Origin of the sequence: Chryseobacterium sp. CBTAP 102, from assembly GCF_003201365.1 — a bacterium.
Taxonomy (GTDB): domain Bacteria; phylum Bacteroidota; class Bacteroidia; order Flavobacteriales; family Weeksellaceae; genus Chryseobacterium; species Chryseobacterium candidae.
Genome location: NZ_QICX01000002.1, coordinates 229,753 through 287,423 on the forward strand (window position 1 = coordinate 229,753; position 57,671 = coordinate 287,423).

At 36.7% G+C, this 57,671-nt stretch carries 52 protein-coding genes (2 of these 52 only partly in view); 33 read left to right on the forward strand and 19 right to left on the reverse strand.

Annotation, left to right across the window (positions count from 1 at the left end; genetic code table 11):
- The 16 genes from C8D70_RS04385 to C8D70_RS04460 form a co-directional block, all read left to right on the forward strand.
- A protein-coding gene (locus tag C8D70_RS04385) for a hypothetical protein (RefSeq protein WP_076595988.1) crosses the window boundary here: on the forward strand, window positions 1-81 show its 3' end. 282 nt of this gene lie to the left of the window's left edge; 81 of the gene's 363 nt are visible here — the last part of the coding sequence; its start codon lies off the left edge, out of view; it ends in the stop codon at window positions 79-81.
- Window positions 82-173: 92 nt separating this feature from the next.
- Window positions 174-1,409 carry an MFS transporter gene (locus C8D70_RS04390; RefSeq protein ID WP_110366494.1) on the forward strand — a complete coding sequence of 412 codons (1,236 nt, stop codon included), beginning with the start codon at window positions 174-176 and terminating at the stop codon, window positions 1,407-1,409.
- Between the two features lie 303 nt (window positions 1,410-1,712).
- Window positions 1,713-2,318 carry a tetratricopeptide repeat protein gene (locus C8D70_RS04395; protein ID WP_146212851.1) on the forward strand — a complete coding sequence of 202 codons (606 nt, stop codon included), beginning with the start codon at window positions 1,713-1,715 and terminating at the stop codon, window positions 2,316-2,318.
- A gap of 168 nt (window positions 2,319-2,486) precedes the next feature.
- Window positions 2,487-4,559 (forward strand): T9SS type B sorting domain-containing protein, encoded by a 2,073-nt coding sequence (locus tag C8D70_RS04400; protein ID WP_110366496.1) that lies wholly within the window; start codon window positions 2,487-2,489, stop codon window positions 4,557-4,559.
- A gap of 102 nt (window positions 4,560-4,661) precedes the next feature.
- On the forward strand, window positions 4,662-6,809 hold the full coding sequence (locus C8D70_RS04405; protein ID WP_110366497.1) for a T9SS type B sorting domain-containing protein: 2,148 nt from the start codon (window positions 4,662-4,664) through the stop codon (window positions 6,807-6,809).
- Window positions 6,810-6,964: 155 nt separating this feature from the next.
- Window positions 6,965-8,551 carry a replicative DNA helicase gene (dnaB, locus tag C8D70_RS04410; RefSeq protein WP_110366498.1) on the forward strand — a complete coding sequence of 529 codons (1,587 nt, stop codon included), beginning with the start codon at window positions 6,965-6,967 and terminating at the stop codon, window positions 8,549-8,551.
- Window positions 8,552-8,609: 58 nt separating this feature from the next.
- Window positions 8,610-9,086: a ribonuclease HI gene (gene rnhA / locus C8D70_RS04415; RefSeq protein WP_076595994.1), complete on the forward strand. Its 477-nt coding sequence runs from the start codon at window positions 8,610-8,612 to the stop codon at window positions 9,084-9,086.
- A 165-nt stretch (window positions 9,087-9,251) separates the two neighbouring features.
- On the forward strand, window positions 9,252-11,510 hold the full coding sequence (locus C8D70_RS04420) for a lectin-like domain-containing protein (RefSeq protein WP_110366499.1): 2,259 nt from the start codon (window positions 9,252-9,254) through the stop codon (window positions 11,508-11,510).
- 160 nt (window positions 11,511-11,670) lie between these two features.
- Window positions 11,671-13,929, forward strand: coding sequence for a T9SS type B sorting domain-containing protein (locus tag C8D70_RS04425; protein WP_110366500.1), 2,259 nt, complete (start codon window positions 11,671-11,673; stop codon window positions 13,927-13,929).
- A 121-nt stretch (window positions 13,930-14,050) separates the two neighbouring features.
- Window positions 14,051-14,677, forward strand: coding sequence for an NAD(P)H-dependent oxidoreductase (locus C8D70_RS04430; RefSeq protein WP_110366501.1), 627 nt, complete (start codon window positions 14,051-14,053; stop codon window positions 14,675-14,677).
- A 31-nt stretch (window positions 14,678-14,708) separates the two neighbouring features.
- Window positions 14,709-16,280, forward strand: a complete 1,572-nt coding sequence (gene nadB / locus C8D70_RS04435) for an L-aspartate oxidase (protein ID WP_076595998.1) — start codon at window positions 14,709-14,711, stop codon at window positions 16,278-16,280.
- Between the two features lie 13 nt (window positions 16,281-16,293).
- The gene (gene nadC, locus C8D70_RS04440) at window positions 16,294-17,154 is read left to right on the forward strand and encodes a carboxylating nicotinate-nucleotide diphosphorylase (RefSeq protein ID WP_110366502.1); all 861 of its coding nucleotides are present in this window, start codon (window positions 16,294-16,296) and stop codon (window positions 17,152-17,154) included.
- 208 nt (window positions 17,155-17,362) lie between these two features.
- Window positions 17,363-19,954 carry a TonB-dependent receptor gene (locus C8D70_RS04445; protein WP_110366503.1) on the forward strand — a complete coding sequence of 864 codons (2,592 nt, stop codon included), beginning with the start codon at window positions 17,363-17,365 and terminating at the stop codon, window positions 19,952-19,954.
- A gap of 87 nt (window positions 19,955-20,041) precedes the next feature.
- The gene (locus tag C8D70_RS04450; RefSeq protein ID WP_034691532.1) at window positions 20,042-20,473 is read left to right on the forward strand and encodes a hypothetical protein; all 432 of its coding nucleotides are present in this window, start codon (window positions 20,042-20,044) and stop codon (window positions 20,471-20,473) included.
- Window positions 20,474-20,538: 65 nt separating this feature from the next.
- On the forward strand, window positions 20,539-21,531 hold the full coding sequence (locus C8D70_RS04455; protein ID WP_047427247.1) for an aspartate-semialdehyde dehydrogenase: 993 nt from the start codon (window positions 20,539-20,541) through the stop codon (window positions 21,529-21,531).
- A gap of 57 nt (window positions 21,532-21,588) precedes the next feature.
- Entirely contained in the window at window positions 21,589-22,584 is a 996-nt protein-coding gene (locus C8D70_RS04460; protein WP_110366504.1) for a cation diffusion facilitator family transporter, read from the forward strand.
- Between the two features lie 19 nt (window positions 22,585-22,603).
- On the opposite strand, the gene C8D70_RS04465 is transcribed toward C8D70_RS04460, so the two are convergent.
- Both C8D70_RS04465 and xrtF read right to left on the reverse strand, forming a co-directional pair.
- Window positions 22,604-23,041, reverse strand: a complete 438-nt coding sequence (locus C8D70_RS04465; RefSeq protein ID WP_076596002.1) for an exosortase F system-associated membrane protein — start codon at window positions 23,039-23,041, stop codon at window positions 22,604-22,606.
- Window positions 23,028-23,558 carry an exosortase family protein XrtF gene (gene xrtF, locus C8D70_RS04470; protein WP_076596003.1) on the reverse strand — a complete coding sequence of 177 codons (531 nt, stop codon included), beginning with the start codon at window positions 23,556-23,558 and terminating at the stop codon, window positions 23,028-23,030. Before xrtF ends, C8D70_RS04465 begins: the two co-directional genes overlap by 14 nt.
- A 227-nt stretch (window positions 23,559-23,785) precedes the next feature.
- On the opposite strand from xrtF, the gene C8D70_RS04475 reads away from it, so the two are divergent.
- The 6 genes from C8D70_RS04475 to C8D70_RS04500 all read left to right on the forward strand — a co-directional run bounded on the left by C8D70_RS04475 (window position 23,786) and on the right by C8D70_RS04500 (window position 28,224).
- Window positions 23,786-24,805, forward strand: a complete 1,020-nt coding sequence (locus tag C8D70_RS04475) for an aminoglycoside phosphotransferase family protein (protein ID WP_076596004.1) — start codon at window positions 23,786-23,788, stop codon at window positions 24,803-24,805.
- A gap of 86 nt (window positions 24,806-24,891) precedes the next feature.
- Window positions 24,892-25,299 (forward strand): RNase adapter RapZ, encoded by a 408-nt coding sequence (locus tag C8D70_RS04480; protein WP_110366505.1) that lies wholly within the window; start codon window positions 24,892-24,894, stop codon window positions 25,297-25,299.
- 93 nt (window positions 25,300-25,392) lie between these two features.
- A complete protein-coding gene (locus C8D70_RS04485) occupies window positions 25,393-26,106 on the forward strand; it encodes an NDP-sugar synthase (RefSeq protein ID WP_110366506.1) in 714 nt (237 codons plus the stop codon).
- An 8-nt stretch (window positions 26,107-26,114) separates the two neighbouring features.
- Window positions 26,115-26,867: a TIGR00730 family Rossman fold protein gene (locus tag C8D70_RS04490; protein WP_076596007.1), complete on the forward strand. Its 753-nt coding sequence runs from the start codon at window positions 26,115-26,117 to the stop codon at window positions 26,865-26,867.
- A 58-nt stretch (window positions 26,868-26,925) separates the two neighbouring features.
- Window positions 26,926-27,396 carry a DUF6702 family protein gene (locus C8D70_RS04495; protein ID WP_170872069.1) on the forward strand — a complete coding sequence of 157 codons (471 nt, stop codon included), beginning with the start codon at window positions 26,926-26,928 and terminating at the stop codon, window positions 27,394-27,396.
- Between the two features lie 276 nt (window positions 27,397-27,672).
- On the forward strand, window positions 27,673-28,224 hold the full coding sequence (locus tag C8D70_RS04500; RefSeq protein WP_076596009.1) for an inclusion body family protein: 552 nt from the start codon (window positions 27,673-27,675) through the stop codon (window positions 28,222-28,224).
- 94 nt (window positions 28,225-28,318) lie between these two features.
- Here the strand turns inward: C8D70_RS04500 and C8D70_RS04505 are convergent, their stop codons facing one another.
- Window positions 28,319-29,743 (reverse strand): DUF5689 domain-containing protein, encoded by a 1,425-nt coding sequence (locus C8D70_RS04505; protein WP_110366507.1) that lies wholly within the window; start codon window positions 29,741-29,743, stop codon window positions 28,319-28,321.
- A gap of 26 nt (window positions 29,744-29,769) precedes the next feature.
- Entirely contained in the window at window positions 29,770-32,646 is a 2,877-nt protein-coding gene (locus C8D70_RS04510; RefSeq protein ID WP_110366606.1) for a carboxypeptidase-like regulatory domain-containing protein, read from the reverse strand.
- A gap of 248 nt (window positions 32,647-32,894) precedes the next feature.
- Between C8D70_RS04510 and C8D70_RS04515 the strand changes: the two genes are divergently transcribed.
- Window positions 32,895-34,085: an endonuclease gene (locus C8D70_RS04515; RefSeq protein ID WP_076596011.1), complete on the forward strand. Its 1,191-nt coding sequence runs from the start codon at window positions 32,895-32,897 to the stop codon at window positions 34,083-34,085.
- 50 nt (window positions 34,086-34,135) lie between these two features.
- Window positions 34,136-34,555, forward strand: coding sequence for a DUF6146 family protein (locus C8D70_RS04520; RefSeq protein WP_110366508.1), 420 nt, complete (start codon window positions 34,136-34,138; stop codon window positions 34,553-34,555).
- Window positions 34,556-34,625: 70 nt separating this feature from the next.
- Here the strand turns inward: C8D70_RS04520 and C8D70_RS04525 are convergent, their stop codons facing one another.
- Entirely contained in the window at window positions 34,626-35,222 is a 597-nt protein-coding gene (locus C8D70_RS04525; RefSeq protein WP_076596015.1) for a superoxide dismutase, read from the reverse strand.
- Between the two features lie 194 nt (window positions 35,223-35,416).
- A complete protein-coding gene (gene rho / locus C8D70_RS04530) occupies window positions 35,417-37,243 on the reverse strand; it encodes a transcription termination factor Rho (protein ID WP_110366509.1) in 1,827 nt (608 codons plus the stop codon).
- A 144-nt stretch (window positions 37,244-37,387) separates the two neighbouring features.
- Between rho and C8D70_RS04535 the strand changes: the two genes are divergently transcribed.
- From C8D70_RS04535 to C8D70_RS04550, 4 genes are all read left to right on the forward strand, one after another.
- Window positions 37,388-37,777 (forward strand): DUF4293 family protein, encoded by a 390-nt coding sequence (locus C8D70_RS04535; protein ID WP_110366510.1) that lies wholly within the window; start codon window positions 37,388-37,390, stop codon window positions 37,775-37,777.
- Window positions 37,778-37,923: 146 nt separating this feature from the next.
- On the forward strand, window positions 37,924-38,844 hold the full coding sequence (locus C8D70_RS04540; protein ID WP_110366511.1) for a M28 family peptidase: 921 nt from the start codon (window positions 37,924-37,926) through the stop codon (window positions 38,842-38,844).
- 231 nt (window positions 38,845-39,075) lie between these two features.
- Window positions 39,076-40,914 carry an ABC transporter ATP-binding protein gene (locus tag C8D70_RS04545; RefSeq protein ID WP_110366512.1) on the forward strand — a complete coding sequence of 613 codons (1,839 nt, stop codon included), beginning with the start codon at window positions 39,076-39,078 and terminating at the stop codon, window positions 40,912-40,914.
- Between the two features lie 18 nt (window positions 40,915-40,932).
- A complete protein-coding gene (locus tag C8D70_RS04550; protein WP_076596020.1) occupies window positions 40,933-41,280 on the forward strand; it encodes a DUF1801 domain-containing protein in 348 nt (115 codons plus the stop codon).
- 50 nt (window positions 41,281-41,330) lie between these two features.
- Here the strand turns inward: C8D70_RS04550 and C8D70_RS04555 are convergent, their stop codons facing one another.
- The 9 genes from C8D70_RS04555 to rsfS all read right to left on the reverse strand — a co-directional run bounded on the left by C8D70_RS04555 (window position 41,331) and on the right by rsfS (window position 50,426).
- Window positions 41,331-43,115, reverse strand: a complete 1,785-nt coding sequence (locus C8D70_RS04555; RefSeq protein WP_076596021.1) for a hypothetical protein — start codon at window positions 43,113-43,115, stop codon at window positions 41,331-41,333.
- A gap of 365 nt (window positions 43,116-43,480) precedes the next feature.
- On the reverse strand, window positions 43,481-43,801 hold the full coding sequence (locus C8D70_RS04560) for a transposase (RefSeq protein ID WP_076596022.1): 321 nt from the start codon (window positions 43,799-43,801) through the stop codon (window positions 43,481-43,483).
- A 1-nt stretch (window position 43,802) separates the two neighbouring features.
- On the reverse strand, window positions 43,803-44,216 hold the full coding sequence (locus tag C8D70_RS04565; RefSeq protein WP_076596023.1) for a transposase: 414 nt from the start codon (window positions 44,214-44,216) through the stop codon (window positions 43,803-43,805).
- Between the two features lie 97 nt (window positions 44,217-44,313).
- The gene (locus C8D70_RS04570; protein WP_110366514.1) at window positions 44,314-45,306 is read right to left on the reverse strand and encodes a helix-turn-helix transcriptional regulator; all 993 of its coding nucleotides are present in this window, start codon (window positions 45,304-45,306) and stop codon (window positions 44,314-44,316) included.
- 434 nt (window positions 45,307-45,740) lie between these two features.
- Window positions 45,741-46,397 (reverse strand): phosphatidylserine decarboxylase family protein, encoded by a 657-nt coding sequence (locus tag C8D70_RS04575; RefSeq protein ID WP_076596024.1) that lies wholly within the window; start codon window positions 46,395-46,397, stop codon window positions 45,741-45,743.
- 4 nt (window positions 46,398-46,401) lie between these two features.
- Window positions 46,402-47,274 (reverse strand): phosphatidate cytidylyltransferase, encoded by an 873-nt coding sequence (locus C8D70_RS04580; RefSeq protein WP_110366515.1) that lies wholly within the window; start codon window positions 47,272-47,274, stop codon window positions 46,402-46,404.
- A 24-nt stretch (window positions 47,275-47,298) separates the two neighbouring features.
- Window positions 47,299-47,880: an LUD domain-containing protein gene (locus C8D70_RS04585; RefSeq protein ID WP_110366516.1), complete on the reverse strand. Its 582-nt coding sequence runs from the start codon at window positions 47,878-47,880 to the stop codon at window positions 47,299-47,301.
- A 137-nt stretch (window positions 47,881-48,017) separates the two neighbouring features.
- Window positions 48,018-50,039 carry an ATP-dependent zinc metalloprotease FtsH gene (ftsH, locus tag C8D70_RS04590; RefSeq protein WP_110366517.1) on the reverse strand — a complete coding sequence of 674 codons (2,022 nt, stop codon included), beginning with the start codon at window positions 50,037-50,039 and terminating at the stop codon, window positions 48,018-48,020.
- A 21-nt stretch (window positions 50,040-50,060) separates the two neighbouring features.
- Window positions 50,061-50,426, reverse strand: coding sequence for a ribosome silencing factor (gene rsfS / locus C8D70_RS04595; protein WP_047376360.1), 366 nt, complete (start codon window positions 50,424-50,426; stop codon window positions 50,061-50,063).
- Between the two features lie 87 nt (window positions 50,427-50,513).
- Here rsfS and C8D70_RS04600 point away from each other — a divergent pair, with 87 nt between their 5' ends.
- Window positions 50,514-51,227 (forward strand): biotin--[acetyl-CoA-carboxylase] ligase, encoded by a 714-nt coding sequence (locus tag C8D70_RS04600; RefSeq protein ID WP_110366518.1) that lies wholly within the window; start codon window positions 50,514-50,516, stop codon window positions 51,225-51,227.
- Here C8D70_RS04600 and C8D70_RS04605 read toward each other — a convergent pair.
- The 4 genes from C8D70_RS04605 to C8D70_RS04620 form a co-directional block, all read right to left on the reverse strand.
- On the reverse strand, window positions 51,221-52,333 hold the full coding sequence (locus C8D70_RS04605) for an LptF/LptG family permease (protein ID WP_076596029.1): 1,113 nt from the start codon (window positions 52,331-52,333) through the stop codon (window positions 51,221-51,223). The two genes, C8D70_RS04600 and C8D70_RS04605, sit on opposite strands and share 7 nt — an antisense overlap.
- Before the next feature lie 6 nt (window positions 52,334-52,339).
- Window positions 52,340-53,470 (reverse strand): tRNA guanosine(34) transglycosylase Tgt, encoded by a 1,131-nt coding sequence (gene tgt, locus C8D70_RS04610; protein WP_110366519.1) that lies wholly within the window; start codon window positions 53,468-53,470, stop codon window positions 52,340-52,342.
- 67 nt (window positions 53,471-53,537) lie between these two features.
- Entirely contained in the window at window positions 53,538-53,906 is a 369-nt protein-coding gene (locus C8D70_RS04615) for a DUF4296 domain-containing protein (RefSeq protein ID WP_228407978.1), read from the reverse strand.
- A 5-nt stretch (window positions 53,907-53,911) separates the two neighbouring features.
- Window positions 53,912-54,628 (reverse strand): polyprenol monophosphomannose synthase, encoded by a 717-nt coding sequence (locus tag C8D70_RS04620; RefSeq protein WP_076596031.1) that lies wholly within the window; start codon window positions 54,626-54,628, stop codon window positions 53,912-53,914.
- A gap of 242 nt (window positions 54,629-54,870) precedes the next feature.
- On the opposite strand from C8D70_RS04620, the gene C8D70_RS04625 reads away from it, so the two are divergent.
- The 4 genes from C8D70_RS04625 to C8D70_RS04640 all read left to right on the forward strand — a co-directional run.
- Complete coding sequence (locus C8D70_RS04625; RefSeq protein WP_110366521.1) at window positions 54,871-55,539, forward strand: DUF4271 domain-containing protein; 669 nt, start codon at window positions 54,871-54,873, stop codon at window positions 55,537-55,539.
- Window positions 55,540-55,551: 12 nt separating this feature from the next.
- Window positions 55,552-56,292: a uroporphyrinogen-III synthase gene (locus C8D70_RS04630; protein ID WP_076596032.1), complete on the forward strand. Its 741-nt coding sequence runs from the start codon at window positions 55,552-55,554 to the stop codon at window positions 56,290-56,292.
- A gap of 365 nt (window positions 56,293-56,657) precedes the next feature.
- Window positions 56,658-57,389, forward strand: coding sequence for a T9SS type A sorting domain-containing protein (locus tag C8D70_RS04635; protein ID WP_110366522.1), 732 nt, complete (start codon window positions 56,658-56,660; stop codon window positions 57,387-57,389).
- Between the two features lie 143 nt (window positions 57,390-57,532).
- On the forward strand, window positions 57,533-57,671 hold the 5' end (the start) of the coding sequence (locus C8D70_RS04640) for a S9 family peptidase (protein WP_110366523.1). Its footprint extends 1,907 nt past the window's final position; the window shows 139 of its 2,046 coding nt (coding positions 1-139); it begins with the start codon at window positions 57,533-57,535; its stop codon lies off the right edge, out of view.

The window sequence follows — 57,671 nt, forward strand, 5'->3', positions numbered from 1 at the left end:
GCAAGAATTGCGGCAGGTGCTACCATTATCGGAGCAGCAGGTGTTGCTGCCATCGTATTAAGTTCTTCCAGAGCTGACTAAAATAGATTTTATCTTTTGAGACTTATTTAATATATCTTTCAAAAATTGTCATATGAATAGCCCTAAATAAATTTTTAGGGCTATTTTTGTTCATGATTTCCTTTACCCCGTTAAAAACATTACAAAATGTTGAGTTCAGAAATCTTCTTAGCGGGAGATTTTTTATTGTTTTAGCCTTCCGAATGCTCGCTACTTTATTAGGATGGTGGGTGTATCAATTAACAAAAGATCCTTTTTCAATAGGCCTTATCGGACTTTCAGAGGTGATTCCTGCTGTAAGCTGTGCGCTGTATGCCGGACATGTTATTGATATGAATGAAAAAAAGAGACTGCTTCTTATTTGTAATTATGCCTATATTTTTCTGATCGGACTTCTGCTGATTCCTGCATTCCTGGATGTGGAAATGCACTTTACAGGTCATCAGATTACCTATTATATTTATGGGGTTATCTTTTTCACCGGGATAGCAAGAGCCTTTATCGGTCCCATTGTTCCTTCCATGATACCTAAAATCGTAAAGAAAGAGAATCTTCCCAATGCCGTAACCCTTAACCAGGCCACTTTCCTGATTTCTTCTGTTTGCGGACATGCTATTGGGGGTGTTCTTATTGGGTTTATCGGTGTAAAATGGACACTGGTTGCTATTTTAGCACTCATATTGGTTGCTTCATTATTTTTCTGGCAGCTTCACAAACAGTATTCAGAATACAAAAAGGAAACAGTAAATGTAGCAGAAAGCATGCGCGAAGGAATTTCTTATATTTTTAAAACCAAGGAGATTCTGGGTGCTTTATGTCTTGATATGTTTGCCGTACTTTTTGGCGGAGCAGTAGCTATGATCCCCGTATTTGCAACAGACATTCTGAATTCAGGAGCTGAAGGTTTCGGCTTACTGAATGCAGCTTCGGATATTGGTTCCATGTGTATTATTACTATTTTATCTATTGTTCCTCTCCGAAAAAATCAGGGAAAAATACTTCTTGCTGTTGTTACAGGATTCGGGCTATGTATCATTGGATTCGGTTTATCAAAATTATATTGGCTGTCTTTTATGTTCCTGGTGATGAGCGGAATGCTGGATGGAATTTCTGTGGTTATCCGAGGTACCATTGTACAGTTAAAAACACCGGATCACATCAGAGGTCGTGTTCTGAGTGTGAATTCAATTTTCATCATGTCCAGCAATGAAATGGGACAGTTTGAAAGTGGACTTATGGCCAAATTACTTGGTGTTGTGCGCTCTGTGGTATTTGGCGGCTGTATGACTGTTTTAATTGCCCTGCTGGTGGGAAGTACCAATCCTAAATTGAGAAAGATGCAATATTAATTTATTGTTTATCAGATCATTTAAAATCTGACGTCAAAAAAACAAGAATCCGAAATACTTAAAATCAGAATAGAACGTTTTCTATTCTGATTTTTATTTTATACCTGTTTTTTAAAAATTTATAAAAGAATTCAATCTCAAATATTTATCAAAACCACCAATATCTTTACGATCTCCATATAATCTAACCCAAACAATAAAATACAATATTTAAAACCAACACATTACTTTCGTTAAATATATCTCAAAATCTTTAATTTAACGTTAATAATTTTTTATATTTGCTTCATAAAATATCCCCCTATGACTAAACTTTTACTAATTTTGAGCTTTCTCATGACAGGTTCTCTGATAAATGCTCAATTTTTTTCAGATCAAACCCTACAACAAACTGCTTTGCAGCTCGATAATGCAAAGACAGACAGTGACTACGATACTGTTTTCAAAACATTTTCTGAAGCTAAAACTTCAGAAAAATGGCAGGCTAATTACTACGCTGCAGCAACATTGTATCTTAAGACCAATTTCCTTTTAAAGAACAGCCCGAACAGTCCTCTTGGAGAGCCTAATGAATCTGCAAGAAAACTGGCCATGCAGGCCCTTGCTTCTGAAAAGAATAATGGGGAGGTAAATATTCTCCTTGCTCTTATTCATTTTCAGAAAATAAGAATAAAAACAGCTGCAGACCCTCAAAAGGAATTAAAAACAGCTACAGGCTTTATGGCCAAAGCGGAAACTACTTTAAAGAACAATCCCAGACTTTCTTTTTTAAAGGCTGAAATAGCTGAAAAACAAGGAAACAAGACGGAGGCTATAAAGTTCTATAAAAAAGCAGCCAAAGAATTTGAAACATCAGACCCCTCATCCGCTTCACCTAATTGGGGAAGACAGCTGATCGGAACAAATTAACAGTAAGAATATGCATGATCTCCTGATCAAATCGGGACGATCAGTTTTTTTGATATGAAAGACTTAAAAATTCATCGAATGTTTAGAGAAACATTACTTTATATCAGATAAAAAACAGCATTTTTTGTAACTAAACACTTTTACTATTTGTTTTTAAAATTAATTCTCATGAAAAAAACATTACTTGTTTTCTTAATCATATTTTCACATATTTTATTTGCTCAATCAGATTGCGGCACTGCAATGGCGGTGTGCGGCAACACTGATATATCCTATACTCCCAACGGCCATGGAGACATTGCGGAAGACCTCGGCGGATGTTTAACTTCTGACGAAAAGTTCTCCGTATGGTATTCTTTTACCGTTGCTACAGGTGGAACTCTTACCTTTGAAATCATCCCTAACGACCAGGGAGATGATTATGACTTTGGAGTATACGGACCAAACAAATCTTGCGGAAACCTGGGAGCTCCAATACGTTGTTCATATTCCGGACAAAGTGGAAACACTGGTCTTAATATGACCGCTACAGATCTTAGTGAGGACGCTACAGGGGACAAATGGGTAAAATATCTTGACGTATTGCCTGGCCAGACTTACTATATTATTGTAAACAACCACAGAGAGACAGCTAACGGATTCAAATTATCATGGGGTGGTACAGCTACTTTATCATCTCCGTTCACTGATCCGAATATTCAGCCTTATCCATTCGTTCCACCGGGAATTCCAGGAGCTAATCCTACTGACCCAAGAGAAGTAGTGGTATGTTCAAATCCGGCGACTTTTGATTTCGCATCGTTATCAGCAGGAATTCTTAATGGTAACCCTAATTTCAGCATCAGCTACCACACCAGTCAAAATGATGCCTTAACCGGTAACAACCCTCTTGTTGGCCCTCAAACTGTTACTCCTGTTGGCGTTTATTTCTATAGCATCAATTATACTGATCCTACTAACCCGAACAGCCCTGTTAATAAATGCAGACAGACCGGTAAATTTAAATTTAAAGATGGCACCATCAAGGCTACCAATGTAACGCTAACAAGCTGTAATAATAACAATGCAGGTACCGCAACTTATGATCTAACAACTGCCGCTGTTTTTGCTGATCCAACCGCGACTAAAAAATATTATCATACTTTATACGATCTGAATAACTCAATTAATGAGATTACCAACATCTATCAGTTTGTTTCTGCAGAAGGTAAAATATATGCAAAAGTAACCTCTGTTTTCGGATGTAGTGATATTGCAGAAATTACCCTTAAGTTCTATCCGCAAATCATTGCAAAAGATGCAGAATTAAGATCATGCTTTATTGAAGCAAATCCTTCCACAGCTTTATTCAACCTTGACAATGCTGCTGTAATCACTCCACAGGCAGGTATTACTAAAAAATACTTCCCTTCACTGACCGATGCAATTGATGGAACCAATGAAATTTTAAACGCTAATTATATTGCACCAAGCGGTTTGGTATACGTAAGAGTATCTGACACCAGAGGATGTTATGTAGTAGTGAAAATTGGTTTAACAGTAATTGCCCCGGTAACATCTAATGTATTGAAAGACAAAATTATCTGTATAGAAGACACTACAACTTTAGATGCGGGACCCGGATTCAAAAGCTATGAATGGAGCACAGGAGCTACAACACAGTCTATCAAAGATGTAGGTGTAGGTGTTTACTGGGTAAAATTAAAAACAGGAGAATGTGTTGCCACTCAAAAGGTAACAGTTTATCCTTCTGAACAGCCGGTAGTAACAAACATCGATATTAACAACACTACATTAACAATCAATGTTATTGGAGGAACTCCTGATTATCAGTATTCTATGGATAAAATTTTATGGCAGCCGTCTAATGTATTCTCCAATGTAGCAAGAGGAACTTACAAAGTGTATGTAAAAGATGCTTATGACTGCGAACCTATTGAAGTGAACGTAGTAGTTCCTAACCTTATCAATATGATTACTCCCAACGGAGATGGCGTGAATGATGTAGTAGATTATTCTGCTATGGCAGATAAACAGAACCTTATTTTAAGTATCTTTGACAGATACGGAACAAAAATCCACCAGGGAGATAAATCCAACGGTTACAAATGGGATGGTAGAATTGCCGGCAAGAATATTCCTACAGGTACTTACTGGTATTCTGTAACATGGAACGAAAATGACAAGAAGAACACTCCTTTCAAGTTTTCAGGATGGATTGTTGTAAAAAACAGAGAATAAAACACCTTATAATATAAAAAGCCGCTTTGGCGGCTTTTTCTTTTACAAAGAATGATAAAAATTTATTGATTTCAAGTTTGTTTAACAAAAAAAGTTTTAACAATGAAAAAAATATTACTTCTTTTTATTTTATTGATAACACAAATGGTCTTTTCACAGTCAGACTGTGTCACAGCAATTCCCATCTGTGGTAATTCTGACATTTCATACACCCCTTCAGGCCCGGGGAATATTATAGAGATTCTTAACCAAAACGGAGGATGCCTCAGCACCAATGAAAGATATACAGTTTGGTATACTTTCACTGTATCCACACCAGGAACGCTGGCATTTAAAATAAAACCAAACGATCAGGGTGATGACTATGATTTTGCAGTTTACGGACCAACGGCAAACGGCTGTGCTTCCTTACAGAATGCGGATCACGTTTTCATACAGCCTATAAGATGTAACTATAGTGGTACTGCAGGAGATACAGGCCTGGATCTTACTCTTGCTCCGCCCGCAGTATTTCCTACCAATCCTCCCGGTGTTACATCCAGTATGAACAATGGAAAATGGAGTCCTTACATGGATGTATTAATGGGACAGACCTATTATCTGGTTATTGACAATTTCAGTAGATCCGTTAATGGTTTTTCTTTAGAATGGTCAGGAACTGCAAGCTTAAGTTCTGCATTTAACGATCCCGTTCTTTCCCCCAACCCGTTTATCGCGCCGGGTATTCCGGGAGCTACACCTAATGACCCTAATCAGGTAATGGTTTGTGCGCTGCCTACCCAGTTTGATTTTACAACATTATCTGCAGCTATTATTAATGGTAACAGCCAGAACTTCAAGGTTACTTATCACAAAACCACCAACGATGCTCTTACAGGACAGAACCCTCTTACAGTAACTACTGTAGACGGAACCACAACATATTATTACAGAATTGTATACCAGGATCCCAGCAATCCGAACAACCCTATCAATGGATGCTTTATAACAGGTAAATTCAAGTTTATCAATGTGGGGATCTCCGCCAATTCGGCAACTCTATACTCCTGTAACAACAACGGAGCTGGTACTGCAAAGTATAATTTAACAACAGCCAATGTATTTGGAGGAACCGGAGCAACGATTAAATATTATGCAACGGCGGCGGATATGAATGCGGATATTAATGAAATTACAGATCCCGCCAACTATGTTTCTGCCGAATCTACAATCTATGTAAAAGTAATTTCTTCTTTCGGATGTATTGCAACTACTACCATCAGACTATTATTCTATCCAACTGTTGTGCTAAAAGATGCTGTACTCCAAAACTGCTATATCGACAACGATGTTATGCGTTCAACATTCGATCTTTCCAAAGCAGATATCGGTGTAGCTGTTCCCACACCTACCGGAACTATTATTAAGTATTACACAACGGTAGCGGATGCTAAAGCACAGACCAATCCTATAACAGCAGCATTCAATTATCTTTCGGAAAGCAAAACAGTATATGCAAGAGTAGATAATGACAAACAGTGTTATTCCATTGCCAAAATAGAGCTTATAGTATTACCTCCTGTAAAATCAGCAGTATTAAAAGACAAAACAATTTGTGCTGAAGCCAAAACAACTTTGGATGCAGGACCTGGATTTGTAAGCTATGAATGGAGCACTGGCGAAACAACACAATCTATCAGCAACGTAGGAGTTGGGGTTTATTGGGTAAAACTTCAAACCGGAAAATGTTTCACACTTCAGGAAGTACATGTACACGCAAGCCTTCAGCCAGTAGTTTCAGGGATAGAAATTTCAAATAATAACATCACCGTTACGGCTACAGGCGGAGTTCCTCCTTACCAATACTCTATAGACGGTATCAACTGGCAGGATTCCAATGTATTCACAGGACTTCCCAGAGGAGAAAATACAGTCTATGTAAAAGATACTTACAACTGTACGCCTATCCAGGTAACCGTGACAGTTCCTAATCTTATCAACGCCATTACTCCGAACGGAGATAACGTAAATGATGTTATTGACTATTCTGCATTAGCCTACAAGAAAAACCTTATCTTCATTGTATATGACAGGTATGGAAACAAACTTCATGAAGCGAAGAAATTCAATAACTTCTCTTGGGACGGAACCGCTTTTGGTAAGAAAATTCCAACCGGAACTTACTGGTACACGATCTCCTGGAACGAAAACAATAAAAACAGTACCGAAACCAAATATTCAGGATGGGTATTGGTAAAGAATAAAGAATAAGTTTTTACTTCATCTTGTTGAAAAATCACCTCAGACTGAGGTGATTTTTTTTATCAACAATAGCAACCTCCTGTTTACAGTATTTTACGAAAGACTGCTAATAATTTGTTGAATACTATTTTTTTATTTTTTTTTAAATAAACTATCTTTGCACCATGGCGCAGAAAGAAACATTATCATCCCTGACACACGGAAACTTTGCAAAAGAATTGTCTATTGCGGATGGAAAAATGCCTCCCAATGCAGTGGATTTTGAAAGACTGGTTATCGGAACTTTTTTGATTGACAAAAAAGGTCTTGACCACTCCATTGACCTTCTTACCCCGGAGGTATTTTATGATCCCAGACATCAGGTCATCTTTTCTACTATCCTGAAATTGTATGAAGGCAACCACCCGGTAGACTTAATGACGATTATTCAGGAGTTAAAAAAAGAAGAAAAGCTGAGCCAGGCAGGTGGCGATCATTACATTATTGATCTTACCATGGGAGTAAGTTCATCTGCCCATATCGAATATCACGTACGTGTTATTCTTGAAAAATACATTTTAAGAAGCCTTATTAATGTTTCTGCTAATGTTATTGATTCTTCCTACAAAGAATCAACAGATGTTTTCGAACTTCTGGATAAGGCAGAACAGTCTTTCTTCGAGATTACCAACGGAACAATCAAAAAAGGATTCGATACCGCCAACTCATTGGTAAAACAAGCCATTGATACAATTAAATCTTTAAAAGACAAACAGGGACTTTCCGGAGTTCCTTCAGGATTCAGAGATGTAGATAAGGAAACGGGTGGATGGCAGAATTCTGACCTCATTATTATTGCAGCCCGTCCGGCGATGGGTAAAACTGCCTTCCTTCTTTCCATGGCAAGAAATATTGCAGTAGGCCACAAAATCCCTATGGCTTTATTCTCTCTCGAGATGGCATCAGTACAACTGATCACCAGAATGATTGCTTCTGAAACAAGAATTTCCTCAGAGAAACTAAGAAAAGGAACTCTGGATGATGAAGAATGGCAGAGACTATTTTCCAATGTATCTGAACTGGAAAATGCTCCTTTATATATTGACGAAACCCCTTCCCTTTCCATATTCGACTTCCGTGCCAAATGCCGAAGACTGGTAATGCAGCACGGCGTAAGACTTATCATGGTTGACTACCTTCAGCTGATGACAGCCGGCGGCGGTGGAAAAGGCGTTGGAAACCGTGAACAGGAAATTTCCATGATTTCACGTTCGTTAAAAGCGATTGCAAAAGAACTTAACGTACCGGTAATTGCTCTTTCCCAGCTTTCAAGAAGTGTGGAAGCCCGTCCCGGAAAAAGACCTCAGCTTTCAGATCTGAGAGAATCCGGAGCAATTGAGCAGGATGCGGATATTGTATCTTTCATTTTCAGACCGGAGTATTATAAAATTACCGTTTGGGATAATGATGAGGAAGGCCAGGAAACTTCTACAGAAAACCAGGCCGAACTGATTATTGCAAAACACAGAAATGGTGCTACGGCAGATGTCCGATTATCATTCTTAAAACATTTTGCAAAATTCGGTGATATTGAAGCTGCATTTGATGGTGGCGCCGGAGGTGGATATCCTTCCAACTTCGGAGAACCAAGTGGCTTTGACAAGATCAAAACAACAATTCAGCCAGGAGCAGCATTTGACCTTCCGGACAGCTCAAAACTTTCCGGTTCATCAATGAATGACTTTGATGATGACGATGACTTTCCTTTTTAGGTAAAGAATCAATTCAGTTTAATTGTACGGTCAATACATCAATTTTTAAAAAGCAGATTTGAGAATCGAAATTTATACGGACGGAGCTTGCAGCGGAAACCCCGGAAAAGGCGGATATGGAATTCTTATGCGCGTTCCTGAAAAAAATTATCAGAAAACATTTTCCAAAGGTTTTAGAAAAACAACCAACAACAGAATGGAACTTCTGGCTGTTATCACCGCATTGGAAAAACTGAAATCTACAGAAAATGACATCCATGTGTATACAGACAGTAAATACGTATCCGATGCCATTAACCAAAACTGGATTGCGGGATGGATCAAAAGAGGATGGAAAAATGTAAAGAACCCTGATCTCTGGAAAAAATTCATTGAACTCTACAATAAACACAACCCAACAATGCATTGGGTAAAAGGTCATGCCGGGCACTTTGAAAACGAGCTTTGTGACAAATTAGCCGTTGCGGCAGCCAGTTCTCCGGATCTTGAAATTGATACGTATTTTGAGGGTTTGGATAACAATTCCTTATTTTAATTTAATTAATGCAAATACGTATTAGCTACTATAATATTCACCATTATATCACAATAAGCAGCATTTTTTTAAAATATTATTAAAATTTAAGCGAAATTAACATTAAATACATATTATTTAATTGGGATTTAATATCTTTACATATTAATCTAAGTCCCATTATAAATGAATAAAAATCTATTATTGTATTTATCTGTTTTTTTACTCTGTATAGCCGGGAAGTCCTTTTCCCAGACTTATCAGCTTATCGGAAATCCAGTGAACACTACTGGATGGACAATGGTTTCACCTACTCAGGTAAATACAGATTTTATTCAGCTGACCCCGGACACCAACAACCAATCCGGTTCCATAAGGCTGAATGATCCTATCAATCTAAAATATTGCGACAAATGGAGAGTAGAATTTGATTTCAGAATGGATTCCAACCAAACCTCCAACGGAGATGGAATTGCCTTCTGGTATCTTGCCAATCCACCTGTTGCCAGCGTATTAGGTTCCGGCCTTGGTGTTTCTCAGAATGCAGTAGGGCTTGTAGTAGGGCTTGATACTTACAATAATACCACAACAGCTACCATGAGTAAAGTTCATGTTGCTTACGGGCAGGTTCAAAACACCACTGACACCAACAACGTTGAATTCTTCAATATACCCGGAAGCTCTTTCCATTCACCGGATCTGAATACTACCCAACCTTTTCAGGGAGCAACTTTTAAACATGTGGAAGTAACAGCACAGGTAGACCCTGCAGCTCCCACCAGCTGGATTATAAAAATAACAATAGACGGTAATGTAATTTGTAATCAGTCTTTTGCACCTTCAGGCACAGCTGCCGCAATGACTGTAGGCTATTTTGGCTTTTCAGCGTCTACAGGGGGAGCAAGATCAAGACATTCCATTAAAAATGTAAAAATTTATACGGATAAAGTTCCTATTTTGCAGAATTCAGCAACACAGTCATTCTGCCCTAATCCTGCTACAGGATACGGATCTGTAAACCTTACTACTTTCAATTCGCAATTTGTAAACAACCCTTCCAATTATACCTTTACTTATTATCCATTCGGAAGCTCTACACCTATTGCTAATCCCGCCAATTATCAGTTTAACGCTAACTCAACAGTAACAGTTGTTATTAAAGATAATGCAGGATTGCTCTGCGACAACCCGGATGGTAAAATTTTACTGGATCTTGCTCCTTTCAAAGCAGAAGATAAAACGATTACTGTATGCAATAATAATAAAGCCGGAACAGCAGCCTTCAATCTGAATACAGCAGCTGTCACAAATGTTCCTGGGGTTAGTAAAAAATATTATAAAACGTTAGCAGACCTCAATGCAGATACGAATGAGATTCAGAATCCTAACAATTACATATCCGCCCCCGGAGTTGTTTATGTAAAAGTAACCACTCCTCAGGGATGTACAGGTTCAGCAAAAATTACATTGACATTCTATCCCGACACTCCTGTGAAAGAAGCCACTCTAAGATCATGTTTTATTGAAAATAATATCACAAGTGCTATTTTTAATTTGACAACCGCAGATGTTACTACTTTAGGAACCGGCACAGCCAAAAAATACTACACATCCATCGCTAATGCATTAGACGGCATCAATGAAATCATGAATCCACTTCAGTATTTATCCACAAGTACTGTAGTGTATGCAAAAGTAACAGATGCTAACGGATGCTTCAATATTGCTAAAATCAATCTTATGGTATTACCACCTGTAACATCTTCTGTTTTAAAAGACAAAACCATTTGTATTGGAGAAAAAACAGATTTGGATGCAGGACCTGGATTTGACGGTTATGAATGGAGTACGGGAGCAACTACCTCATCTATTAAAGATGTAGGGGTTGGCACTTATTGGGTAAAACTGAAAACCGGCAACTGCATCACTACACAGACTGTCAATGTAAAAGCCTCTGCAAATCCTGTGATCTCCAGCATTGATATTGACAACAACACTATTACTGTAAATGCAGCAGGAGGAACGCCTCCATATCAATACTCTGTGGACGGAGTTAATTGGCAGCAGGGCAATATATTCACAGGGTTAGCAAGAGGAGAAGTAAGAGTATATATAAAAGATTTCTATAACTGTACCCCTGTTGAAGTTCAGATCACCGTTCCTAATCTGATTAATGCCATCACTCCAAACGGGGATAATGTAAATGATGTCATTGATTATTCAGCGCTGGCTTACAAGAAAAATCTGATATTCATCGTCTACGACAGATATGGCAATAAATTGTATGAAGCCGGAAAGATGAGAAACTTCACATGGGACGGAACTGCTTCCGGTAAAAAAATTCTTACAGGAACGTACTGGTACACCATTTCATGGAACGAAAACAACAAAGACAACACTGAAACAAAATACTCAGGCTGGGTATTGGTTAAAAACAGAGAATAAATTTTAGTATCAGAAACTACCTCTTTCGGGGTAGTTTCGGTATTAAAAACAGCATCTGCCCAATCAGAGATTGAGACCAGATATTTCTTTCTCACTATAATTTAAACATCAAAAAAAACGATTTTATATCAAAAAACAATAACATCATAATCCATCCACTATGAAAAAAGATATACTCATTTTTTTACTGACTATCTTATTATGCTTGCCGGGAAGGTTTCTTTCACAAACGTATCAGCTTACCGGAAACCCTGTAAATACAACAGGCTGGGATCTTGTCTCTGATGCTATCGTAAGCGGAGATTTTGTAAGACTTACCACAGATCAAACCAGCAGATACGGGGCTGTAAAATTATCCACTCCTATTACGTTGAGCTATTGCGATAAATGGAAAGTAGAATTCGATTTCAGAATTGACGGAAACGGAACCACACAGTTTGGAAAAGGAGATGGTTTTACCTTCTGGTATCTTGCCAATCCGCCAACAGGATTTGTATCAGGAGGAGGGCTTGGTATTCCAGCCAATGCTTCCGGGCTAATGGTTGGTTTTGATATCTTCAACAATACGACTGAAGGCCAGATGAGCAAAGTTCATATTCTTTATGGCACTAATAATACCACAGGTAACAATATTGAATTCAACAATACTCCAGGAAGCACATTCCACTCTCCGGACCTTATCGCTACCAACCCATTTGTAGGAGATACTTACAGACACGTTGAAGTAAATGGAGAAACAGACCTTACCAACCCAACAAACTGGATCATCAAGGTAAGAATAAACGGTGCGCTTATCGTAGATCAGTCTTTTGCTCCTTCCGGAGGTGCCGTGGGAATGTCACAGGGATATTTTGGCTTCTCCGCAGCAACAGGAGGTGCCAGCGCGAGACATTCTATTAAAGCAGTAAAAGTTTTCGTAGATAAAGTTCCTATTTTAAGCAATACGGTCTCGCCGTTCGTTTGTACAAATCCTGCTACCGGAAATGGTACAGTAGACCTTACTTCTTATAATTCTCAATTTGTAAACAATCCGGGAAATTATATCTTCACATATTATGTATTGGGAAGTTCTACTCCTATCGCAAATCCTGCCAGTTTCCAGTATTCTGGAAATACTACCATCAAAGTGGTAGTGAAGGATCCTACTTCTACTCTTTGTGATAATGGCGACGGTATTATTCAGCTTAACCCTACTCCATTTGCAGCAACAGATGCCAGTCTTACAGGATGTAATAACAACAATGCAGGAACAGCAACTTTTGATCTCAATACCGCAGCTGTAACAACTGTTGCCGGAGTTACCAAGGAATTCTACCCCACCCTGTACGATTTGAATAATGGTACTAACCCAATAACCAATCCTTCTGCCTATGCCTCTGCAGCAGCAACAATATATGTAAAAGTAACCACACCTCAGGGCTGTGTAAGTACGTCTAAAATTACACTGAATATTTACCCCGTGGTGGTTGTCAATGATGTTGAACTCAAATCCTGTTTTATTGAAACCAATCCATCTATGGCTTCCTTTAATCTTACAGGCGCTGTAGTTTCCCAGGGTGGGCTTACAAAAGAATACTATCCATCGTTGACGGATGCCATCAGTGGAACTAATGCAATCTCTACGCCGGCAGCATATATTGCTCCCAATGGAGTAGCTTATATTAAGGTATTCAGTACAAACGGATGTTATTCTATTGCTAAAGTTACATTAACTGTTATCCCTCCTGTTTATTCAAGAACTTTGCTTGACAAGACGATTTGTATAGAAAACACAACTACTTTAGATGCAGGAGCTGGTTTCAAAAGCTACGAATGGAGCACAGGAGCTACTACTCAGTCTATCAAAAATGTAGGAGTAGGCACTTACTGGGTAAAACTTAAAACCGGAGATTGTATTGCAACACAGAAAGTAACAGTATACCCTTCCGATAATCCGGTTATTACAACAGTTGACATTTCAGGAAGTACGGTAACAATATATGCTAATGGCGGAACTCCTCCTTATCAGTATTCTATGGATAATATCAACTGGCAGGACTCCAATGTATTTACCAATATTGCGAGAGGAGAAGCTAAAGTATACGTAAGAGACGGCTATAATTGCGTTCCTGTGGAAGTCAATATTACAGTCCCTAACCTGATCAATATAATCACTCCTAATGATGATGGCATTAATGATTTTGTTGATTACTCTGCATTAGCTAACAAACAAAATCTGGAAATAGCCATCTTTGACAGATATGGTTATAAAATGTTCAAAGCAGATAAAACCAATGGCTACAAATGGGCAGGAACTACCAATGGACATAAAAAAGTCCCTACAGGAAACTATTGGTATTCGGTTTCGTGGAATGAAAATAATAAAAACAGTACTCCGATAAAATTCTCAGGCTGGATTGTTGTAAAAAACAGAGAATAATTACACTTTCCATCACATCAAAAGAATCACCCCGCAGGCCGGGGTGATTTTTTGTATAAACAAGGAGGAGATATTTCATTTTAAAGACACTTTATTCATATTCAATTCTTAAATTTGTCCTATGAATTATTTGGAAGCTTTAAGCAGAAGATATTCTGTAAAAAAATTCAATCATCAGATTATTCCTCAGGAAACCCTTCACAACATTCTTGAGTCAGGAAAGCTGTCTGCCAGTTCGCTGGGACTTCAGCCTTATAAAATTGTGATTGTTGAAAGTGAGGAAATGAAGCAGAAGCTGATTCCGGCTTTCTATAATCCATCTCAGATTTCCACCTGTTCTCATCTTATTGTCATTATTTCAAAGAAAGTGATTGAAGAGAGCTATATCCGGGGTTATTTTAATCATATTTCTGAAGTAAGAGAAACTCCTATGGAAACACTGGCCCCCTTCAGAAACAGTATTAATCAGCATATTACACAAAAAACACAGGATGAAATTTTCAACTGGGCAGAAAAACAGTCTTATATAGTATTGGCCAATCTTATGTATGCCGCAGCTATTGAAAATATAGATTCCTGTCCTATGGAAGGTTTCCGCCAGGATCTTATAGAAGAAATTCTGAATATCGAGCCTGAAACAGAAAAAGTAACTGTTACCCTCGCTTTAGGTTTCCGTTCTGAAGAAGATCATTTCCAGCACATGAAAAAAGTAAGAAAACCAAACGAAAAATTGTTTAAATTTATTTAATATTTTAAACGATTGTACCTAAAGCCAGCATATGATAAAAGCGGATGTATTAGTAATCGGTTCCGGCATTTCCGGACTTTCCTATGCCATTAAAGTTTCTGAACAGCACCCTGATGCCAAAATCATTATTGTAACCAAATCTGATGAAGACGAAAGCAATACCAAGTATGCACAAGGCGGTCTTGCTGTCGTTACAGATTTTCAGAATGACAATTTCCAAAAACATATTGACGACACCATGCGTGCCGGCGACGGAGAAAATAAACGTGATGTCGTAGAAATGGTGGTAAGAGAAGCTCCTGCGAGATTCAATGAAATTGTAGAATGGGGTGCACAGTTTGATATGAAGAACGGCAAATTTGCTTTAGGCAGAGAAGGAGGCCATACTGAAAACAGAATCGTCCATCATAAAGATATCACAGGATTTGAGATTGAAAGGGCTTTATTGGAAACAGTCAAAAACAGCCCGAACATTGAAATCCTCGACCACCATTATGTGATTGACATCATTACCCAGCACCATGTTCCGGGAAAAGAACTTAATGAAGGCGACATCCACTGTTATGGTGCCTATATTCTGGATGAAAAATCCAAAACCATCAAAAAAATCACTTCTAAAATAACGCTGGTTGCCACAGGAGGTGCCGGACATGTTTATAAAAATACAACCAATCCCACGATTGCAACCGGTGACGGAATTGCTTTTGTTGCCCGTGCTAAAGGAAAGGTCTCCAATATGCAGTATTACCAGTTTCACCCAACAGCTTTGTACAGTAAAATGGATGGAATGTTGTTCTTAATTTCAGAAGCAGTTCGTGGAGACGGAGCCAAATTAAGAACCAAAAGAGGCGAAAAATTCATGCATAAATACGATGAACGTGAAGAATTAGCATCCAGAGATATCGTTGCAAGAGCCATCGACGCTGAAATGAAAATTACAGGAGACGAATTTGTCGGCTTAGACTGCAAGGAAATGAACCATGAAAAATTCTTAGAACATTTCCCGAATATTTATAAAAAATGTAAAGACGAAGGAATTGATCCTTTCACTCAGCTGATTCCTGTTGTACCAGCCTGCCACTATCTCATGGGAGGGATTGAAGTAGACAGAGACGGACAGTCTTCCATCAGAAATCTTTTCGCAGTAGGAGAATGTACCAACTCAGGACTTCACGGTGCCAACAGACTTGCTTCAAACTCGTTGCTTGAAGGCTTGGTTTTCGGACATAATGCTGCTATGAAAACAGTAGACCTCCTGAATGAAAACAGTTTCAACTTTGATGATCTGAAAGCCGTTCCGGAATGGGATGAAGAAGGAATGAAAATCATGGACGAAATGGTCATCGTCAGCTATCTGAGAAAACAGCTGCAGGAAATGATGAGCGATCTGGTAGGTATTGTAAGAAGTAACAGACGTCTGAATATGGCACTTCAGAAACACCAGGAGATTGCCGCTGCCGTAGATGAAATATACCACTACTCTATTTTGTCCCCACAATTATCAGAATTAAGAAACTTAACAACCGTTGCCCACCTTATTATTATCCAATCTATGGAAATGACAGAAAATAAGGGAGCGTTTTATAATAAAGATTTAGCCTAACAGAAATCACACAATGAAAAGACCAGCATACGTAACTGATAAAGCATTAAAGATATTCATTAAAAACGCCCTTGAAGAAGATATTCAGGATGGTGATCACTCTACGCTGTCTACTATTCCGCAGGACCTTGTACAAAGCGCCAGGCTTTTGGTAAAACAGGAATGTATTCTTGCAGGTGTGGAGCTGGCAGAAATTATTTTCAACACTTTTGATAAAAACCTAAAAGTTGAAATTTTTATTAAAGATGGAACTCCCTGTAAATTCGGAGACGTAGCCCTTATTGTTACAGGAAGTGCAAGATCTATCCTTTCTACAGAAAGATTTGTTCTTAACTGTATGCAAAGAATGAGCGGGATTGCCACCCTTACTCATGACTGGGATTCAAGATTGGTGGGGACAAAAACTAAACTTTTAGATACAAGAAAAACCACGCCCAACTTCAGAATGTGTGAAAAATGGGCGGTTGCCATAGGCGGAGGAACCAATCACAGGTATGGTCTTTATGATATGATCATGCTGAAAGACAATCATATTGATTACAACGGAAGCATTACTAATGCTGTGGCAATGGCAAAGGATTACGTTAAAAAGAATAAGAAAAAGTTAAAAATAGAGGTTGAAACCAGAAACCTTGAAGAGGTACAGGAAGCAATCAATGCAAAGGTGGACAGAATCATGTTAGATAATATGGATGTAAAAACGATGAAGCAAGCTGTAAAAATGATCAACGGTTCTTGTGAATCTGAAGCTTCAGGTGGAATTACCCGCGATATGCTGAAAGAAATTGCCTCTACAGGCGTTACCTACATCTCTGTAGGAGCCCTTACACACTCTGCTGAGAATATAGATCTGAGTCTCAAAGCAGTGAAATAGCGTTGAATTTTTAACAAAAACACCCCCACTTTGTTAAAAATTCAATAACATGACTTTTTTCATACAAAAATTCAATTTTTAGCCATAATACTGATTTTTAACACATTAACATTATTAAGACTGATTAAAAATTAACATTGAGTTAATAATAGTTAAATTTTATTTTGCGAATTTTGCAGAAAATTAAATCTAATTATTACTAACGATTATGAAATTAATCAACAAATCAATACTAACTGCGGTTATTACTTTATCTACAGCTAGTGTTTATTACGCTCAGGAGGTTCAGGATTCTACGAAAACTAAATCTAAGGACATTGAGGAGGTAATCTTAAGAGGTGTTACAGATATCGCTAAAGATAGAAAAACGCCTGTTGCAGTATCTACTATTAAAGCTGCACAGATTTTAGAAAGACAAGGAAACCAAGAACTTGTCGAAATACTAAACACAACACCTTCTGTATATGCTACAAAAGGAGGTGGTGGTTTCGGAGACTCTCAAATTGTTATGCGTGGGTTTGAGTCTAGAAACATTGCAGTAATGGTAAATGGTATGCCTGTAAACGATATGGAGGGCGGTACTGTTTATTTCTCAAACTGGACTGGATTATCTGACGTAACAAGTACATTGCAGGTTCAAAGAGGTTTAGGATCATCTAAATTAGCGATTGCTTCTGTAGGAGGTACAATGAACTTCATTACCAAGTCTGCAGACATGAAAAGAGGTGGGGTTATTAGATTAGGAGTTGGTAACAATGACTATTTAAAAACATCTTTTGCTTATAATACCGGAAAATCTAAGGATGGTGTTTCCGCATCATTCTTAATGAGCAGACAAGCCGGAGGTACTTATATTGAAAATACTGATTATGAATCTTATGCATATTTCTTTGCATTAGGTTATGAAATCAACAAAAAACATAATTTACAGTTCTCAATTACTTCTGCACCTCAGTGGCACGATCAAAGAACTTTTGCACCGACTATCCAAAACTATATTAACTATAACCCAGATCATGACGGGACTCCATATAGAAGATATAATTCAGATTTTGGTTATTACACAGATGCCAACGGAAATAAAGTAGCTTTAGCAAACAGAGCCAACTACTATTCTAAGCCGGTGATGATGTTAAACTGGGACTGGACAATGAATGAAAAGTCTAAATTAAGTACAGTATTATACATGTCTAACGGTAGAGGTGGTGGAACAGGTGACTTAGGACGACTAGGAAATAAAAGTATCAATGATGCCAGCTTTACAGATGCTTCAGGACACATTAACTATGATGCTGTTTTTGCAGCTAACGCAGCGGTTAATTTAAATACTGCAGGTGCAGGAAGCACGATTGTTCGTCGATCAAGTATCAATTCACACAACTGGTATGGTATTTTAGCAAACTTCCAACATAAAGTTAATGATAACTGGAATTTCTCAATCGGTACTGACGACAGATACTACTACGGTTACCATTATCAGGTGCTTACAGACCTTTACGGAGCTAAAGGATATAAAGATGCGGCTAACAAAAACATCGCTACACCTAGAATAGTAAACGCACTTTATGATTACAAAAAACTTTCGTGGAATCCTTTCGGAGGAAAATTAGCTCCAGCTGAAGATCAGGTAGGATATAGCAATGATGGAGAGGTTATTTGGTACAGTGGATTTGCACAAGTAGAATATACTAAAAATAATCTATCTGCATTCTTACAAGGTTCCGTATCTAATCAAGGTTACCAGAGAATTGATAACTATGTAGTAGACGGAAGCACATTAAGAGGTCAAACCATCAACACGAAAACAGGATTTAAAAATATTTTCGGATATAATATTAAAGGGGGTGCTAACTATAACATTAATGAGCAACATAACGTTTTTGCTAACTTAGGTTATTACAGCAAGCAACCATTCCTTAATACTGTTTACCCAAGTAACCAGCAGCTTATTAACCCTTATCTAACGAACGAGAAGATTTCTTCTGCGGAAGTTGGTTATGGATTCAGATCTGCAAAATTCACAGCAAACGTTAACGTATACAGAACACAGTGGAAAGACAGATGGTTAAGAAAAACAGGTCAGACTTTCAATTTAGCAGACGGTACAACGACTACAGGTTATTCTGAAATCAATGGTATTACTGAGGTTCACCAGGGAGTAGAATTCGATGGAGTTTACAAACCAAACCGTTTCTTAGAAATTCAAGGGATGTTCTCTTGGGGAGATTACTATTACAAAGGAAATGCTAGTGTAGCTTCTTTTGATGACAACAACAACCCTGTTACTTTAGCTGGATCAGCAGGAAACGAATTATACTTAGATAAAGTAAAAGTAGGAGGTTCAAGTAACAACAGTATCCCTCAGATGACTGCATCATTAGGACTTACTGTAAAACCGGTAAAAGATCTTAACATCTTTGGAACATGGAGATATGTAGGTAAACTTTATTCTACCATTGACGCTGGAACATTTACCAATATTGCAGCTCAAGACAGAGGAGTATTGAAATTACCTGATTTCAACTTATTTGATGTAGGGTTCTCTTACAAAATCAGATTACAAAACGAAGCTCAGTACTTCACAATCGGAGCTAACGTTTACAACCTGTTTGATAAAATTTATATTTCTGATTCTGCTACAAGTATTTTCGGAACTGATAAAATTACAGCAAACAATGATCCTGACAAAGGAAAAACTTATGAAGAAGCTGGTAGAATGTATAATGGTATTGCAACGGGTAACCGTGCTTATTTCGGATTCGGAACTACTTGGGCAGCAACCTTATCATTCAACTTCTAATAAAATCACAATATTAGATTTTCTCAATATCAATCCCGGCTTTGAGCCGGGATTTTTGTTATCTTTGTGTACAAAAAAAATAGGATTATGGATTTTTACAACATTTTACTTAATGCCCACAAAGGATTCGGGTATCTTGAAATTCTTTTGGTAACATTATTTGTTATCGCACTTTTAGCTACCATGTTCGGTTTCAGTGGAAAAGTGAACAAGTTTTTGAAGAAAACAACTCTTTTCACGATGATTTTCTTTCATGTTCAGTTTTTATTGGGAATCATTATGCTGATCACCACTTTCAGCAAAGGATTAAACATGGGAGAAGTAATGAAAAATGCAGCATTAAGATTCCAATATGTTGAACATCCATTCTCTATGCTTATTGCAGCCGTTTTGATGACCATTGTCAACAAAAAAGTAAAATCAAATGATACTATTTCTTTAGGAGTAGTAATTATGGGATTGATTGCAGTAGGTTTATTCGCATTCGCATTCCCTTGGACAAGAGTCTTCGGGGCTTAAAAAGATAAAAAAATTATATGTGTTATAATTTATAAATAGTTTAATCTTAAATTTTAATTAAATCAATGAAAGTAGCTGTAGTAGGTTCAACAGGAATGGTTGGGCAAGTTATGCTTAAAGTTTTGGAGGAGAGAAACTTCCCTGTAACAGAATTAATTCCGGTAGCATCCGAAAGATCTGTAGGCAAGAAGGTGAAGTATAAACAGAAGGAATTTACCATCGTAAGCATGAAGGACGCTATAGCTGCCAAACCGGATATTGCAATCTTCTCTGCAGGAGGTTCTACTTCACTTGAATTCGCTCCTCTGTTTGCAGAAGCAGGAACAACAGTCATTGATAATTCTTCTGCATGGAGAATGGACCCTGACAAAAAATTAGTCGTTCCTGAAATCAATGCTGATGTTTTAACAAAAGAAGATAAAATCATCGCAAATCCGAATTGTTCTACCATCCAATTGGTAATGGTTCTTGGACCTTTGAACAAAAAATATGATTTAAAAAGAGTAATCGTTTCTACCTACCAGTCTGTAACAGGAACAGGAAAAGCTGCTGTAGACCAGTTAAACGGTGAAATAAGCGGAGATGATTCTACTGAAAAAGTATATCCTTATCAGATCTTCAAAAATGCATTACCACATTGTGATGTATTTGCTGATGATGATTACACCAAAGAAGAGATTAAACTGATGAAGGAGCCTAAGAAGATTTTAGGAGATGATACCTTCAACCTAACAGCAACTGCTGTAAGAGTTCCGGTTCAGGGAGGGCATTCTGAAAGTGTAAACATTGAATTTGAAAATGAATTCGAACTGGATGAAGTAAGAAAAATCTTATCTGAAACTCCTGGTGTTATTGTAATGGATGATGTAAAAAACAACCACTACCCGATGCCGCTGTACTCTGAAGGAAAAGACGAGGTTTTCGTTGGAAGAATCAGAAGAGATCTGTCACAGCCTAAAACGCTCAACCTCTGGATTGTTGCAGACAATCTGAGGAAAGGAGCAGCAACAAACGCTGTACAAATTGCAGAATACCTTGTAGCAAACAACTTAGTATAAACTAACAAAATAAAAAAGAGTCTCAAAATTGAGATTCTTTTTTTTATCAAACTCTATATGAATACCCACAAAGAAAAAATAGGATTCCAGAAACTTATTGCCGTATTTGGAGTTATTCTTTTTATCGGAAAGATTATTGCCTGGAAACTTACCAATTCTGATGCTGTATTTTCCGATGCCATGGAAAGTATCGTTAATGTTATCAGTGCATTCATGGGATTATATTCTCTCCACCTTGCCGCCAAACCTAAAGATGAAGATCATCCTTACGGTCATGGAAAGGTAGAGTTCGTGACTTCCGGTATTGAAGGTGCACTTATCGCTATTGCCGGCGTGATGATCATTTATGAAGGAATCCATAGTCTTATTGTAGGAAAAACGCTAAGTAAAATTGATCTTGGGATATGGATTATTGCAGCCACTGCAGTTGTTAATTATCTGCTGGGATATATCTCTATAAAAAAAGGAGAAAGAGAGAACTCTCTGGTTCTTATTTCGTCCGGTAAACACCTTCAGTCAGATACTATTACAACCCTTGGAGTAGTGGCCAGTTTAATCATTGTTTATTTCACTAAAATCTATTGGCTGGATTCCGTAGTAGCATTAAGTTTTGGACTTTACATCATATTTGTAGGCTATAAAATAGTCCGAAAATCTTTAAGCGGTATTATGGATGAACAGGATCCTGAAATACTCAATCAGGTCATTAGAATCCTTGAGGAAAACAGGCATGTAGAATGGATTGATATACATAATATGAAAATCCAGCAATTCGGATCTTCTCTTCACATTGATGCTCATATTACGCTTCCCTGGTATTATGATCTTCGCGATGCCCATGGTGAAATGGAAAAAGTCATTATTCTTCTTGCAGAAAATATTAAACGTACTATTGAGTTTAATTTTCATATGGACGACTGTAAAGCTATTTCGTGTCCGGTATGTCAGATCAAAGATTGTCCTGTCCGCGAAAAAGATTTTATCAAACGTGTAGAATGGACTCCGGAAAATGTTACCAGTGTGGATAAACATACAATCATTGAAGGAGAATAAGCAAATCGCTTTTAATTTCTCAGCTTTCTTTACTGATCACCTGTTTTCTATAATAGAACATCGGAACAATCAAGAGTATAATCAACGGCTGAATCACAAATCTTCTCATATAAAAAGAAAAAAGATATCCTATTTCAAATTTGCTGTGAATACAGTAAAGGTAAATCGGAAATGTAATGGAAAATACAACAATCATTAACACTACTCCCTGTATCGTCCAGTCTTTATTTTTAAATAAACCGTAAATAATCAGGCAGGAAAAAAAAAGATTTAAAATAAACCTGAGCACATGTCCGGCAATCAGTTTTCCCCATTCAAAGGCAGGGAATTCAATATTTTTATTCGCTTCATGAAAATAGCCTAGGAAAGGATCATAAAAAAGGGTATCCTCCAGAACTCTTACTCCTATCAAACCGCAGATTCCTGCGATAACCAACACCCAGCTAAGAATTTTCATATTTTAAAGCAAAAAATTTAATCCAGATCAGCCAAAGTAAAACAACGCCTCCATAAATAATAGCAGGGAAAATGAAATCATGAAACATTTTACCATATTCCTTATAGTCGGACATCACGATATTTAACCCTACAATTCTCAAAAGATTTATAATGTATAATAATACTAATCCTGCTCCTGCAAAAACAAAGGTTTTCACTCCTTTATAAAAGGCAAAAACAAAAGACACAAATAAAATGATGACAGAAACGGCATTGCATCCTTCCACCATTCTCGTCACATAATTCTGTTTTACATAAAACCAAACCTGCTCATTCTTTACATCATTATAAAGTTCTGTAGGGTATCCTATCGCATTCTGGAGAGACATTACCTGATTGGCAATCATCCTTGAAAAAGCATCCAACCCGGAATCTTTACCGCTGTTCAGGTAGAACTGATAGGCAAAAAGCAATACCAGGTAGATAACAATAAAACGCAATAAAATACCTAAAACAGGCTTAAAGTCTTTCAGCATAGTGCAAAGATAAAAATTAGACTGTAATATACTGAATTTGAATAAAGAAAGTTAAAACCCAAAAAGTAAATTTTACAATATTGAGGCACAATTCTGAAAATTTTTCACAAAAACATTTAATAAAAAAAATTATACAACTCAATTATCATACTCTTCAACCCTAATCGATCGGTTCTTTAAACTATGATTTCCAACTCATGTTAATTTAGTATATTTGTTTTCATATTATGACTTCTGAAAACGCAAAACGATTTTTTGAAAACCATTTAGGTCAAAAATCTTCTGAATTCGTCACATTAGCTCAAAGCGGTTCTGCGAGGGTAAATTTTCTGGCCACTGCAGGTACCGGGAAATACATTATCACGTACAATGAAAATATCCCGGAAAACGAAAGTTTTCTTTACTATTCCCAAGTATTTTCAGAACTAAATCTTAATACTCCTTACATTTTTGCTGTTTCAGATGACAGGAAAATGTACATCCAGGAATTTTTAGGACAGCATACTCTTTCTGAGGTGATTACCAAAGAGCAGCGGTCTCCCACTGTAAGACATTTGGTACAGCAAACCTTAGAAAAGCTTTTCCAGATGCAGATGCAGACACAGGGAAAAATTGATTTTTCAAAAACCTTTGAATACGAAAGTTATGATGAACTTCCCGTGATTCATGATCTTTACTATTTTAAAAATTTCGTTGCCGATTTTCTGGAACTTGAATACAACAAATCTACCCTTCTGAAAGAATTCAAAAGAATTGCAGCTTTTATTGAAAATATTGAACCTAAAGGAATTATGATCCGTGATTTCCAGGCAAGAAATATCATGGTGAATGAAAAGAATGAAGTCTCTTTCATCGATTATCAATCGGCCATGAAAGGACCATTACTATATGATGTCATATCTTTTCTTTTTCAGGCTAAGGCCAATTTCCCGGAAGATTTCAAACAGGAAATGCTGGATTTTTATATTGAGCATTTTGAAAATCCTGAAACGAAGACTCAGTTAAGAAATGCAGTGATGCCTATTCAAATGATGAGATTTTTACAGGTTTTAGGAGCCTACGGATTCCGGGGCCTGATTCAGAGGAAACAACATTTCCTGGGCAGCCTGGAAAAAGGGATCCAGAATATTATACAGTTTTCAAATTCCTGGGACTCAATGAAGGATTACCCTGAACTAAAAAAAGTAATTCAGCAGTTAACGTCTGATAAGGCAAAACAAAAAATTGAGGAAATATTAAATAACTAAGTCTTCGACTCCGCTCAGACTGACAGAAACGAAATAAAACACTTCAACATCACTAAATAAGCCTTAATGGTTTAAAAATAAAAAATATGCTAAACATCGAGATACACAGTTTTTCATACAAAAAAGGAGGAATACCTAAAGACCACTCAGGAAATGGCGGAGGTTTCGCTTTTGACTGCCGTGGAATTTTAAATCCGGGAAGAATTGAAGAATATAAAATCCAGACCGGAAATGACATAGGAGTTCAGGAATACTTGGAAACAAAAACGGAAATGCCAAAGTTTTTAGAACTGGTAAAATCTCTTGTTTCCATCAATATCGATGATTACCTTGCAAGAGGTTTTGAACATCTTCAGATCAATTTCGGATGCACAGGCGGGCAACACAGATCAGTATATTCCGCTATAAAAATTGCAGAATTTATCAAAGAAAAATATCCTGAAGGAACTGAGGTTACTCTTCATCACGATGAACAGCCGCAACTGAATCAATAAATGATAAGTGATCATTGATAAATGATTTAATTGTCATTTATTGATGATAAAAAGTATTATCATTCATCAATTACCATTTATCAATTATAAAAAATGAAAGCTTTAATCTTCGCAGCAGGGAAAGGCACCAGATTGAAACCCTTTACAGATCATCACCCAAAAGCATTGGCAAAGGTAAATGAAGTTCCGCTTCTGGAAAGAAATATCAAATACCTGAAAAGTTTCGGAATCACTGATTTTGTAATTAATATTCACCATTTTGGAGATCAGATTGTCGATTTTTTGAATAAAAACAGTAATTTCGGATGTAAGATTGATATCTCTGATGAAACCAACGAACTTCTGGAAACAGGGGGCGGCTTGATATTTGCAAGAAAATTTCTTGATCACGGAGAAGATTTTTTAATCATGAACGCTGATATTCTAACAGACCTGAATATCAATGCACTGGTAGACTACCACAAAAAGATAAAAGATTTTGCTACTTTAGCGGTTTCGGACAGAGAAAGTTCGAGAAAACTCCTTTTCAATGATGATATGGTTTTGAGAGGCTGGCTGAATGTACAAACCGGAGAACAAAGGCTTGCAGAATTCAACAAAGGATTCAGACCCCTTGCATTCAGTGGAATTCATTGTATCAATCCTATCATCTTTGAAAAAATAAAAAGAACAGGCAAATTCTCTGTTATGGAAGAATATCTGGATCTGATGCAGACCGAACATATACATGGTTTTGTACACGACAGTATTCTTATTGACGTTGGAAGACCTTCGTCCGTAATAGAGGCTGAAAAACATTTTAAATAAATTTTACAATGGAAATTGATGGAATCAGGGATGAAAGTTTAGTAAATCCAGAACTTGACATAAACGAAACAAAACTGCACAACAGTTTCAGACAGAAAACCTGGGACGAAACAATCACCAAAGACAGCTGGATGGTCTTTAAGGTCATGGCTGAATTTGTAGATGGTTATGAAAAACTGGCTAAGATTGGCCCATGTGTTTCTATATTTGGTTCTGCCCGACTGAAGCCGGAGAACAAATACTATGAAATGGCAGTAGATATTGCTGAAAAAATCACCAAGCTAGGTTTCGGAATTATTACAGGAGGCGGTCCGGGTATCATGGAAGCAGGAAATAAAGGAGCATTCAATGCCAAAGGGAAATCTATAGGACTTAATATTGATCTCCCTTTTGAACAGCATTTTAATCCCTATATCAATAAATCCTATTCCATGAATTTTGATTACTTTTTCGTGAGAAAAGTAATGTTTGTAAAATACTCTCAGGGGTTTGTAGTAATGCCCGGAGGATTTGGAACATTGGATGAACTGACTGAAGCGATGACCCTGATTCAAACCAATAAGATTGGAAGATTCCCAATCGTTTTGGTGGGAAGTGAATTCTGGAGAGGATTACTGGATTGGTTTAAGGCAACGCTGTTGAAAGAAGGAATGATTGCCGAAGATGATCTTGATCTTTATCGTGTGGTAGACACTGCTGACGAGGCTGTAGCGCATATTAAAGCCTTCTATGATAAATATTCTGTGAATGTAAATTTTTAATTGGCATATTATTTGTGACTTATAACAAACAGCTATGATTGTAAATCTATTAATTAAGATGAAAAAACTTTTATATATATCAGGAATTTTAACATTTTTTGTGTTAATGAGTTTTATGTATGCAGACTTTTTCTCTTCAATGACCAAAGTTGACTATATTGATGGAAGCAAGACGTTGAAGTTTACCACAAAAATGAATACAAGCCATATCTCTGATGCTATTAAAATAAACCCTAATACGGCAGGATTTGAAGCGGAGGTAAAAAAATATGTGAACAATAATTTTGATGTATTTGTCAATGGGTCTCCTAAAACGATTACCTTCACAGGAAGTCAGGTCAGCGGAGAAACTGTATGGGTGTATTTTGAAGCCGGAGGCGTTTCGGACATCAGCACCTTAAAGATTAAAAATACGATCCTTTTAAGCGCTTTTCCTAAGCAGATCAATCTGGTAAACATTGCTTATAAAGGCAGCCAGAAAACAATGAACTTCCAAAGAGGAAAAGAAGTAAACGAGGTCTCTTTTTAAACGAAAATTAGATTTAACCATTATAAAATGGGTACCCTGGAAAGTTGAACTTTTCAGGGTATTTTTATTCTCCGAAAAATAATCACACAAAAGGGACTAATTAAGTACAAATACCTAATCTTAAATTTCAGCATTTTCACTCTAACATTTTCACTTTCACCCATGTACATTTGTATTGTAATTACAACCAACAATGTGAAGCCGGAATCACTTAAATAACGGGGCGGAATCTGAAAAGCCATATGAGTAAGAAAACACCAGACAAAACTAAATATCATGGAAGATATAGAACTAAAATCGTCCAGTCAGGAAATTGATGTCCTGATCGTTATAGACACGGATTATGTAAGAAATACTTATAAAAGCCCAAGTACAGATCCTAATAATCCTACAGGAATTGATCATAACAGCCAGCATATGATTGTTTCGAATGCCAATGCTATTTCCGGGCAAGGTACAGCCGATCTGAACTTCAGTGCAAGAGCCGGAGACACCGTTTCTTTCAGAGGAACTTCAATCTACCAAAACTCTGATGATGCTGTCATTATCTACAATATTAAATACTGGTCCGGAGATCAGGTTTTTAACAGCTTTATCTACAATTCTGTTGAAAGAAGACAGGCTGCGGTACCTAATTTGAATTCTCAAAACGGTCTTCCTGCTGCCAGCGCTGATATTACTTTTGCAAGTATCGACTCTAAAGTAAAAGCTACAGGAACAGAGAATTTCTATGTACAGTTTGGACTTTACATTTTAGATCCGAATGACAGTAACAAACAGATTCTATACGGTTACTTTTACTGGGATCCAACAATTACGGTTAAATAAACGCAGATAAAATCTCGTATAAATAAAAATCGGGCAGCTTTTCAAGCTGCCCGATTTTTATAAATTGTATCAGAATATATTTTATCCTAATGTTTTATTCAATTTTGATGTTATCAATCTGAAGATCATACACACCGTCTTTTCCTGTTTTAAGGGCAAACATTGGTTTTCCAGCGGTAGTATTAAGATCGGTAAGGCCTGTAAGCGTAAGCTCAATCAGTCTCCATTGTCCGTTCGTATTGATAGATCCGTTATATGAATTCGTACTTTCTGGGCTTAAAGTAGCACCTGTAGAGAATGTTGCTAAATTGAATGTATAGAAAGCAGATGTATTAGGAGCCAACGGTGTTGCTCTGTATACATTGAAAGAAAGTGATTTTCCTGATGCAGTACCTTTAATATACATTGTAATTCTCTTTGGAGTTGCTGGTATTCCTGACGCAGCATTTGCTGTAAATACATAGTCGTTATTGGCAGGTGTTCCTTTAATCTGAAGGGAATTTGTACCGTTATACCCCAAACCAATACCTTGAGATGCATAAGGCATAAGCCCAAAGCTATTTAAACTTGACAGGAAAGATGGCCAGTTTTCAAAATCAGAGCTAGGGAAAAGATTGACAGCATTGGCAGATGGAAGTTCCGGCTCACCTGGAGTGAATCTCGCGTTCGGAAAGTTTATATCATCCAGATTTCTGATATAGGCCTGATCTGTGAAAATTGTTGCATTACTTGAGCTTGTAAAACGGCTCAGAAGAAGAACGATATCACCACTTTTTTCATATTTAGGGGAGATCGGAGATTTCGCAAAAGTTGCGTAGTTACTGAAACGAAGATCTAATCTGCCTGCTTTTTTATCCGTAATGTAACGATCACCCGTAGCTGATTCGTCAGCAAAACTTTTCGTCAATTCAGGTTCTTCAAACTGAACATTTTTAATTTTTACAAGCTGATTAATGTGAGCGCCATTCTTCAGAGCATCAGAGATAGAGTTGAACTCTAATGGCTTCATTGCAGCTACTACAGGCTTTTGTCCATCGCAAACTCTTGCCATGTAATTGGATAATTTATTAGGGTTGATTCTTCCAATAGGATAGTTAGGGTCATAAGAACCTACTTTAATGTTTCCATTAACTCCCTGAACGATCAATCCTTTCAGGTTGATTCTTACTAAAGCTCCAATAGGATAATCAAGATACTGATTTCCGCCATCGATGTCAATTTCAATCCCTTGCGTTGGGTTTTCAGGTTTATCCTGAAGGAACATCATTTTGTAAAGGTTTGAAGATTCATCACTTGAAGAGACATAAGCTTCTACGATGAAATCCTCTTTAATGATATCGGCTTCACCCGGTTTTGCTTTGGCAATTGTTGTAATCTCAGATAACTGATGATTAGCCGCTGCAAATTTGTTGTTACATTTGATTTCCGGTACCTCATAATCATCAGTTTTCACACAAGACGAGAATGCCAGCATTGAAATAGCACTAAAGATCGCCGCTTTAAAATATATATTTTTCATTGTTTTCGATTTTTAATTTTAGTTTTTTAGAATCTGAATTGAAGATTAACAAAATAAGATCTACCCTGGTTATACCAATATTTAGGAGCGAATACCATGTTTCCGCTGTCGTAATCATTTGCATAATCAATATAGTTAACGTTTCTGGTCTGCTCAAATCCTCCTGTAATATAATTTCTGTTATTAAGGATGTTATTAACCGATGCAGACACCAATACATAATACTTACCAATCATCCAGGACTTCCCTGCATTGACATTGAAGAAGAATGCTGAAGGAAGCTTTGTAGGTGTAAGAACTCTTGCAAGTTCTTCATCAGTTACCTGATCATAAGGAACTCCAGGTGTGTTAGGATTGGTATAGAATCTTGCGGTTCTGGTTACCGGAGACGGATCCAGGAACGAATGTCCGAAATAGTTCCATGTTGCTCCCAGCCACCAGTATTTAGGGCTGCTGTAACGAAGACCTAGCGTATATGCTTCCTGAGGCGTTCCACCCTGTCTGTAGTTTTTAAGTGTTGCTTCCCCCATATTGGTATAAGATCTTGATACGATATTTCCGTTCCCATCAAGCTCTCTGAATGTTCCAACAGCGTCAGATGCGAAATAAACGGTAGGGTTATTGGTATACGTGTATTGCCCTAAGCTTAATAAACCACTTGCTGTTAAAGTAGGAGTTACTTTTACTTGTGCGCCAAGCTCAATTCCCATATTTCTTTTATTTGCACCTGCCAGTACCTGAGTAATGAAAGCTCCATCCTGAACCGGAGCCTGATCACCGCTCTCCGTAAGGTTTGTCAGTTTAACACCTTGCGCAAAATATCTCTGTACGCTTGTTTCGTTTTGAGTATTAACAAGGTAACCTGTCAGTCTAAGTTTAACAATCGGAGTAGAGATAACATAACTCAGATCGTTGGCATCAACAACAACATTCTTGATCCCAGGCGTTGTAACACCACTTACTCTTGTATTAAAATAAATATCATTTAAGAAAGGAGACTGTGAGAAGTAAGCTCCGTTATAAACAAGGAAGTTTCTACCATTGATTTTATAAGTAACCTGACCTTTCACCCCTGCATTCCAGAAGTTTTGGTCTGCACCTTTTCCATAAGAAGACTCATACAGATAATGTTGGAATAATCCTTCTCTGCTGTTTGTTGTATATCCGAATAATGCGGAGATAAAAACATCAAATTTTCCTGTAGAGAATTTGAAAGCAGGGTTTATTTTGAATTCCTGTCTTCTGAAAATATAGCTGTACCCGATTTTATCGCCTTCTCTTTTAGCAACATCTGTATCGCTTTCTCTCGTATTAAATTTTCCCCAAACGCTTCCTGCATTCGTATTGGATGCAAACGGATCCATATTCAGGGCAAAATCAGCACCTAAAAGGTCATTTACTTCTCTATACTGTTCAGATCTGTAATTCTGGTAAGATAAGTTTAAGATAAAACGGGAAGTATCCGTGAAGTTATAAGTATAGTGAGTAGATACATTCCAAACTTTATCGTCTTTTACATCATCTACGAGATAATAAGCGGCTCTTCTTCCGCCCAATAATGCATTGTATTCTACATTTCGGTTGGCATTATAAAGATTATCCCAGTTGATCTGTGTGTGTGATTGATCATCATTGGTCCACCAGTCTCTCGTAATTCCGATATTGGCAGCCTGTTCCGGTGATGGATTTGTATAGTTTAACCAATAGCTTGGCAGATTACGGTAATAGGTTGGAGAAGGGTTATTGGCTCTGTACCAATCCAGTCTTGAACTGTACTCTTTACCGAACTGGTAAGAAACAGATGTCCATAGCTGAGAGTTTTTATTGATTTTCCAGAAATCCTGCAACTGGATCATCGGCTGGAATCCTCTTTTCACTCTTTCATTTCTTTTATCTCCGTTCTGCCATCCCCAATACGAGTTATAATGAACTCCTCTGAAGTCATATACTTCCTGAGTACTTGGACTTGAGGAACTTCTTGCATATTTAGATCCAATGGCATTTAAAGTCATGGTATGACTATCACTGAATTTTTTTTCAATACCAAGATACCCACTGTATGCATCATAAGCGGTACCATCCTGGATCCCTTCCTGTGCCCATCTTCTGGCAATCATTCCTGTAAATGCCCATCCGTTCTTATTCATTCCGGATGAAAACCTGTAGGATAATCTGTTGGTATAATTTCTGTTGGTCAGAGAGTAGGTTAACTGACTTCCTTTTCTATACTCGCTGGCTTTTGTATTCTTATAAAATACTCCGGTAGTTCCTCCGAAAGCATATTCTGAAGGGGCATGGTTGGCTGCAATTTCCGGGTAACGGGTAATTTCGTTCAATCCTCCCCAGGTACTGAAGTCTACATCTCCATTATCTGCAGCAGCCATAGAAACCCCGTTAATCATATTCTCACCTGTTCTGCTGTCAATCCCTCTTGGGCGAAACCAGTAGGGTCCCAAATCAAAACTTGCCATTCTGTTGAAAACATCCTGAGATGATTGTAGTAGTCCTACGGTTGCAGTTTGCTGTGCACCGCCACCGTCACTTTCCCCGGAATCTTCTATGATAGCCAACCCCTGATCTGCACCATTCAGTGCAGAATAAAGAGTAATTACTCCAAGATCTTTTCTTTTCTCATCACTGGTTACATCAAATTCAAAAACTTTAGTTTCAAAATTGGGTTTTGTAACCATAATCTGATAATGTCCGGGCATCAAATCCGTAAATTGGAAATATCCGATTTTGTCTGCCTTTGCATCATTTCCTGCTCCTTTTAAATCTACACTTGCCTGCTCAACAGGCTTGCCTTCCGCATCCTTAAGATACGCAAACACTGTTGTCTGCGCATAATAATATGATGCAGGCAGCAAGGTAAATAAAGAGATCAATGATAATTTTTTAATCATGAGTATATTTATTTTTTTAATACTTTTCTTGTTAATTTTCAACAGTTTAAAAGTTGGGGGCACAAATTTAATCAAATTTTGCAATCCGGAACTTTTTTAACGGATTTTTTTCTTAACATTGCAATCTTTTAAGAATCATTATAAAAGAGAGATTCGAATTACTGCTTTTAAATTTACAAATATTTAAAACGCAGTGAGTTAAAAAAAAGTAAATTTGTAATTAATAGAATAATAAAAACTCTAAAGAGATGAAGAGATTTTCGAGTTTGTTTGCCCTGTTTATTTCGATCGTGGCATTCTCACAACAACAAGGAAAACTGAGAAAAGTAGCAACCGTGGGTTTCTTAAATGTAGAAAACCTTTGGGATACTATTCGCTCAGCAGATTATATAGACGGAACCAAAGACATTAAAAATCCCGCTTTCCACAGAAGTATTCCTATAGATTCTATTAAGTTTCTGGAAGCTGAAAAATATGACGGGCCATGGAGTGACGGAGCTTTAATTGGCAAAAAAGTAGTTAGAGAACAAGGTGGTTCTGAAGAGTTTACTCCAAAAAGTGCAAAGAACTACGGAAGTAAAATTTATAAGGCAAAGCTGGCTAACGAAGCTAAGGTAATTTCTGAAATGGGAGCTCAATATACCAAAACAGCTCCCGCGGTAGTGGGTCTTATTGAAGTTGAAAACAGACAGGTGATTCAGGATCTTGTGAATGAGCCGGCTTTAAAGAAATATGATTACGGAATTATCCACTACAATTCTTATGATTACAGAGGAATTGATGTGGCGTTGATCTATCAGAAAAGAAGATTTACTCCTACCAATTCATTAAAAAAAGAACTGGTCATTTACGGTGATAGCGGAAGAAGAGAATATACAAGAGATATTCTTGTGGTAACAGGATTTTTAGATAATGAAAAAGTAGCATTTTTCATGAACCACTGGCCTTCAAGAAGAGGTGGTGAAGCAATTTCTTTACCTAAAAGAAATGCTGCCGCAGCGTTATTAAAAAAACAAATGGACAGTGTAAGAGCAGCAGATCCCACCACAAAGCTTTTTGCAATGGGCGACTTTAATGATGACCCTGTAAGCCCAAGTTTAAAAAACCATTTGAAAGCTCAGGCCAATCCAAAAGATTTAAGCGAGGAAACTCCTTATCTTAACCTGATGTATCCTTTATATAAGAAAGGGGTTGCTTCTTTGGCTTATCAGGACGCCCCGAACCTGTTTGACCAGATTATCGTTTCTAAAAACGTAATTTCAGATCAGGTAACTAAAGAATATTCTGTTTACAAAGCAGAAATCTTTGCCCCGCCTTACCTCGTTAATAAAGAAGGGAATTATAAAGGATATCCTTTCAGATCCTGGAATGGAGACCAGTTTACAGGAGGCTACAGTGATCACTTCCCGGCATTTGTAGTTCTTCAGAAAGAACCATAAAAAAGTTAGGCACTCTTATTGGAGTGCTTTTTTTATATAAATGTCACGTCATGAAAAATATTGTTTTATTAGTAATAATTGCCTTGATACCTTTAAGCTGTTTTTCTCAGGAAACTCCAAAGAAAAATAAGGAGCAACATGAAATGAAGCCCTCTAAAAATGAAGACGGAGAATGGGACCTTACCGTTATCGATACCCAATTTGACTATTTTCTGAGTGCTGTTGCAAAACCCATCAGCCAGTATTCAGAATCTTATCTGAAAACAAAAAATACGTTTTTGGTGAATGAATGGAATGGTTATTATAATTCCGGCAGATACAGAAATATTATAGAATCCGGAATAGATTATGATCCTAAGGAAAATTACGGAATCAGGTTTGAATATAAATTATATCAGGTTTTTGTCTATGTAAACTGGAAGTATAAGCTAAGATTGAATGGATTATCCGGAAGCGATGCGATAAGGTAAATTTAAATAATACTCAATAAAAAAGGTTCAGAGTAATTCTGAACCTTTTCATTTTTATAATAGCTGAAAATTATTTATTGAATAATTCCTCTACTTTATCCCAGTTTACTACATCGAAAAATGCAGAAACATAGTCAGGTCTTCTGTTTTGGTAGTTCAGATAGTAAGCGTGCTCCCAAACGTCTAATCCTAAAACCGGAGTTCCTTTAACGTCTGCTACAGGCATTAATGGGTTATCCTGGTTAGGGGTAGAAGAAACAGATACAGAACCGTCAGTATTTTTTACTAACCAGGCCCATCCTGAACCGAATCTTGTTTTAGCAGCCTCAGAAAAATCAGTTTTGAATTTATCAAAACCTCCGTAATTTTCGATAGCAGCCTTTACATTTCCTACAGGCTCTTTGCTTCCACCGGGAGTTAAAATTTCCCAGAATAAAGAGTGGTTAAAGTGACCTCCTCCGTTATTTCTTACTGCTGGCTTGTCAGTTCCTGTCTGGCAGATTTCTTCAATAGTTTTTCCTGCTAGTTCAGTTCCTTCAACTGCTTTATTTAAATTGTCAATATATGCCTGGTGGTGTTTTGTATGGTGGATTTCCATAGTTCTTGCATCGATCGTTGGTTCCAATGCATCGTATGCATATCCTAGTTTTGGTAATTCAAATGACATAATCTTTATTTTTAATGTTATTATTCAAAATTAGCCAATATTTAAGGTATTATCAAGGATTGTGGATTACTTTAATAAATCTTTAACATTGATATATTGATTTAGAATGAATTAAGTTTTAATTTTTTTATCATATTAATAAAAAGCACGAACCCAATGATCCGTGCTTTCTATTTAACAATATTAAATTAAATTTATTTATTCATAGACATCAGGAATTCCTCATTATTGAGAGTTCCTTTGATGTTTTTATTTACAAATTCCATTGCTTCTACAGGATTCATTTCAGAAAGATATTTTCTGAAGATCCACATTCTCTGGGAAGTTACTTCATCCAGAAGCAGATCATCTCTACGTGTGCTGGAGGAAATAAGGTCAATAGCAGGATAAATTCTTCTGTTCGCAATTTTTCTGTCTAGCTGAAGCTCCATATTACCGGTACCTTTAAATTCTTCAAAGATAACTTCATCCATTTTAGATCCTGTATCAATTAATGCCGTTGCAATGATGGTAAGAGATCCTCCTCCTTCAATTTTTCTTGCCGCTCCGAAAAATCTTTTCGGCTTGTGAAGAGCATTGGCATCTACCCCACCGGAAAGTACTTTACCAGATGCAGGCGTTACGGTGTTGTAAGCTCTTGCTAGTCTTGTAATAGAGTCCAGTAAAATCACTACATCATGTCCGCATTCTACCATTCTTTGTGCTTTTGCAAGAACAAGGTTGGCTACTTTTACATGTTTTTCTGCTGCTTCATCGAATGTAGAGGCAATTACTTCTGCATTTACGCTTCTTTCCATATCAGTAACTTCTTCCGGACGCTCATCAATCAGAAGAACCATCATATAAACTTCCGGGTGGTTTGCCGCAATAGAATTAGCAATATCTTTAAGCAACATCGTTTTACCGGTTTTAGGCTGTGCAACAATCATTGCTCTCTGACCTTTTCCGATAGGTGCAAATAAATCTACAATTCTGGTAGAAATGGTAGAATTACTTCCTGCCAAATTGAATTTCTCTTCCGGGAAAAGGGGAGTAAGATATTCAAAAGCAACACGGTCTTTGATAAATGCAAGGTCACGTCCGTTAACTTCTGTTGGCTTTAGCAATGAAAAGTATTTCTCCCCTTCTTTTGGAAGTCTTACAATTCCTTTCACGGTATCTCCGGTTTTTAACCCGTAATTCCTGATCTGAGCTGTAGATACATACACATCATCAGGAGAAGATATATAACTGAAATCTGAAGAACGTAAAAACCCGTAGTTATCCGGTAAGATCTCCAAAACCCCTTCAATACTTACCAATCCATCGAAATTGAATTCTTTTTTATGGTCGTGCTGCTCCTCTCCTTTTTCAGAATTTCTGTTTTGATTCTGATTTTGGTTTTGATGCTGCTGGTGCTGTTGGTTTTGATTTTTATGTTGGTTTCCACTGTTCTGTGGATGGTTGTGTCCTTTTGGAGGTCTGCTAGCCTGCTGTTGTTGTTGAGGGTTGTTAGGCTTTTCTTCAGCCTGAACAGGCTCTTGAGGTTCTGTGTTTTTTGGAGCTTCAACTCTTTCCTGAGATACTTCTGCGTTAGCTGTATTGGTAGAAACTCTTTTTCTTTTCTTTTTTGCCTGAGCGCTTGCTGGTGATTCTTCTGTTGCTACAGCGGTTTCAGCTTTGGGTTCTTCCGGTTTTATTTCTTCAGAAACAGGTATCTTTTCTTCTGTTATTTCCTCTGTTTTAGTTTCTACCGGAGCTTTTGCAATTGCTTTTGGCCTGGCTGCTGTTTTTTTCGGGGCAGCTTTTTTTGCCGGGGCTTTGGCAGGTTTCTCTGCTGGAGCCTCTTCAGTATTTACACTGGCGGTTTCTGTGGCGTTGAAATAATCTTTTGCAACTTTAGGGTTAGAAGCCTGAAAGTCAAGAATAGCAAAGATCTTGTCATTTTCATTGCTGGTTCTTGCAACTTTAACGCCCAAATCTTTTAAGATTTTAGTCAGTTCCGTTACGGATTTTGACCTTAACGTTTCTATGTTAAACATATTTAATGTAAAAATGTAATTAATTGTGAGTAAGAAAAGTAAGTCCGGCGACTTTGGTTTTCAAGTACATTGTATAATGCAAATCTACACTTATTTTTGAATTGTGCAAAATTTATATTATTTTTGCCAAGAATTTAATATTCAATGCTACAGAGAATACAAACCATATGGACCTTATTAGCAGTTTTAGCTGCAGTTTTCCTTTTTATAACAGGACAGGATGTTGTCATTTCAGACAGTATTCCTTTACTTAATATAGGCTGTATAGTACTTGTTATCACCGGAGCATTAAGTATTTTCAGTTTCAAAAACAGAAAAAGACAAATTTTGCTGAATACCATCAGCATCATTATAAACGCTTTGTTGATTGGTGTATTGGCGTACTGGTTACTAAACTTATCCGGAGGAATTCAAATTCCTGAGAAGGGTATTGAGCCGATTTTCCCATTGATTGCGGTAATCTGTCTGCTTATAGCAAACGTTTACATCCGTAAAGATGAGAGGCTCGTAAAATCTGTAGACAGACTTCGATAGCCTTACAACGATTTTTTGAGTGAGAACAGCTTCTTTTTAGGAGCTGTTTTTTTATTTTGTCATCCCATTCTTAATTTAAATTATGTAAATTCATTGCAACTTTTTGATTAAAAACACGACATATCATATAATTTTAACAAAAGACAATGAAAAAGCTAACCTATCTTACTTTATCACTATTCTCCATATTTACCTTTGGACAGGAGGTTTCCAAAGAAAGAGTAAAAACAGTTCTTTCCACTCTCGCTTCAGATGAAATGAAAGGCCGTGAAATCGGGACTCAGGAAAATGAAAATGCTGCCAACTATATCGCTAAACTTTTCAAAGAAAATAATCTGGAATACTGTACCGGAACATCTTATCTGGTTCCTTTTGACTACAACGGAAAGACGGTATACAATGTTTGCGGAATCAAAAAAGGAAAATCAGGTCAGTATCTTGGTTTTTCAGGGCATTTTGATCATATCGGAACCAGTGATAAAAGCGGAGACAATATTTATAACGGAGCAGATGATGATGCCAGCGGAATCACTACTCTGGTAGGTATTGCCGATTATTTTAAAAACAAAAAACCGGAATTCTCCATGGTATTTATAGCATTCAATGGAGAGGAAAAAGGAATGCTGGGCTCACGAGCTATTTCCACAGATAAAAATCTGGATCATATTTATAATAAGATGATAGTTCTTTTCAATTTCGAAATGGTAGCTACAGAATCTCAATGGGGGAAAAACGCATTATATATGACAGGAGACGGATTCTCAGATCTTGACGAGCTTTTCAATAAAAATGCAGTAAACGGATTAAAAATTAATGCCGATCCTTATGCGAAACAGCAGTTGTTCTACCGTTCAGACAATGTGAGTTTTGTAAAAAAGAAAATCATTGCCCATTCATTTTCTACCGTTGATATGACAAAAGCATCTCATTACCACCATGAAAATGATGATGTCAATATTGTAGACTTCGATAACATGACACAGATCATCAATAACTTTGGAAAAACACTGGATCAACTGGGTCCTAAAAATTTTGCTCCGAAGTACAATGACCAGGTTAAATTGTAAGTGAAATCATAAAAAATTGCTGTTGCAGCAGTTTTTTTTACTAAATAGCAATACCTTTTTATCTCCTGTTCTTAAGCCATGTTAAGGTTTATTTATTCAAAAAATAAAGCCGAATAGCGCTGGGTTGTAACAAAAAGATACTTTTTGGAACTTATCCAATAAAGTAAAACAGGATTAAGAACGTCTTATCTTGTAATTTTACGTAATTTTGCTATCCAATTTTTTCATTGAATGAACGAGTATAAAAAAATCTTAAAGTTCGCGAGACAGCATCAGAAATATATCTACGGCAGTTTATTTTTCAATATCCTGTACTCTGTATTTCAGATTGCTTCCTTAGGGACTATTCTACCGGTTTTGGGAATGCTTTTTGGCACCATAAAACCCGAGAAATATAAAACTGCACCTGTTTATTCCGGTGATCTTATTGACTTTTTCTCTTTTGCAAAAGATTATTCCAATTATTTTATTCAGTCATTAGTTTCTGAATATGGCTCTCTAAAAGTACTTGCCTGGCTATGCATTATCACAGCATTTATGTTCCTCTTAAGAAATATTTTCAGGTATTTAGGCTCACTTTTATTGATCAACTACCGTGTAGGTGTTACTAAAGATTTACGGGGAGCTATGTACAGGAAAATATTGACTTTACCCGTTTCTTTTTTTACAGAAAGCCGAAAAGGAGATATGATGTCCCGTATGTCTAATGACGTAGGAGAAGTGGAAGGAAATATTCTGGGAAGCTTAGTTGAATTAATCAACGCGCCTTTTATGTTGATCAGCACTTTGATTTCTTTATTTATTGTGAGTCCGGAAATGACACTTTTCTCATTATTGGTATTGCCTGTAATGGGAACAATGATCGCTTTGATTGGAAAAAGTCTAAAAAAAGACTCCCATGAAGCACAACATGAGCTGGGAACCATCTTTTCTATCGTAGACGAAACACTAAAATCTTCAAAGGTTATTAAAATATTTAATGCTGAAAAGATCATGGATAACCGCTTCATGCAGTCCATGAACAGATGGATTTCTAGCTCAATGAGTTTGGGAAAAAAGAAAGAATTAGCATCGCCAATGAGTGAATTTCTAGGTTCTATTACCTTTTTAATCATTGCATGGTATGGAGGAAAACAGATTATTGTAGACCAAAGTTTATCGCCTGCAGGGTTTTTGGTATTCTTGGGAATGTTTTTCCAAATCTTACCACCGGCCAAAAGCTTATCTACATCCATTTCCAATGTACAGAAAGGAGAAGCTTCATTGAAAAGAGTATTGGAAATTCTTGATGCAGACGTAAAAATTGATGAAATACCCAATCCTGTTTCGATCTCAACATTAAATCATTCCATCGAATTTAATAATATTGGCTTTTACTACGATAAAGATCATACCATTCTTAAAAACTTCTCACTTTCTATCCCTAAAGGGAAAACAGTTGCTCTTGTTGGGCAAAGTGGAAGCGGTAAAACAACTATTGCCAATCTTTTAGCCAGATTCTATGATGTTTCGGAAGGAGAAATTCTGATTGACGGAACCGATATCAAGCATTTAAAATTACAGGAATACCGTAAGCTATTGGGAATGGTAACCCAGGAATCTGTATTGTTCAATGATTCCGTTTATAATAATATTCTGATGGGTAAACCTGATGCTACCAGAGAAGAAGTAATTGCTGCAGCAAAAATTGCCAATGCAGACTCATTTATTACAAGGCTTCCTGAAGGTTATGATTCCAATATCGGAGATGACGGTGGTAAACTTTCCGGAGGTCAGAAACAAAGAGTTTCTATTGCCAGAGCGGTATTAAAAAACCCGCCAATCATGATTCTGGATGAAGCAACCTCTGCGCTGGACACGGAATCTGAAAGATTCGTACAGGATGCACTGGAGAAAATGATGGAAAACAGAACGTCTTTAGTCATTGCCCACCGCCTTTCAACCATTCAGAAAGCAGACTGGATTGTAGTGATGGAAAAAGGAGATATTGTGGAACAGGGAACCCACCACGATCTGATCGCAAAAAGAGGAATGTATCACAAACTTGTTGAACTTCAAAACTTCGACTAACCTTTTAACTGAATTAAAATGAACCCTATACAAGAGTATTTCTACAGAATCCAAGAACCTGAAAGAAGTACTCTTTTATTTTTGCGTGATACCATCTTAGCTTCAGATCCGGAAAATATTACAGAAACATTCAGTTTCGGACTTCCGTTTATCAAATACAAAAAGAAAATGCTGTGCTACTTTTATTACAGCAAAAAATATCAAAAGCATTATCTGAGCTTTTATCATGGTGACAGACTTGATTATCCTGAATTGATACAGGATGGCAGAAAGAAGTTTAAAATCCTTCTTATCGATATGGATAAGGATATCCCTGTGGAATTAATATTAAACATGATACAGGACGTTAAAAAACATATAAAATAAAAAACTCCGGCACGAATAATCGTGCCGGAGTCATCTTTAAAAAACTTTTATCATTGTGTGTTTATTCCATTGAATTCTGCCTGTTTGATTGCCCAAGCCACTACATTAGCGAAAATAATTGAGTTCTGTACAGCCATACTTCCTAACGTATTTCCGTTACCTGCAAAACCATAAGCAGTTTTTGCTACCGGAAAATTACTGGTATTTGTAGCAAATGGATAAGCCGTATTACTTGCAATTGTTCCATTGGCGTTGAAGTTACTCAAAAATCCACCATCGCCTACATAGAAGAGATTTAAATTCTTATGCTTAAACATAGTTGTTCCTGCGAATACACTCGTAGAGTTTATAGCACTAGCCCCGCTATATGAAGTAATAAAAGATTCAGAGACTCCGTCTAATGCGGATGTTGCACTCGCATCTTCACCCCAGTTTTTACCTCTTACATCACCAAACGGACCATTAAGAATCTCATCATTGATATTGATCATCTGATATACAGCTCCTCCACTGTTTCTTCCCGTAGCATTAATCTGAGGACTTGCAAATATACTTCTCATCAAAGCCTGAATAGAAGCATTTTCTTCCAGCTGGGCAATTACTACTCCTCCTTTATTAAGATAGTCCACAATAGCGGTTCTTTCTGCTGCGTTTGGAGAATAAGGATACCCCATGATAACAATATCAGGTTTGTTATTAAGAGCCGCAATAGCAGGCGCTCCATCTGCGGGTGCAAGGTGAGTAAATCCTTCAAATTTAACCACACTAGTTGCTAATGTTCCGAAATTAGCAGCAGCATCCATTAAATTTCTGGAGGCATCTTCTTCTGCACTGTAACCATGATCTCCAGTACCACCAAGATGTACAACTGTTTTTACAGGGATAACTACAATTACATTTACTGTACAAGTGGTAGATACGCCTCCCTGGCTATCGGAAGTAATAGTAATTGTCTTCACTGATGTAGAAGTTGGAGTTCCTGTTCCGCTTAATGTAATATTCTGATTTCCTGTAGAGGTAAATGTCCCTGATCCGCTGAAAGAAATTCCGTCAACGGTATTGGTTGTAACCGTGTAACTTCCCAATGCCGAAACATTTACAGGTAATGTAATTGTATTGGACGCTGTAAGTGCTGTTCCCACTTTATACACGCCATTTACGGTTGCACTTCCACAGCTCATGGTATAAGATCCGGCCGGGCTTAGTACTGCAATAGAAATTGCTGGTGTACAATTAACTGCTGCCCCATTGGCTTCAAGTGTTATATTATCCGTCTGCACATTCTGAGGAGTTCCCTGCCCCGGAATCTGTATTGTTTGTACGCCTGTATTAAGGAAAACACCTGTTCCATAAAAGTTATATCCATTCGGTGTAGTTCCTGTAATTGTATAATTTCCTAATTTAGTTACATTTACAGCAATACTCAGGTAATTTGAACTGGTAAGTTCTTTTCCTTTAACATAGCTTCCCATTGCTTTGGAAGAAGAGCAATCTACTGTAAAAACAGCTTTCCCCATCTGTCCGCAGACACTTTTCCACTCATTATCAGCAAGACTCCAGTAATTAATACAGTCTTCTGTTGTATTATAAATTGTCAAGCCATCATCTTGAGCATTGTTGATTACAATAGCATTTCTTTGTGCTTCAGTAAGTCTAGGGATAAGAACCCCTTTGTTGTTATTACTAGAAACAACATCCAATACAGAATTGGCATTAGGTGTTGTAGTATTAATCCCTACTGCACCATTGGTGCTTTGAGAATAATATTCTCCAAAAGTAAAGAGAAGTGCAATTAAAATGCACTTGATCGAGGGCGATTTAAATTTTGTACTCATCATATTAAGTTATAATTGTTTAATGGTTAATTATTTTAACTAAAATTATAAAACTTTTCGCAAAATAACAACAACATTTGCTTAATATCATGATTTTAGCTACGCAATACTACTCATGCGTAGCTAAACTCATAAACAACCGACGAATTATAACACATATTAAATAATAATTAAACTTAAGTGATTTTATAAAAAAGAAAAATGATTATGAACATTAAAAAAATAATCAAAACATTAAGAGCATTAAAACATGCACCGATTTAAGCATAAAAACAGAACAATGTCTTATGTTTTAGGTTTTTCATAAAGACCTTAAATAGTAAATAGTCTTTGATAACGTAAAAGTTCATGGCAAAAACACCTTTTTATTCATTAAAAATAGTTTTCCATTTGGAAATAGTATTTCTACTTATCTTAAACAGTCTGCTCAGCTGGAGATTATTAAGTCCGTTCTGTTTCTGATATTTCAGAATTTTCAATATAGATTTTTCGTCATATGAACGAAGTCTTTGATTATTAAATCCAACCGCATATTCAGGCTCTCCAAAAACCAGCTGATTAAACTTGAGAACATCAAAAGCCGAATTCAATGTTTTAAGCTTAAGCCTGATTGTAGCGTCTATTAACTTTTCCGGGAACTTTTCCTCGAGAATATCAGTATAAATCTGTTTGTAATCCGGAGTCATATTATATTTTTTTCATCCATTTGTATAAAGTAGTTTTAGGTATTTTATACCTTTCCACAGCATCGCTGACAGTCATTGTTCCGGTTTTTATTTTTTCCAGAATAAAATCCTTAACCTCTTGCGTATAAATGCTTTTTCTGAAAATCAGGGTATTTTCCTTTTTTCTGAATGCATTATCAATTCTGGACTGCGGAGAATACAAAATAAGATGCCCGGTATAAAATCTAAAGAAATCAAACTTTAAAAGCTTGCACCATTTCAGAAGGATATCGGTATCCATACTTTTTGTATGGTACATTTTTTCTATATCTTCTTCCGTTTGCTCGAAAAATCTGCAGATTCTTTCTATAGAAATCTGATGCTCTTCTACTTTGGACCTGATCAGATCCCCAATATTAATGTCCTTAATATTCATCACAATATTTTTAAGTAAAAATATTGACAAGAGAAGCAAACATCACCAAGAAAAACTACTCAAAACTACGTATAAGTAATAAAAAACAGGATTCTGTTTAAATTTTTATAAGAAAGCTGTTGATATTGATCTCCGAGGAAATATTCAGTTTTTTCCGGATTCTGTATTTTTTACTTTCTACGGCGCGAATACTGTTATTGGTACACTGTGCTATTTTCTTAGTATCAAAGTCCAGCTTCATCAAAGCACAAAAATACAACTCAGAATGAATGAGATTAGGATTGATCGTTAAAAGATCTGGAATAAAATGAGGAAAAAACACCTGAAACTTTTCAAAAAACATAGGCGAATTGTTTTCTGCCAACATTAAAATTTCCCTGATATTTTCTTCCGAAAGATGATTGATAAGCATTTGATGCTTCATCAGCTCTGCATTCGTTTTTACAAGATCTTTGATGGTAGAATCTTTCTCATTTTTATCTGTAATTAAGCCATGGATCAACTGATCTTTCTGGGTTATAAAAACGATATCCACCAGAAAAGAGGCAACAGAAAACAAAATATTCAGCAATTTTATGGTCTTAAAATCCTCTTTTTCTATAAATCTGCTTTTAGGAAGAAAATCAAAATCAAAGTAAAGGCAAGCAATAAAGTTAATGCTGATAATAAAAGTAATAAAAAAAATTGCAAAAGCATCTTTTTTATAGTTCAGAAAGAATGGAACGGCAAACAAAAGACAAAAATAGAAATACTCTACTCCTGCATTTTTATAGGTATAGATATTAAAAAAGTTCACTATAAAAGTAAGTAAAACGAATATTCCGATTATGGAGGTTTTCAAAATCTTTCTAAAACGTTTCGTTTTTCCTTTTATAGCAATCAGAAACAGCCAGAAAAAGGTAATGACAGTAAGGAATATGGAGATCAGCATATCTCCGAAAAAAGTAATAATAAAAATAGAATAAAACAGGAATATGAAAAACAATAAAAGCAAATACCGGTTAATAAGATGAAGATAATTACTTTCAAAATCATCATCCATGTTCTCAGCTTCGTCGTTGATCACCTTAAATAAAAATTTATAAATCATCTTGATGTTTTTTATGTTTTCACAAGCTTAAGTTGGCATTTGTACTCCTGAAGGCATAAATTTCCCAATATTAACAGCTTTTTATGCAAAAAAAACTACAAATGAAATTTACTAGTCTTTTTCAGCATTAAAAGAATATGATTAAGGTGTTTTTTCTAGCTACAATTTACTAAAAATTGATATTAAAATTATCAAATGAAATATCATTTTTGAAAACAAATTAATAAGCATTTACCTCATATCACTTAAAAAGCATGAGCTTGTGTTTTTTGAGCATGCAAAATTATTAATCACAATGGAAAAGCACCCATCTTACAATACGCAATATTACTCATGCGTAATTTAAACTTAATACACTTAAATGTGGTTTCGTATTACTAAATAAAAAAGAGAGCTGTATAAGCTCTCTTTTCATTCTATATGCGATAAGAATATTAATTTTCTTTCAGTTTGGCGATAACATCCTCACCACCTTTTGTAATATCTCCGATTTTACAGATAATCTCAGTATCCAAAGGCAGGAATACATCCATTCTGGAACCGAATTTGATAAATCCGAATTCATGTCCGGCTTTTGCCTTATCTCCTTCATTACAGTAGAAAACGATTCGTCTTGCAACATAACCTGCAATCTGTCTGAAGACTACTTTATGATCAGTCATCGTCTGAATAGCTACCGTAGTTCTTTCGTTCTCCGTAGAAGACTTTTCATGCCATGCTACAAGATACTTTCCAGGGTGGTATTTTTTGTAAATAACATCTCCCGAAACCGGATATCTACAAATGTGAACATTGAGAGGAGACATAAAAATAGAAACCTGGATAGCTTTTCCTTTGATAAACTCATCCTCTTCCACTTCTTTGATCATTACCACTTTTCCGTCCACCGGAGCAATTACGTTTTCTTTGTGATCAAGAATATTACGATCAGGAACTCTGAAGAACCAGAAAACTAAACCGTAAATAACCAATAAAGGCATAATGATCACCAGTGACCATATTTTAAGGAAATAGATTGCGAGAGCACCCAGTATAATAAAAAGCAGGGTTGCAACGGTAATCGTTCCTTTTGATTCTCTATGTAATTTCATGAGACTAAATAAATTTTTCTAAAATAAAGTACAAATATACGACAGGAACGCAGATAATAAAACTATCAAGTCTGTCTAAAACTCCTCCATGTCCAGGAATAATGTTTCCACTGTCCTTTACACCGAAATTTCTCTTCAATTGACTCTCCACCAAATCGCCTAATGGCGCAAAGGCAGCCACTAAAAATCCTACGACCATCCAGTTCCCCCTCAACTCCGGCTGATAATGCTCAATAAAGTAGGATAAAACCAGTGTTAACACTACACCTCCCGCATATCCTTCCCATGTTTTTTTAGGAGATATTTTAGGGGCCATTTTATGTTTGCCGAAGAACTTCCCTACCAGGTAAGCAAAGGTATCGCTACTCCAGATCAGAATGAACAGAAACAGAACCTCCAAAGAGAAACTATCACTATAGCTGGAGAACTTTGGCAGCCCTAATGCAAAACTAAATGGCAGTGCTACGTAGATAACAGTAAAAATAAGCTTCCCGCTGTCGAAGTATAATTCGTTAGGATATTTGAATAAAGTAACTACAGCAATACCAATAAGTGACAGTGCCAGTATTTCACTGAGCCTGAAATCAAAAAAGAAATCGTGATTAAAATATCTTTTGGAAAACATGTAGAAAATAAAAATGACCAATGGATATACGACCCATTTTTCATAGCCGTTTCCAAACTTCATGATTTTAACACATTCCCAGGTTCCTACAATCAGCAGCAGACTCATCAATCCATGATAAAGATACTGTTGCTTGATAAGACCCGGTACAATATTGTTCAGCAGCTGTGCTCCCAGCGGAGTAGAACAAAGAATAATGATAGCTACATAAACGATACCTGATATGGTTCTTTGAATGAGATTTTTGTCCAAAATTTAAAATTTAGAAATGGTTGCTTAATCTTCAAGCAGCAATAAAAACAGTTTTGTACTGGAATTGGAAGAACTGTCCATTTTTGATTGGCTTCCGCTAATGGAAGTAAGGTTCTTGATATTTCCGTTCCTTTTTATTTTCCCCATAGCATCATTCAGGTTGTTTACAATCTGAGAAACATTGGCAATGATGATAATTCTATCGGGAAGCCTTGAAGAATGATAATGAAGAATATTATTATGTGAAAGCATAATTCTGCCATCATAGGCGATCAGGTATTCACAGGTGATGAATGCGGCGTCATTAGACGGCTGAAGTTCTGAAGTGTAGGTAGACTTCACAACATTCAAAAAGTTCTGAAGTTCTTTATCCCAACAGAAAAGGTTTTGAATACCTTCTATTTTGACAATCTGATTTAAAGTTTGTAGAGCTTCCGCTTCATCTGCACAATAATTAAAAAATCCCCCGGAATGCGTAAATAATTGCGCAAACTTATAGTCAAGATCCGCATTTTTCAGCGAATCCCCAAGCTTCTCCAGGCTCTGTTTATCCTCTTCTTCAGGCTGGTTGGTAAGTTTGCTTACAATCCTCTTGAATAAATTCAACTTAATCTATTTTTAGTCAACTTTATACAAAAATAGAAAATAAATTACAATAGTGTCCAAAATATCTCCTTAAATATGAAAAAACCTGACAATTTTACAGTTGTCAGGTTTTTATGAATTATATTTTTTTAAGAATCTTAAAGCTGTGTCGGGCTTTCCGGAGCCTGAATTTCGCTTTCTTCTTCTTTTTCTTTGATCTGAGGTGTTTCCACTACTACCGGCTCATCTTTTTCAGGAATAGTATTGGTTACAGGCTTCTCTGTCAATTCTGGATCCCATGCTCTTTTTCCGAATATTTCTTCTAAGTCTTCACGGAAGATCACTTCTTTTTCTAACAGTTTATTAGCCAAAGCATCAAGTTTATCTTTATTTTCTTCAAGAATTCTTACCGCTCTTTCATACTGATTTTCGATAATCAATTTGATCTCAGCATCAATTTTGGTAGCCGTTTCTTCGGAATATGGTTTTCCGAAATTGTATTCAGACTGGCCAGAACTGTCATAGTAAGAAATATTACCGATATTCGGGCTTAAACCGTAGATTGTAACCATTGCCTGAGCTCTCTTTGTTACTGTTTCCAGATCAGAAAGTGCTCCTGTAGAAATATTATTGAAGATCACCTGCTCTGCTGCTCTACCTCCTAATGTTGCACACATTTCGTCCAACATCTGTTCAGTAGTGGTAAGCTGTCTTTCTTCCGGAAGATACCATGCTGCTCCTAAAGAACGTCCTCTTGGAACAATCGTTACTTTTAAAAGTGGAGATGCATGTTCTACCAGCCAAGAGATTGTAGCGTGACCTGCTTCATGATAAGCAACTCTTCTCTTTTCAGATGGTTTGATTGCCATGTTTTTCTTTTCAAGTCCACCGATAATTCTGTCAACCGCATCCAGGAAATCCTGTTTTGTAACAGAAGTATGGTTATATCTGGCCGCAATAAGCGCAGCTTCGTTACAAACATTAGCAATATCTGCCCCGCTGAATCCAGGAGTTTGTTTTGCTAAGAAATCTCTATCAACATTATCGTCAAGCTTGATCTTTTTCAAGTGAACATCAAAGATCTGTCTTCTTTCGTGAAGCTCCGGAAGGTCTACATAGATAGAACGGTCAAAACGTCCTGCTCTCATCAAAGCTTTATCCAGGATATCTGCTCTGTTGGTTGCAGCCATTACAATTACATTCACATCTGTTCCGAAACCGTCCATTTCAGTAAGAAGCTGGTTCAGGGTATTTTCTCTTTCGTCGTTTCCGCCGGAGAAATTATTTTTTCCTCTTGCACGTCCGATGGCATCAATCTCATCAATGAAGATAATTGCCGGAGATTTTGCTTTTGCCTGAGCAAAAAGGTCTCTTACTCTTGAAGCACCTACTCCTACAAACATTTCAACGAAATCTGAACCTGAAAGTGAGAAGAACGGAACTTTAGCTTCACCAGCAACGGCTTTTGCCAATAATGTTTTACCTGTTCCCGGAGGCCCTACCAAAAGAACACCTTTAGGAATTTTACCTCCAAGTTTTGTATATTTTTCGGAGTTCTTCAAGAAATCTACAACTTCCTGAACTTCTTCTTTGGCTCCTTCCAATCCTGCAACATCTTTAAATGTTACCTGAATTCTTTCTTTTTCGTCGAAAAGCTTTGCTTTGGATTTTCCGATTGAGAAGATCTGTCCGCCAGGACCTCCGCCTCCACCCATCTTTCTGAAAAGAAGGAAGTAGAATAATCCAAGAATAGAAATCCAAACCAGCGCAGGAACCAAGATGTCCATTAGAGCGCTTTTGCCTGTTCCGTAATCTTTAGTTGTTTTAATAGCCGGATTGCTGGCTTTGACCTGCTCAAATTTCTGAAGGAAAAGTTGAAGGTCTCCGTATTTCACAGAAAAATCTGCTTTAGGAGCCATTTCGAAAGCAGAAAGAGGATTGTTTTCTTTTCCTGCTTTGGAAACCATTGCCGTTTTCGCTTCTTTGGTTAGGAAAACATCAGCTTTCTCTATGTCTTTGTATATAATTATATTCTGGACTTTTCCCGCCTGCATTTCTCTAAAGAAACCATCTTCATCAATAGATTTTGCTGCATCACCTCCAAGGAAATTGGAACCAAAGAATAGCAAAAGAGCTACGATTGCAATAGGAAAGAACCAGTTGAATCCTTTATTATTCATTTAGACTTTTTAAAATTTTTATTATTCATTTTCAATTTTGGTAATGACTGCGTCACCCCAAAGCTCTTCTATGTCGTAGTACTCTCGTACCTGTTTTTGGAATATATGAACCACCACTGAAACGTAATCCACCAATACCCACATTGCATTTTCAGTACCTTCTACGTGCCAAGGTCTGTCCTGTAGTTCGTTTCTTACTTTCTTCTCTACACTTCCTGCCAATGCAGCTACCTGTGTATTTGAGTTTCCGCTGCATATCACGAACGTTTCTGCTACGGAGTTTTCGATGTTGGAAAGATCAAAGATCATAATGTCTTCCCCTTTGACATCCTGGATAGCTTCAACGATTTTATCTATTAACGCTTGTTTTTCTGCTGTTTTATTCATTAAAAAAATACTATAATCTGCAAATTTATTGTTTTTTCTTTACTTTAACCTTACTTTTACCCTCTTAATCTCTTAAAGTTTTCTTAAATGAGTCAACTCTTCTATCTGAAAGAATGTTCTTCTACTAATGACGAAATATCAAAGTTTTTACTTTACGGAGATTCAAATTTTATAGGGCTTCATACTTTTAATCAAACAAAAGGCCGTGGTCAGTATGGAAATGTCTGGACTCAGACTGCCGGAAAAAACCTGGCTTATACGCTGGCAGTGAATACTCAGAACATCCTGTGCTCCGACTTTATGTTCAATTATTATACCGCAATGGTGATCCGTGATTTTCTTGCCAATTTGTCTGACTCTGAGGTAAAAATCAAATGGCCGAATGATATTATCCTTAAAGGTAAAAAAATCGTTGGAATTTTAATAGAAAAGAAAAAAATTAATCAGAATAATTATTTCATCATCGGAGCAGGCATCAATATTCTGCAGGAAAATTTTGATGAAATATCCAATGCAGGATCACTCCTGACACAGACAGGACTCCAATTTGACCTGGAAGAGCTTGCTTTAAACCTTCATGAATATTTGTCCGGAAAACTGAAAAACATGCCTTCCGATCAGGAAATTCTGGATGGATTCAATAAAAGACTTTTCAGAAAAGATCAGATATCGGTCTTTGAAATTGAAAAAGAACGACAAAATGGCATCATCCGATATGCAGACGAAAAGGGCGAACTCTGGATTGAACTGGAAGACGGAATGCATTCCTTTTATCACAAAGAAGTAAAACTTCTTTATTGATTGGCTCTTTTGATATAAAGATAAAGGGTAAGCGGTAAAAATACCATATTAGGCAGCCACATGGCTACTGCTGGAGACAGGCTTTTATTTTCTGAAACCACTTTTAAGGCTTCGAATGAAAACACAAAAATAAAGGCCAATGAAATCCCTATTGCAAGGTTAATTCCCAACCCTCCTCTTTTCTTTTGTGATGACAGGGAAAGCGCCAGAAATGTCAGAATAATGATCGAAACGGGCATTGAAGTTCTTTGGTGAAGTTCATTCAGGTAAGAATTCAGGTTACTGTTTCCTCTTGCTTTTTCTCTTTCAATAAATTTCAGAAGTTCCGGTGTGGTTTTATTCTGTCCCAAAAGCTCATTAGGGAAAAGTTCTTCCGGCGAATGGCCGTAGTTCTTCCTTAATTCTATCCCGTTTCCGAGTTTTTCGGTATTGTCTTTATTGATTGTTTTTTCCAGATAGTTATTTAAAACAAACTGCTTTTTTTCTTTATCCCAATATACTTCGCTTGCTTTCAGCTCATAGATCATTTTTCTGTCTTTATCATATTTCTGATAGACAAAACTTGATCCTCTTTTTTCTCTTTTATTCCATGAATCAACGAAAATATATTCCGTTTTACTCAGCTGTGAAGAAGCCGGAGCTGTTCCTAAAATCTTTTCTTTATTAGCTGCATTATAAGTATATGCTTCCAACTCATTTTTCTTGATATTGGCCCACGGCAGCACCATATGGTATACCACAAGGGCAATCAATCCAATAAAAACAGATGTAAATAGGTAAGGCTTGGAAAACCTGTGAAAACTGGCTCCACTACTTATAATAGCAACAATCTCAGTATTATTTGCCATTCTGGAGGTAAAATAAATTACTGAAATAAACACCAAAATAGACAAGAATGTTACCACAAGATTGATGATCCAGAAGGGATAAAAATGGATAAGGAAATACGTAAGATCCAGTTTCGGATCAATAGCCTTGGCGTTTTCTATCCTTGGAATCTTCTGCTGAACATCAATGACCAGTACAACTATAGACAATAACACCAACATGAAACTGAAAGTTCCAAGGTATTTTTTAATGATATATCTGTCTACAATTTTAAGCATATTCTTTTACAGTCTTTGTCTAAGAATCGGTACTACAGCGTTTTTCCATTCGTAAAAATCTCCTGCCATAATATGTTCTCTGGCTACCTTTACCAAATCCAGGTAGAATGCGAGATTATGAATCGAAGCGATCTGTTTTGCCAGATATTCTTTAGATACAAACAGGTGGCGAAGATACGCTTTTGAATATTCACGGTCTACAAAACTGGTTCCAAATTCATCCAAAGGCGAAAAATCGCGCTTCCATTTTTCATTTTTAAGGTTCATTACCCCTTGCCATGTGAAAAGCATTGCATTTCTTGCATTTCTTGTTGGCATCACGCAATCCATCATATCAATTCCTAATCCGATAGACTCAAGGATATTCCAGGGAGTTCCTACTCCCATCAGGTATCTTGGTTTTTCTTTCGGAAGGATATCTGTCACTTCGTCAGTGATTCTGTACATTTCTTCTTCGGGCTCTCCAACGGAAAGTCCTCCGATAGCATTTCCTTCTGCTCCTGCTTCAGAAATCACTTCAGCAGAAATTTTTCTAAGATCAGAATAGGTAGATCCCTGAACAATCGGGAAAAGCCTTTGTTTATGTCCGTATAATTCAGGATTATCATTTGTCCATTCAATACATCTTTTCAGCCAGCGGTGGGTAAGCTCCATAGATGATTTTGCTTGGTTGTAATCACATGGATAAGGAGTACATTCATCGAAAGCCATGAAAATATCGGCTCCAATCTGTCTTTGAATCTCCATTGATCTTTCAGGAGAGAACATATGATAGCTTCCATCGATGTGGGATTTGAATCTCGCACCTTCTTCTGTCATTTTTCTGTTACTTGCCAGCGAAAATACCTGAAAACCACCTGAATCGGTAAGAATAGGAAGATCCCAGTTCATGAATTTGTGCAAACCACCTGCATCCTGCATCGTTTCCATACCCGGACGAAGGTATAAATGATAAGTATTTCCCAGAATAATCTGAGCTTTAATGTCTTCTTTTAATTCTCTCTGATGAACTGTTTTTACACTGGCTACAGTTCCCACAGGCATAAAAATAGGAGTTTGAATCTTCCCGTGATCTGTGGTAATTTCCCCTGCTCTTGCTTTTCCTTCAGAGGTTTTTTCTATATTAAAAAATTTCATCTCTATACTTTTTTAAATGCACTGTTGTTTTCAGTGATTTTTGTGAAACAGAAACTCTCAGGCTAATTTACCTTACTACAGGTATTACAGCACCATTTTGTTTCAGTTTCTCCTTTACATATTTATCTGCTTTGGGATCTTTTTTCAGCAATATTTCCTGCGCATCATTGGTGATCCCCTCCATTTCTTCTTTAATCACATAGTATTTGAAACTATTTACAAAATCATCAGGCTTTACTTTATGTGATTTCAAAACAGCTCTTGTCCCTGCTTCCATATTTTTGTCAGGATATACAAAGATAGCCTGATCGTTGATCGCAAGATCGGCAATAATTTCTGCCATTATATCTTTATCGATTAGATTTTTAGGCTTATCAATATAATCGCCGCACGAAAACAGGCCCAACAAAACGAAAATAAAGATTAACTTTTTCATCAGTTTCATAATCTGTTGATGATTGATTTCCATTTTAAGTTCAGCACTCCGAAAACTGCTTCATGGATAATTCCTCCATTCATTTTGCTTTCTCCTAAAATTCTGTTGGTAAATATAATAGGAACTTCTACAATTCTGAAACCTTTTTTAAAAGCTCTGAATTTCATTTCTATCTGAAACCCGTATCCTTTCAGTTTCACGTTATCCAACCCTATTTCTTCCAATACTTTTCTTGAAAAACATACAAATCCTGCAGTGGTATCATGAATTGGAAGTCCCAATACAAACCTTACATATTTGGATGCAAAATAAGAAAGCAGCACTCTTCCCATAGGCCAGTTCACTACATTTACTCCTTTTGAGTAACGGGAACCTATTGCCATATCTGCATTTCTGCATGCTTCAAAAAGCTTCGGCAGATCGTTAGGGTTGTGTGAAAAATCGGCATCCATCTCAAAAATATAATCGTATCTATTTTCAATGGCCCATTTAAACCCATGGATATATGCCTTTCCCAATCCGTCTTTTACATGCCTTATGGACAGATGCAGATAATGCGGATGTTTCTTCTGCAGTTCTTTTACAATTTCTGCAGTTCCATCAGGAGAAGAATCATCTACTACTAAGATATGAAAGTCGTCCTCCAATGCAAAAACAGCGGAAATAATATATTCAATATTTTCCTTTTCGTTATAGGTTGGGATGATGACGAGTTTTTTCATTTCAGTTTGCAAAGATAGTTTATTTAACCTTTTTATTTTATACAAAATAATCTATAATTTTGCAAAAATATTTCTCGGGGATTAAGCGGATGAAACAGAAACTTTTATTCAACAGATCTGAACAAACGTAAAATCGATGAGAGCAAATATTTTAACTGCAGATTCACGGATCTGGGTGACAGGAAAATCTGTGCCGGGCTTTGTTATCTGAAGTTAAATAATAAATAAAAAAAACTTAAATTTTGCCATCATCACAACACTTCATCAATCACGTAAGAATACCTGAAAATAATGATTGGGTAATCTTTATCCTTGTGGGCTGTATATTTTTATATGTTTTTATGATGAACGTCATAGAGAGAGATGCCAGCCTTAAAGATTTTTTGCTTCAGAAATATTTTGATGCAAGCAACAACCTTCCCAGCTGGATCATCACGTCCTGTGTAACTACACTTACCCTGTCTGTATTAATTTCACAGTACGTTCCTATAGTACCGAAATATATTGCAGATCTTCAGCTTCTGGGGTATCAGCTTAATAAATTTGGATATACATTGCTGGCAGTGCTGCTTTTTTATTTAATAAAGTCAACATTAGGATTTTTATTTTACCAAAGTATTGGGGATGGAAAAAAGTGGACTATCTTTTATTTTACTTCCACAAAGTTTTATTTCATTCTTTCATTTTTGCTAATAATTCTTTGTGTAGCTCATTATTACTTTCCGATAGACAGAAATAAAATGTTTCTATATTATTTCTGCTTTTTCGCTTTTGTATTCATTTTCAAAGTTTTTTTCTATTTATTTCACAAGAACAAGATTCTTCCCGAGAAATGGTATTATAAATTTTTGTATATTTGCACCCTCCAAATTGCACCATTATTATTGCTTTGGAAGCTGTTATTTTTTTAATAAATGTCAATGATGAGAATAAAGTCTATATTGGTTTCTCAACCAGCGCCTAGTGAGTCTTCTCCATATCTGGATATAGCGAAGAAGGAAAAAATAAAGATTGATTTCCGTCCATTTATCCACGTCGAAGGGGTTGACAATAAAGAGCTCAGAACACAGAAAATAGATCTGACGCAGTATACCGGTATTATTTTTACCAGTAAAAATGCGATTGACCATTACTTCAGACTAGCAGAGGAATTGCGTTTTGCCGTTCCTGATACAATGAGATACATCTGCCAGTCGGAAGCAATTGCCAACTACCTTCAAAAGCATATTGTGTACAGAAAGAGAAAAATCAGCTTTGGGGAGAAAAACTTCTCAGACCTGCTTCCTCTTTTCAAAAAGTTTCCTACTGAAAAATATCTGTTGCCATCTTCAGATGTTTTGAGTCCGGATATTGTAAAAACCATGGACGCATCTAATGTAGAGTGGACAAGAGCAATTATGTATCGTACCGTATGCAGTGACCTTACCGATATCAATGTCAAAGATTATGACATGCTGATTTTCTTCAGTCCGCAGGGAATCAAATCTCTGCAACAGAATTTCCCTGATTTCAAGCAGGATGAAACCAAGATTGGAGTTTTTGGAAACACAACTCTGGCAGCTGCAGAAGAAGCTGGATTAAAAGTAGATTTAATGGCTCCTACGAAGGAAACTCCTTCTATGACGATGGCCCTTGAAAAGTATATTAAAGCTCTTCACAAATAGGCTTACTATAAAAATTCAAATCCGCCTTTTTCTTTGAAAAAGGCGGATTTTTTTATTAAAAACAGAATGTTTGTTCATTTTTCAAAATGACCAGTATACTCCCACGCGAGCTGATCTCTAGCTCTTTTTTATCATTTTTTGGAGATATTTTACATTTAAAACCCCTTTTCGTCTCAATATTTTTTTCGCCTCTACAACTATTTGTGACTATTTACTTATATACAAAACTCAATTAAAAAAAAGCCATTAACCATTAACAACCAAACAGTTAAATACATTTAATTTATCACAAAGTTAATAGTAATTAAGTACATTAGATTCAGAAAAACAATTCAATTATTATTAATAACAAAAAAAACGTATGTATGAAAAAACTATTATTTGGTTTAGTCTTCCTGACCGCTACATTTGCCAATGCGCAGAACGATAATTGCTCAGGAGCAATATCACTGACTGTAGGAAACAATTTTACTTCCGGGGCAATTACCGTAGCCAACACAGCAGCAAACACGGACGGAGTTCTCCCATCTTGCAGCCCAGAAGCCGCAGAAAATATCTGGTTTAAAGTTACCGTTCCTCCAAGTGGAAATGTTACGATTGAAACAGCAGCAGCTTCTGGTTCTTTATTTGATGATTCTGTACTTACCGTTTACAGCGGAAACTGCAGCACCTTGACTGAAATTGACTGCAATGATGATAAAGACATTGATAATGAAGATTATTTCTCATTAATTTCTTTAAGCGGACAGGTCCCAGGCACTACGCTGTATATAAGTGTTTGGAAGTATTCTTCAGATACAGACAGTGGTCAGTTTAAGATCTCAGCATATGATAGCTCCAATTTATCAACGAATGAAGTTTATGACAACAAAAAAAGAATTCAGATATATCCAAATCCTTTCAGCAAAGAGCTTAGTATTGCTGATATCTCAGAAGTAAAAGGCATTTCTGTCACAGATACTTCGGGAAAAGAAGTCAAAAACATTGGAAAACTATCGAATCCTATTGATCTGAGTGACTTAGTAAAAGGAATATATTTCATTACCCTGAAAATGAATAACGGAACATTAAAAACTACTAAAATCATAAAAAAATAACCCCTTCCATTTAATATTACTAGAAAGGCTATCATAAATTTGATAGCCTTTCTTATATTTGAACAAGAATTAACATTGAATAAAACGTCTCTGGAAAAATTTCTAAAAAGATATATATAAGACGTAAAAAATAAAATACCAGGATGAAAGCTCCACAGGCAAAAAAAATAGAAAAAATATTAGAAACACACGGCGACAGAAGAATTGATAATTATTTTTGGCTGAACGAAAGGGAAAACCCTGAAGTCATCCAATATATTGAAGAAGAAAATGCCTACGAAG

Bases quoted from the DNA above. Each gene is read 5' to 3' on its own strand.
- C8D70_RS04500 (WP_076596009.1), top strand. From the start codon at position 27,673: ATGGAAGATATAGAACTAAAATCGTCCAGTCAGGAAATTGATGTCCTG.
- C8D70_RS04560 (WP_076596022.1), bottom strand. From the start codon at position 43,801: ATGACTCCGGATTACAAACAGATTTATACTGATATTCTCGAGGAAAAG.
- xrtF (WP_076596003.1), bottom strand. From the start codon at position 23,558: ATGCTGAAAGACTTTAAGCCTGTTTTAGGTATTTTATTGCGTTTTATT.
- C8D70_RS04400 (WP_110366496.1), top strand. From the start codon at position 2,487: ATGAAAAAAACATTACTTGTTTTCTTAATCATATTTTCACATATTTTA.
- C8D70_RS04620 (WP_076596031.1), bottom strand. From the start codon at position 54,628: ATGAAAAAACTCGTCATCATCCCAACCTATAACGAAAAGGAAAATATT.
- rho (WP_110366509.1), bottom strand. From the start codon at position 37,243: ATGTTTAACATAGAAACGTTAAGGTCAAAATCCGTAACGGAACTGACT.
- tgt (WP_110366519.1), bottom strand. From the start codon at position 53,470: ATGAAATTTTTTAATATAGAAAAAACCTCTGAAGGAAAAGCAAGAGCA.
- C8D70_RS04460 (WP_110366504.1), top strand. From the start codon at position 21,589: ATGAATACCCACAAAGAAAAAATAGGATTCCAGAAACTTATTGCCGTA.
- nadC (WP_110366502.1), top strand. From the start codon at position 16,294: ATGAAAAGACCAGCATACGTAACTGATAAAGCATTAAAGATATTCATT.
- C8D70_RS04605 (WP_076596029.1), bottom strand. From the start codon at position 52,333: ATGCTTAAAATTGTAGACAGATATATCATTAAAAAATACCTTGGAACT.
- C8D70_RS04490 (WP_076596007.1), top strand. From the start codon at position 26,115: ATGGAAATTGATGGAATCAGGGATGAAAGTTTAGTAAATCCAGAACTT.
- ftsH (WP_110366517.1), bottom strand. From the start codon at position 50,039: ATGAATAATAAAGGATTCAACTGGTTCTTTCCTATTGCAATCGTAGCT.
- C8D70_RS04555 (WP_076596021.1), bottom strand. From the start codon at position 43,115: ATGAGTACAAAATTTAAATCGCCCTCGATCAAGTGCATTTTAATTGCA.
- C8D70_RS04495 (WP_170872069.1), top strand. From the start codon at position 26,926: ATGAAAAAACTTTTATATATATCAGGAATTTTAACATTTTTTGTGTTA.
- rsfS (WP_047376360.1), bottom strand. From the start codon at position 50,426: ATGAATAAAACAGCAGAAAAACAAGCGTTAATAGATAAAATCGTTGAA.
- C8D70_RS04545 (WP_110366512.1), top strand. From the start codon at position 39,076: ATGAACGAGTATAAAAAAATCTTAAAGTTCGCGAGACAGCATCAGAAA.
- C8D70_RS04600 (WP_110366518.1), top strand. From the start codon at position 50,514: ATGAGTCAACTCTTCTATCTGAAAGAATGTTCTTCTACTAATGACGAA.
- nadB (WP_076595998.1), top strand. From the start codon at position 14,709: ATGATAAAAGCGGATGTATTAGTAATCGGTTCCGGCATTTCCGGACTT.
- C8D70_RS04445 (WP_110366503.1), top strand. From the start codon at position 17,363: ATGAAATTAATCAACAAATCAATACTAACTGCGGTTATTACTTTATCT.
- C8D70_RS04570 (WP_110366514.1), bottom strand. From the start codon at position 45,306: ATGATTTATAAATTTTTATTTAAGGTGATCAACGACGAAGCTGAGAAC.
- C8D70_RS04565 (WP_076596023.1), bottom strand. From the start codon at position 44,216: ATGAATATTAAGGACATTAATATTGGGGATCTGATCAGGTCCAAAGTA.
- C8D70_RS04485 (WP_110366506.1), top strand. From the start codon at position 25,393: ATGAAAGCTTTAATCTTCGCAGCAGGGAAAGGCACCAGATTGAAACCC.
- C8D70_RS04425 (WP_110366500.1), top strand. From the start codon at position 11,671: ATGAAAAAAGATATACTCATTTTTTTACTGACTATCTTATTATGCTTG.
- C8D70_RS04505 (WP_110366507.1), bottom strand. From the start codon at position 29,743: ATGAAAAATATATATTTTAAAGCGGCGATCTTTAGTGCTATTTCAATG.
- C8D70_RS04630 (WP_076596032.1), top strand. From the start codon at position 55,552: ATGAGAATAAAGTCTATATTGGTTTCTCAACCAGCGCCTAGTGAGTCT.
- C8D70_RS04480 (WP_110366505.1), top strand. From the start codon at position 24,892: ATGCTAAACATCGAGATACACAGTTTTTCATACAAAAAAGGAGGAATA.
- C8D70_RS04510 (WP_110366606.1), bottom strand. From the start codon at position 32,646: ATGATTAAAAAATTATCATTGATCTCTTTATTTACCTTGCTGCCTGCA.
- dnaB (WP_110366498.1), top strand. From the start codon at position 6,965: ATGGCGCAGAAAGAAACATTATCATCCCTGACACACGGAAACTTTGCA.
- C8D70_RS04535 (WP_110366510.1), top strand. From the start codon at position 37,388: ATGCTACAGAGAATACAAACCATATGGACCTTATTAGCAGTTTTAGCT.
- C8D70_RS04450 (WP_034691532.1), top strand. From the start codon at position 20,042: ATGGATTTTTACAACATTTTACTTAATGCCCACAAAGGATTCGGGTAT.
- C8D70_RS04455 (WP_047427247.1), top strand. From the start codon at position 20,539: ATGAAAGTAGCTGTAGTAGGTTCAACAGGAATGGTTGGGCAAGTTATG.
- C8D70_RS04575 (WP_076596024.1), bottom strand. From the start codon at position 46,397: ATGAAATTACATAGAGAATCAAAAGGAACGATTACCGTTGCAACCCTG.
- C8D70_RS04395 (WP_146212851.1), top strand. From the start codon at position 1,713: ATGACTAAACTTTTACTAATTTTGAGCTTTCTCATGACAGGTTCTCTG.
- C8D70_RS04420 (WP_110366499.1), top strand. From the start codon at position 9,252: ATGAATAAAAATCTATTATTGTATTTATCTGTTTTTTTACTCTGTATA.
- C8D70_RS04615 (WP_228407978.1), bottom strand. From the start codon at position 53,906: ATGAAAAAGTTAATCTTTATTTTCGTTTTGTTGGGCCTGTTTTCGTGC.
- C8D70_RS04465 (WP_076596002.1), bottom strand. From the start codon at position 23,041: ATGAAAATTCTTAGCTGGGTGTTGGTTATCGCAGGAATCTGCGGTTTG.
- C8D70_RS04525 (WP_076596015.1), bottom strand. From the start codon at position 35,222: ATGTCATTTGAATTACCAAAACTAGGATATGCATACGATGCATTGGAA.
- C8D70_RS04540 (WP_110366511.1), top strand. From the start codon at position 37,924: ATGAAAAAGCTAACCTATCTTACTTTATCACTATTCTCCATATTTACC.
- C8D70_RS04550 (WP_076596020.1), top strand. From the start codon at position 40,933: ATGAACCCTATACAAGAGTATTTCTACAGAATCCAAGAACCTGAAAGA.
- C8D70_RS04390 (WP_110366494.1), top strand. From the start codon at position 174: ATGATTTCCTTTACCCCGTTAAAAACATTACAAAATGTTGAGTTCAGA.
- C8D70_RS04475 (WP_076596004.1), top strand. From the start codon at position 23,786: ATGACTTCTGAAAACGCAAAACGATTTTTTGAAAACCATTTAGGTCAA.
- C8D70_RS04405 (WP_110366497.1), top strand. From the start codon at position 4,662: ATGAAAAAAATATTACTTCTTTTTATTTTATTGATAACACAAATGGTC.
- C8D70_RS04635 (WP_110366522.1), top strand. From the start codon at position 56,658: ATGAAAAAACTATTATTTGGTTTAGTCTTCCTGACCGCTACATTTGCC.
- C8D70_RS04515 (WP_076596011.1), top strand. From the start codon at position 32,895: ATGAAGAGATTTTCGAGTTTGTTTGCCCTGTTTATTTCGATCGTGGCA.
- C8D70_RS04430 (WP_110366501.1), top strand. From the start codon at position 14,051: ATGAATTATTTGGAAGCTTTAAGCAGAAGATATTCTGTAAAAAAATTC.
- C8D70_RS04520 (WP_110366508.1), top strand. From the start codon at position 34,136: ATGAAAAATATTGTTTTATTAGTAATAATTGCCTTGATACCTTTAAGC.